A 57,434-nucleotide genomic window follows, 5' to 3' on the forward strand; every position below is an offset into this window, starting at 1 on the left:
ATCGGCCAGCATGACGGCGTGCATTACGTGCTCGGCTGCAACGGCAACGGCGTCGCGCTGATGAGCTACCTCGGACATCGCATCGGCAAACACATGGTCGGCGTCGAGCAGGATGTCGGCGCCTTCGGCGAAGGCGCCTTTCCGCTCTCGGGCGCAGGAATGGCCAGCACGCTTTCCGTGCCCGTCGGCAGTGCGCTGTACCGCATCAGCGATATGTGGCACGGCCGCGTGCGCGCAGCACTCTCTTGAAGCGAAGACAAGCGGATGCAATCAGGACGCGAATCATCGAAAGGAGCCGCAATGATCGATCTGAACAAGGTTTCGAAGTGGTATGGCGGCAATCGCGTATTGAACGACTGCACGGCCAGCATCGCGCGCGGTGAAGTCGTCGTGATCTGCGGGCCGTCCGGCTCGGGCAAGTCCACGCTCATCAAATCCGTCAACGGGCTGGAAGCGGTGCAGAGCGGACAGATCGTCGTGGACGGCATCGACGTGACGGCGAAGCGCGCGAATCTTTCGCGGCTGCGGGCGCGGGTCGGCATGGTGTTTCAGCATTTCGAACTCTTTCCGCATCTCTCGGTGCAGCGCAATCTGATGCTCGCGCAGATGAACGTGCTCGGCCGCGCGCGCGACGAAGCCGCGGAGCGCGCACGCTCGCTGTTGCGCCGCGTGGGCTTGAGCGGTCATGAGGACAAGTATCCGGCGCAATTGTCGGGCGGGCAGCAGCAGCGCGTGGCGATTGCGCGGGCGCTTTCGATGGACCCCGTCGCCATGCTGTTCGACGAACCGACTTCCGCGCTCGATCCCGAGATGGTCAACGAAGTGCTCGACGTGATGACCACGCTCGCGCAGGACGGCATGACCATGCTGTGCGTCACGCACGAAATGGGCTTCGCGAAGCGCGTGGCCGACCGCGTGTTGTTCATGGACCGCGGCGTCATCGTGGAAGACGAGACGCGTGAAGCCTTCTTCGAGCGTCCGCGTTCCGAACGCGCAAGAGAATTTCTCTCGCGCATCCTGCATTGATCCAACCGCTGTGCAATCCAAGGGAGCCTAACCATGCGATTACTTCGTCTCGCACGCCATCTCGCCGTGGCCGCATCGTTTCTGATCGGCGCGACGACCGCCGCCCGCGCCGCCGACGATGTCGGCACATTGACGCCGGGCAAGATCGTCGCCGGTGTCGATGCGAACAACAAGCCGTACTCGTACATCGACAACGGCAAGATGACGGGCTTCGACGTGGAGCTGGTGCGCGCCATCGCCGCGAAGCTCGGGCTTACCGCCGACTTTCGCGCACAGGACTTCGCGGGTCTCTTGCCGAGCGTGGCGAACCAGCAGGTCGATCTTGCCGCAGGCTCGATCTCGATCACCAAGGATCGCCTCAAGATGGTCGATTTCTCGGAAGGCTATCTGACGGGTCTATTGAGCGTCGGCACGCTGCCGGACAGCACGATCGGCGCGGACGTGGCCTCGGTGAAGGACAAGCGCATCGGCGTGGTGCAGGGGACCATCGAGGACACGTATTCGCAGAGCTATCTGCCGGGCGCGCAGATCGTTCGCTTTCCGAACATCAACGCGGGCTTTCTCGCGCTGCGCAACAAGTACATCGACGGATACTTCATCGACAAGACTCTGCTCGAAGGGCTGCAAGGGAAGTACCCGGACCTGAAGCTCGCCGACAAGCTCGATATCTCCGCCTCGAATCTTCCCGCCGGGTTCCCGATCCGCAAGGGCAACGCGAAGCTCGAAGCGGCGGTGAACAAGGCCATCGGCGAACTGGTGGCGGACGGCACGTGGCTCAGGCTCTATCAGCAGTTCAATCCCGGCTATCCGAAGCCTGATCCGATGCCGCCGTATGCGATGAAGTAACCGCCCGCCAACGTTGCTTCGTCACGCCTCGTCAAGCGCAAGGAGAGAGTCCTCATGAATGCGTTCCTGCAGAACTTCCTGGATTGGCCGCTGCTCGTCGAATCTCTGCCGGCGTTGATCGGCACGGGTCTCGTCAACACGCTGATCTTGTCGGTGATCTCGACTGCGCTCGGCATCGTGGCAGGCATGGCGCTGGCGCTCTGCGCCGTATCGCACACGCGCTGGCTGACCTGGCCCGTGCGTGTCTTCGTCGATATCTTCCGCGGTCTGCCCGCCGCGCTGGTCATCCTCGTGGTCGGCCAGGGACTCGCTCCGGTCGGACTGTCGCTCTTCGGGCCGAACCCGTATCCGCTTGCCATCGTCGCGCTGGCGCTGGTGTCGTCGGCGTATATCGCGGAGATCTTCCGTTCGGGGATTCAAAGCGTCGGACGCGGACAGATGTCGGCGTGTCAGGCGCTCGGCATGACGTACTGGAGCGGCATGCGTCATGTGATCGTGCCGCAGGGCGTGCGGCGCATTCTGCCCGCGCTCGCCAATCAGTTCATCTCCATCGTCAAGGATTCGAGCCTCGTGTACTTCCTCGGGCTGCTGACTTCGCAGCGCGATCTTTTCACCATCGGACAGAACGCGGCGGTGAACACGGCCAACCTGTCGCCGCTCGTCGCGGCAGGCGCCGTGTATCTGCTCATCACGGTGCCGCTCACGCACGCCATCAATCATCTGGACCGCTGGACCAACCGCTTCATCAATCCCGCCGCGCGCCGGCAAAAGACATCACGCGCCGCGCGCCACGTGCGCGCCGAAGAAGCGCTGCAATCGCAGACGGCGGCCGTGGCCGAGCGTCGTCCGTAACTCTCACTTCGACATAAGAAACCATGGGTCCTAAAGTCGACACCGTCGCCGACGATATCAAGCTGCCCGAGCGCGCCGATGTGGTCGTGATCGGCGGCGGCATCATCGGCGTATCAACGGCGCTTGCGCTGCACGAAAAAGGGCTGTCCGTCGCGCTCTGCGAGAAGGGGCACATCGCGGGCGAGCAGTCGAGCCGCAACTGGGGCTGGGTGCGCGTGACGAGGCGCGATCCTCGCGAATTCCTGCTCAGCATCGAAAGTCTCAAGATCTGGCGCACGCTCGACAAGAAGCTCGGCATCGACACGGGTTTCAACCAGTGCGGCATCCTTTACGTATCGAACGATGACGCCGTTCTCAAACGTCACCGTGACTGGCTCAGGCGCGCTCGCGAGATAGCCGGCGACGATGCCTTCGACACGCGCGAAGTAGACACGCATGAGATATCACGCTTACTGCCCGGCGCGACGCAGACCTTCAAGGGCGGCATCTACACGCCGGGCGATGCGCGCGCCGAACCGCAAAAGGCCGCGCCTGCCATCGCCACCGCGTTGCGGCGCAAGGGCGTCAGCATTCTCACGCCGTGCGCGGTGCGCGGCATCGAAACGAGCGGCGGCCGTGCGAGTGCGGTCGTGACCGAACACGGGACGATCCGCTGCGATGCGGTCGTCGTGGCGGGCGGCGCATGGACGCGCTATTTCTGTGGCAACCTCGGCGTGGAACTGCCGCAATTGCTCACGCGTGCATCGGTGCTGCGCACGGAGCCGCTCGAAGGCGGTCCTACGTGCAGCGCCAATAACGAGGAGTTCGCGTTTCGCAAACGTGCGGACGGCGGCTACACCGTCGCGTACGGCTTGCGCACGCACGCCGATCTCACGCCCGATTCCTTTCGCCTCTTCTTCAAATACATCGAGGCATTGAAGAGTCAGATGGGCGCGCTGCAGATTCACATCGGCAAGCGCTTCTTCGACGAACTCAAGCGGCCACGCCGCTGGGCGCTGAATGAATCGACGGTTTTCGAGCATGTTCGAACGCTTGATCCGGACCCCGTGGTGCCTTACGTCGACAAGGGTCTCAAGGCCTTTACAGAGGCGTTTCCGCAGTTGTCGGGAGCGCGCATTGCGCAGCGTTGGGCCGGCTATATCGACGTGACGCCGGACGCGATTCCCGTCATCTCGGAAGTAGCGCGCGTGCCGGGGATGTTCATCGGCACCGGGTTCTCGGGACATGGCTTCGGCATTGGGCCGGGCGCGGGCAGGCTGATGGCGGACCTCGTCAACGGCGACGCACCGCTCGTCGATCCGCACGCGTTCCGTCTGGAGCGGTTCAGCGACGGTTCGAAGATCACGATCGACGCGGGATTCTGATACGCGGGCACGGACAACACAGACAACACACGAGATTGCACATGGACAAAGTGGCGATGGTGTCGGGCGCGAGCCGCGGCATCGGACGAGAGATCGCGCTCGAACTGGCGCGGCGCGGTTATAGACTGTCGCTCGGCCTGCGCGATACGCAAGCCTACGATGGCGCGCCGGATGCGTTCGTGCATCCCTACGAGGCGCGCGATCCTGAAGCCGCGCGCGGCTGGGTGGATGCGACGATCGCGCGGTTCGGCCGCATCGACGTGCTGGTGAGCAATGCGGGCATCTGCCGCATGATCGACTTCGATACCGGCACCGACGCACTCTTGAACGAGACCTTCCAGATCAACGTGAACGCACCTTTCCGGCTCGCGCAGGCGGCACTGCCACACTTGCGCCGCGCGGGAGCCGGACGCTTCGTGCAGCTTGCATCGCTTTCCGGAAAACGCGTGAAGAACCTGAACGTGGGCTATCAAATGTCGAAGCACGCGATGGTGGCGCTCACCCATGCGGTGCGCCGAGCGGGTTGGGACGACGGCGTGCGGGCGACCGCCGTATGCCCCGGCTTCGTGAATACGGACATGGCCGCAGGCATCGCGGATATCGAACCGATGGCGATGACGCAGCCGCAAGACCTGGCGCTTCTGGTGGTCAATACGATCGAGTTGCCGAATACGACGAGTGTGGCGGAACTGCTCGTTAATTGCCGCTATGAGGAGATGCTTTAGCGGAGGCCTGACGTTTTTTGAGCTCCCGCAAGACCGTTTCGTACTCCTTGATAAGCCGTCGCGCAACACACTGACGCGAACACGACAGAGCAGCCAGTGCACAGCCGAGCAGCCGGTGGCACATCCGCTGGACGACGCTGTACAGCGACCACGTGCCTAGTTCACCACCGGCCCGGCCGCTTACCGGCGTTCCGGTTTGCTGGACATCCGTTCCGCCAAGCGGCTGGTTTGTCCTCACGGCAAATCGAAGACCACATTTCTACAAAGCCGTCACCGGCTGCTCCATAAAGCCGCCGCAAGAAGGCTTCGATGCAAATCCGCAGGCTTGGCCGCGATTTCACACTTGTGCAGGCCACCCATCATGCCCTCGGATGGACCGCGCAGATCTTGACTCCGCCATCGACCAGTCTCCACACGGGTGTTCAGCCGACGAATTACCGCCGACGCTTAAGTTCGTCCATGTTTTGTCGTAATCCGGATGTACACTCCAAGCGAATACTCATGAAACATCTCCGCGTCTCTACTCGTTTAGCTATTGGATTTATCAGCTTGCTCGCCTTGCTCATGACGATTGCCGGACTCGCTTTTTACGGTATGTCATCGATTTATCGAAATCTCGATGACATCTCCAACGTCAATAATGCGCAAACCAAGCTAGCCAACGAGATGAAATCGTCGGTGCAGGATCGCGCGATTGCCATTAGAAACCTCGCGCTCTTGACCGATATGCCTTCGATGGCCAAGGAGGCGGAACGTATCAAACGGCAAGAGGCCATTTACGCGGGTGCATATGAGGCTCTCGGTAAGACCTTCGACGCTAATCCCGGAACGACTGCACGAGAAAAGGCGCTGTTCGCCGCAATAAAGGAAGATGAAGCGGCAGCAGTTCCGCTGCTAGCCAAGGCCAGTGCCCTCGGCCTTGCCAACGATGCCGATGCAGCGACCAAGGTCCTTCTCGAAGAGGCGAGACCGAAGCAGTCCGTATGGCTTGGCCATCTAAGTGAACTTGCGTCTTTCGAAGACCAACTCAACGATCAGGCTGCGAAAGAAGCGGCTGCGTCCTACAAATCGATCCGCATAGCCATGTGCTCGATCGTTGCGTTGGCTTTATTCACCGGCTTCGTGTCCGCGATAGTCATCACTCGCAGCATCGTGAAGCAACTCGGCGGGGAACCCGCTCAGGCCCAGGAAATGGCGCGCCAAATCGCGGAAGGCAACTTGACCATCGCAATGAACCTTGCGGGAAGCGATGACAGCAGTCTTATGGCATCCCTCGAGGGAATGCGCAGGCAACTCAGCATAGTCGTCGCCGGTATCAAGACGTCGGCCGAATCTATTTCGGTAGCTGCCGGCGAGATCGCACAGGGCAACGTTGACCTGTCGCAACGAACAGAAGAGCAGGCCGCATCACTGGAGGAAACCGCGTCCAGTATGGAGGAACTTACCTCTACCGTACGACTGAACACCGAAAACGCTCTGCAGGCGAGTTCGCTTGCGACGTCGGCGTCCGGCACAGCGGCCGAAAGCGGCGACGTCGTGCAGCGCGTCGCTTCGACCATGCGTGACATCTCGGAGAGCTCATCGAAGGTGGCGGAAATCATCGCAGTGATCGAAGGCATCGCGTTTCAAACGAATATTCTTGCGTTGAATGCAGCCGTCGAAGCCGCCCGCGCGGGCGAGCAAGGGCGCGGGTTCGCGGTCGTCGCGGGAGAGGTGCGCACGCTCGCACAGCGCAGCGCAACTGCTGCCAAGGAAATCAAAGACCTGATCAGCAGCTCGGTGAACCATGTGAACGCGGGCTCGTCGCTCGTGCTCGACGCCGGCAAGACGATGGATGAATTGGTGCGCTCGGTCAAACGTGTGACCGACATCATGGGCGACATCGCCTCCGCATCCAATGAGCAAAGCAGCGGTATCGAACAGGTGAACGTCGCCGTCAGCCAGATGGACGAAGTGACTCAGCAGAATGCCGCTCTTGTCGAACAAGCGAGCGCCGCGGCACAGGCAATGGCGGAGCAAGCCAACAGCCTTCGCCGGGCCGTATCGGTCTTCAAGGTGGGCCAGTTGTAATGCTGCAGTGAGAAGGGGTGCGCTGAGCGGGGGGAGGTGCTTGGCTGCCGCTGCAGCCGGCGCTTACTCCCCGATGGCGCAGCGCAGACCGCATCCTGTGGGCCGCGCTGTACCAATGATCGTTGTGCTGAGGTCTCATGGCAAGTGGTGCAGCGAGCAGCGTGCTAATGCTTGGCGGTTGGCCGCACGCTTCGTACGAATGCCTGCAGTGCGCATTTGAGAGAACTTGACACGTTGCTGGATGGACTCTCAGCACACCGACTGCAAGCGCTCCGCGCATGTCTGCAAAGCCTGCTCGGGCGGCAGTTTCCACCAGTTGTCGCGCGAGAAAATTTCGACCTCGACCATACCGGCATAGCCCGCGTTCTCGACGCTCTGCCGGAAGCGCTTCAGGTCGATCACGCCATCTCCCATCATGCCGCGATCAAGCAGCAGATCGGTCGTCGGAACGAGCCAATCGGAAACGTGATATGCCAGAATGCGATTGTCATTGCCGATCGAAGTAAGCGCGCTTTCCAAGTGCGGGTCCCACCAGCAATGGTAGACGTCGACCGCGACACCGAGGAAGCCATTGTTGTTCGGATCGAGCTCGCGCGCGATGGCGTGAGCCTGATCGATCGTGCTGACCACCGATCTTTCGCCCGCATACATCGGATGGAGCGGCTCAATGGCCAATGGAACGGCGACCTTGCGGGCTTCTTCCATCAAAGCGCCGATGCCGTCCTGGACCTGCATGCGCGCAGCGCAAAGGTCGCGGCTACCTTCGGGCAGACCTCCCACTACCATCACGAAACATTGAGCACCGAGTTCGGCCGCGTCGTTGAGTGCCCGAATGTTCGACTGGATGTTGGCCTGGCGCTGCTCTTGCGTCGAAGCAGGAAAGTAGGTTGACCGGCAGTACCCGGTGACCTTGAGGTCGAGCGCACGAATCTGCTTGGCAATCTTGCTGACGTCGGCGGCTTCGACTTCATGACGCCAAGGGGCCACTCCACCGAACCCCGCCGCGGCGATCCGATCGATCGTCACGTCGATCGGTTCGCGATGTCCGAGTGTGGCGGTGTTGACGGAGCAACGCGTAAGCTGCAGAGAATTCATGTCGCCAGTCCAGCGTTCGTTGAGGATTGCTTATCTAAGAGAACACCGCCGAACAGGCGGCCTCTGCGTTTATTCCGCGCATCCGAGCGTGGTCATGACCGCCCGCATACGGTTGACGGCTAACTCGGGATCTCTGAGTGGTGCGCCCGATCGGCGAGTCGGAAGACCTCGGCCAAATAGGCAGGCGGCCGCATGCCGTGATGTCCGCCCAACATGAAGAAGTGCGGCTGGAACCCATTCAGGTAGGCGAGGAAAACAACCCCGGTTTTGTAGTACTGCGTCGGGGCACGAAAGATGTGACGCGACAACGGCACCGTTGGCGCAAGCAGTTCGTCATAGCGAGCCAGATCGTTTGCGGCGAGCGCGGTCAGCGCCTGCGACGCTGCAGGCGCGATCGCGTCGAAGATGCCAAGCAGCGCGTGCGAGTAACCGAACTCGTCACCCGCAATAAGAGCCGGATAGTTGAAGTCGTCACCGGTGTACATCTTCACGGAATGAGGGAGACGACGGCGGAAGGCAATCTCCTTCGCGTCATCCAGCAACGAAATCTTGATGCCATCGACCTTAGCTTCATTCGCGGCGATGACTTCGAGGCAAACCTTCGCCGCGTTTTCGAAGTCGGCGTGGCCCCAGTAACCGGCCAGCTCGGGATCGAACGCCTGGCCCAGCCAGTGCAGAATGACGGGCTTGTCGCACGCCGACAGCGCTTCCCGATAGACACGAATGTAGTCTTTTGCGTCCCTTGCCACGCGCGCGAGGGCGCGGCTCGCCATCAAAATGATCTGACCGCCCGCGCGTTGGACGCTCTCGATTTGGGTCAGGTAGGCCTTGATGACATCCTCGCACGAGTGCGCGTCGCTTACCGGCAAGTGATCAGTGCCGCAACCTGAGGCGATCAGCGCGCCGGGAATGTCGCGCGTTTCATTCAGCGTGCGGACAATGAGCTCTTTCGCTGAGTGCCATGACAGGCCCATGCCGCGTTGGGCAGTATCCATCGCCTCCGCGATCCCCAGGCCTTGCTCGAGAAGATAACGGCGGTATTCAATGGTCCGGTCCCAGTCGATCGCGCATGGCTGGCCGAGTTCGCCGCTGCGCAGCGGATCGGCAACCACGTGTGCCGCGGAATAGGCGATGCGGTTAAACGGTGCCTCAGGCTTGACGACTTTCAGCGAAGTGCCAGTCAGACGGTAGTCAGCGAGTGCGCCGTCCAGGGTTGGAAGCTTGATATGCATGGCTTGAATCTCGGATCAGTATTTAGAAACAAGGAGACCGCCATCGACGCGGATCGCTTGACCAACGCTGAACGGTAGGCCACCCGTTGCCAGCGTACGCACGGTCAGTGCGACTTCGTTGGGTGTTCCCCATCGTTTGATAGCGGTCAATCCGTTCTCCATCAGCGCGTCGTAACGCGCCTTCGACGGCGCTGTCATTTCAGTTTCGATCAGGCCCGGCTGCACTTCGAATACGCTGACCCCTAATTCAGCTAGCCGCAAACTGAATAGAGTGGTGGCCATCGACAGTCCCGCCTTCGAGACGCAGTACTCGCTGCGCTGAGGCGACGCCGCGACGGCGTTGGATGAAGAGATTGTGATGATCGAGCGATTGATGGTTGACTGCGATGCCTGAGCGGCACGCCGACCAAACGCTTGCATCAGGAAGAACGTGCCTCGCGTGTTGACGTTCAAGCAGCGGTCATAGCTTTCCGGTGTGACGTCCAGAAGATCACCGCGCGACATGACGGACACGCCAGCGTTATTGACCAGACAGGTGACAGGACCGAGCGCCTCTTCGACCGCCTGAAAGAGCGCCTCGTGGTGCGCAATGTCGGCGAGATTCGATGTCAGCGCCACGCACTTCACACCAATCCGTTCGATGTCTGCGCGCGTGGCCCCCAACTCCTCTGACGGCTCGACGTCGGTGATGGCGACGTCGAATCCAGCGTCGGCAAGCTCTAGCGCGATTGCGCGACCGATGCCGCGACGAGCGCCCGTGATCAGCGCGACTTGGCATTGCTTCATGTGTGTCATCTCCCGCGTGGCTTTCTCCTGACATGTCGCCTCACGGGTTGCGAGTCGCACCGTAAGTAACGATCCAGTTCGTTATTTAATACCCGGAGGAGCGCGCTGTCAAAAAAGGGTTTTCCCTAACAATCGGGAAAACCCGTGCGGTGAAGAGAACGGAAAGTGACGAGGCGGTGCGCCGCAATCAACGCGGGCGCAAAAGGCTGAAGACTGTTTCGAGGTTAAAGTCGAGGCGTTTCTGGAGGGCGTCCTTCGAGACGAAATCGAAGCCGAAGATGACCTCGCCGGTGAAGCGATTCGTCAGGTAGTAATAGCCGAGCGCGGCGATAGTGAGGTGCAACTGGCTGGCATCGATGCCGGCTTTGAAGTCGCCCGACGCCACGCCGCGATCGAGGATCTGCTGCAGCATGCTGGCGAAGCCACGATGCAATTCGCTGAAGCGTCTTGATTTTTTGACATGCCGCGCCCGGTGCAGGTTTTCGCTGTTCACCAGCGACATGAACTCGGGGTTCTTCAGGTAGTAGTTCCACGTGAACGTCACATACGTTCGAATGGCTTCGACTGGCGGAAGATGGTCCAGACCAAGCGCTCTTTCTTCAGTCCGGATATCCGTCCACATCTCCTCGAGGACCGTCTGGAACAGTTCCTCCTTCCCCTTGAAGTATTCGTAGATCATCCGCTTATTGACGCCGGCTTTCTCGGCGATCGTCTCGACGCGGGCGCCGCCCAAGCCCACCTTGGCGAACTCTGCTTTGGCTGCTGCGAGGATCTTGGCCTGCGTCTGAATCGGATCACGCAGCCGCTTGGCACGCGCGCGCTTTTCTGGGACGCGCGCCTTTGCGGTCGGTTCGATGGGGGTCTGCATATCGATGGGTCAAAACCAAAGTTAAACGGTAACTGACAACGCCTGCACGTTGCAATGCGCATTCGGCGGTGTTTTCCACCATCGTTATCGTAAACCCGATTTCGGTTCTTTCTCTCTTGAACGTCGCTTCTACCTGCTCTACGATGCTTCGCAAGTAACGATCCGGTTCGGTACTAAGCATTTTGCAGATCAGCACAGGAGGCGATGTGAACAAGTGGACCAGTGCAAAGGCAGTCGCAGCGTCGATTTTCGACGGCGCGACCATCGCGATCACCGGCTCAGGCGGCGGCCTGCTTGAGCCGGATGCCATCCTCGCGGCGATTGAAGCTCGATTTCTGGAAACGGGTCATCCCCGCAACCTGACGGTCGTTCATGCCCTCGGCGTCGGTGATGGTCAAGGCAGCGGCCTCGGACGGCTCGCCCACGCGGGGTTGGTCAAGCGCGTGATCGGCGGCCACTGGGTATGGTCCTCGGCGATGCAGAAGCTGGCTCATGACGGCGAGATCGAGGGCTACAGCTTTCCCGGTGGCGTCATTGCAACGCTGTTTCGGGAAATCGGCGCGGGTCGGCCGGGCGTGATCACGCGTGTCGGTCTAAGAACCTTCGTCGATCCGCGTCTGGATGGCGGCAAACTGAATGCCGCGACGACCGAAGATCTGGTGGAACTGATCGAGATCGATGGTAAAGAGTATCTCCGCTTCAAGCCACTCAAGATCGACTTCTCGATCGTCATGGCGTCGAGCGCTGACGATAGGGGCAATCTTTCGACTCGTCACGAACCGGCAGACCTCGATATTTACGCTGTCGCTCTGGCCGCTCACAACAGCGGCGGGAAAGTCGTCGCGCAGGTCAAATCGCGACCGCGCTCGCACGTTCCCGCCCGCCTGGTGCGCGTACCCGGCGTCATGGTCGACTTTACCGTCGAGATCCCAACTCAACGTCAGTGCCAGATCAGCGATTACGACGCAACGTTGAGCGGCGAGAAGCTCGGCGAGACGCCTGACATCGAGATGCCCGATGGCATGCGCCTCATCGTAGCCGAGCGCGCTGCGCAGGAGCTTGGCTCCAATCAATCCGTGAATTTCGGCTTCGGTTTTCCCGGCGCCATCCCGGCGGTTCTGGCCACCCAAGGTCGCGGCGACGAGTACTGGGGTTCCGTCGAACAGGGTATCCACCGCGGCGCGATGCTCGATGGCGCGATGTTCGGTACGGCGCGTAACGCCGACGCCATCGTGCCGAGCGTCGATCAATTCGACTGGTATAGCGGCGGTGGGATCGACGTGACGTTCCTCGGCATGGGCGAGTTCGACGAAGAGGGCAATGTGAACGTTTCGAAGCTCGGTTCGACCGTTGTCGGTCCGGGCGGATTCATGGATATCGCGCAAGGCGCGAAAAAGCTCGTTTTTTGCGGGGCTTTCGAGGCCAAGGGTTTGCGTGTGGACCGCAACGGGGAGGCCCTCGAAATTCTCTCGCCGGGATCGGTGCCGAAGGCCGTCAAAAGGGTGCGGCACGTAACGTTCAGTGGCGTGCAGGCGCGTCTCGACGGCAAGGAAGTCTTTTACATCACAGAGCGCGCGGTATTTCGACTCGATGCGCTCGGCGTGTGCCTCGTCGAGGTGGCCAAGGGCCTCGACATGCATCGCGACGTGCTCTCGCGCATGGAGTTCACGCCGCTTATCGATGAGCGCCTGCTCGAAAACGCTCCGGCTCACTAAGCCCGATCAACTGCCGCTCATATTCGATTCTCGGAAGAAGAGGTTCTTCATGTCTGACACTGACATCCTTTACGAAGCAAACGGTAGCATCGCCACCATTACGCTGAACCGAGTTTCGCGTCACAACGCGCTGACGTTGGACATGCTGGATGACATCGATCGCGCCGTGGCAGACGTCGAGCGAAACGATGGAATCCGCGTGCTGAAGATTGAAACCACCAGTCCGCGTTTCTTTTGCAGCGGCGCAGATATCAACGAGTGGGGCGATATCGATCCGCAAAAGATGGGCACCCGCTTCATCCGAGAAGGAAACCGTGTCTTCCGTCGAATCGCGGAACTCGACAAACCGACGATCGCTGTTCTTTCTGCCAGCGCGCTCGGTGGCGGATTCGAACTCGCGCTGACGTGTGATCTGCGCTATGCAAGCACACAGGCCAAGGTCGGCTTTCCCGAAGCATCGGTGGGCGCCATCCCCGGATGGATGGGCTGCGCGCGGCTCTCCGAACTCGTCGGCGCAACCCGCACGCGCGAGTTGATCCTTCTCGGTGAACCAATCGCCGCCGAAACCGCTGTCGCTTGGGGGGTGATCAATGAAGCTGTCGAAGCCGAGCACCTGCGCAGCCGCGTCGATGCTGTCTGCGAGACGCTTATCAAACGATCGAGGACGTCTCTGTCGGTTGGCAAACGCCTCGTTCGCATGATGGAGACGGGCCAGCACGACTACGCGCACGAACTCGCCGCGTCGGTATGCAAAGCGTCGCCCGATGCAATCGAAGGCGTCGCCGCATTCCGCGAAAAACGCCATGCATTTTTCCGTTGAACCTCGAATCCACCACGCAGTCACGTAAGCCGCATCAGCGGATCAAGCACCTCAGGAGACAGGAGTCGATCATGGACCGTACAGCTATCCGGTGGCGCATCTGCGCGCTGCTTTTCTTCGCAACCACGATTAATTATCTGGACCGTCAGGTGCTGGGCCTGCTCAAGCCCGAGCTTGCCGTCACGTTCGACTGGACCGAAACGCAATACAGCTACATCGTCATGGTGTTCACGGCCTGCTATGCAATCGGCATGGTCTTGTCCGGCAAAACGGTTGATAAATTCGGCGTCAAGATCGGCTATGGCGTATGTGTTCTGGTATGGAGTATCGCCGCCTGCGGGCACGCACTCGTGCGCAGCACGATGGGCTTTGGCGTCATGCGTGCCCTGCTTGGCATCTCGGAATCTGGCAGCTTCCCCTGCGCTGTGAAGAGCGTGTCGGAGTGGTTTCCGCGAAAAGAGCAGGCACTTGCGGTAGGCATTCTGACTTCCGGCACGAGTATCGGAGCGGTCGCGGCACCGGCCACCGTGCCGTGGCTGGCTGCAACGTATGGCTGGGAGGCCGCGTTCTTTATCACCGGCATGACGGGATTCATCTGGCTGGCGTTCTGGTACTTCATGTATCAGGTGCCGGCGAAGCACGCGAGGATCAACGAAGCCGAACTCACGTACATCAGCGAAGATTCGGCTCCTACTCCCGCGGCTCAAAAGGTAAGCTGGTTCACATTGCTCAAGCTGCGTCCGACGTGGGCGTTCTTCGCCGGTAAGCTGCTGACCGACCCGATCTGGTGGTTCATGCTCTTCTGGCTGCCGTCGTATTTCAACTCGCGCTTTCACCTCGACCTGAAGACCCTCGGCCTTCCGCTGGTGATAGTCTATGTCGCGACTTCAATCGGCAGCATTGGTGGTGGTTTCATCTCGTCCAAGCTGATTCAGCGCGGCTGGTCTGTGACGAAGGCGCGACAGACTACCATGCTTGTGTTTGCGTTCCTTGTTATGCCGATTGCGTTCTCGCCGTTCATCGACAACATGTGGACGATGGTGGGCCTGTTGAGTTTGGCGGCAGCTTCGCACCAGGCATGGTCGGCAAACCTTTTCACCACTGCCTCCGACATGTTTCCGAAGGCAGCGGTTGGCTCCGTCGTTGGGATTGGCGGGTTGGCTGGTGCGTTGGGCGCGACGCTCTTCCCGCTGGTCGTCGGCGCAGTGCTCGATCACTTCAAGATGCTCGGCCACATCAATGCGGGCTACATCGTGCTTTTCGTAGTCTGCGGCTCCGCCTATCTTTTGGCGTGGATCGTAATGCGAGTGATCCGTTCGTCGAGCAAGGCTATCGATATCGCGCAGCTTGCGCCGACCGCTCAAGGCTAAGGTTAGGCTCTTCGAAAGCGCCTCCCGGTTGCTCCATGAGTTTCGGGAGGCGGCAATGACAAGCCTCTCGTTCGTAGCTGCTGCAACATCAATTTGAGCCCCTTGTGGTAGCTTTTGGCGGCTTCGGTCGATGAAGCAGAAGCGTTAGCCACGTCTTCGACCGCGCCTTCCTCTGGGTTACTGATACTGGCGATTCACGGTTTGGTTGGCCTCATTAAGCGGCTCGACGAGATCGATCTGCGCCTTCAAGGGATTTGGCTGGTCGACCTGCAAAGTGCCCGCCGGGGTAATCTCCAGCTGATTGTCGAGTGCGGCGTTGTACGCCGGCCAGGCAATCAGTCCCGCGTCCGAAGGATTGCCGGATTTGGCGAAGGCCGTCCAATAGGCGATCATGCTGCGCGCTACCTGTTCATCCTGGCTCGTGACTGCCGCGCCATAGGCTGACGAAAGCGTGTCGAACACATAGGGAATCTCGGCGCCATGTGTTGCGCCGCTGACTTTGCCGCGTATGGACTCGGCCACATACGAAAAGTGGTAGAGATAAGTCGGCAAACCTCGCGAGGTAAAGGTGCGTGCAACGAAGCGCGCCGGTTCGTCCATTGTGATGATACGGGCGATCTGATTCTCTACTGTAGAGACGGACGCCGTGCCCGTGGGGTCGAACGCCGCGGCAGCTGCACTCAGGTTCTGCGGACCGAAGATCGCGTAGGCCTCTTCCTTCGTCGTGAGCCCGGGAGTCGGGAAGCCAAGGTCGGCATTGTTGACGCCGAGCAAAAGCGGCACTTTCGCGAACTGACCAGTCTTGTACTGGTTCTCCGGTTCGTCCACGACGAGTTTGCCGTCGATGATCGAACTGCCCGAGAACGTAGCGAGACTGTGCGGGGTATTCAGCGTGGTACCGTCGAGCCCGTCGAGAACTTCGTCTGCCGAGAGCGCTCGCAGCGCCTGCAAGGAACTGGCGTCGGTGCCAGCGATGCCGAATCCTCCTGCGAACGTAGCGCCTTGCTCTTCAGCCGACGCCCCGACTGTCTTTGTGTTGCGCGAGAGAGTGCGCCCGTAGTACTGATTGACGCGTCCATTGCCTGATTCGATGATTGCCTTCGCGAACAGGCCGGATGCCTGCGGTGAGGTCAGCAGATTGTGAATCGACTCTCCGCCAGCCGATTCTCCGAAGAGAGTCACGTTCGCGGGGTCGCCTCCGAAGTTGGCAATGTTGCGCTGTACCCATTTGAGCGCCGCGATCTGATCCATGTAGCCGTAGTTGGCCAACAACTCGCCGGATTGCGCGGCAGCGGCTGTCAAGGCGGGATGCGCGAAGAAGCCGAATCGGCCGAGACGGTAATTCACAGTGACAATCACGACGCCTTCTTTGGCGAACTGCGTCCCGTCATAGGTACGTATCGACGTACCGCCAATAACGTATGCACCGCCGTAAATCCAGACCATGACGGGCAACTTCTTGCCGTTGCTGTTTTGCGGGCGCCATACGTTCAGGTAGAGACAATCTTCAGACGGGGCTACCGTCAGCCGCGAATTCGGGCCGCTCGTTTGCATGCAGTCGTGAACGAAGGACGTGGTCTGGCGCACGCCGCTCCATGCGGTTACAGGCTGTGGCGGCCTCCAGCGCAAGGCGCCGACTGGCGGAGCCGCGAAGGGAATACCTTTGAAGGCGACCACGCCGTTGCTCGCGGAGCCTTGCACGGCTCCGTCGGCAGTCGCGGCGATGGTGGGATCCGAAGTGACCGAAGAGCCGCCGCCACAAGCTGCCAGCATGACAGCGAGCGTCGAAGAAACGAGCAGCGCGGGCAAACTCTTGCATCGACCCTCGGTCGCTACAGCGCGAGCATTATCTGTTCTCAATGTGTTGTGTCTCCGTGCAATCATGGCTGTCCTCGCCATAGTCGAGTCCATCGGTTTAGCGTGGGACTTTTCGCTCATCACCATGGTTATTAAGTCGGCGAGCTCTGCGGCGCAGAGTGAAACTCAGTATCTGAGCGCGATTTCTTAACGTCAAATTCGGGACAATAATGGCCGGCATGAATTGCGTTCATGCGGTTCAATACTTCGCACTCCGTATAGATGTGTCGAAAAATGATAGAGGATTAGAGTACTGCCTGAGCGTTCCGGATCGTGATTGACAATGCGGGCGTCCCGTCGTCAGACGGGCCGCCCGCATAGCCCCATTCGAACGTCGCAAGTGAAGGGCTATATTCGCTACGAGGGATCGACACAAGCGAAGCTTTCGGCCGAATTCACATCACCCGTGCCGTTGTATCTGCTGACTTTCGGCCACGGACATAACGGGGCGGTCCGTTCGATAACGCCGGTCGGAGAGTTGTTGGAATACTTCGCCGCGATGATTCGATCGGGCGCGCGGCCCTTCTCGACCCAGTTCTGTGCAGCGGCTAACAGGTCATGGGTGGGATCGTCCGGTGCAATCGGGAATCCCGGATTGAGATTGCCGAAGACATTGGGTCCAACGCCCTTGCTGCAGTGGTCCATGCCTGGCGCCGTGAAGAGCCTCATGAACCCATCGGACTGACCCGGCATCGCCTTATCGACACTCTCGCGGTACGCAATGGCGGCTCCCGGCACCTGGATGCCATCGGCGAGGCCCTGAAAGACGATGAGCTTGCCGCCATGCGCCGCGAATCGTGAGAGGTCGGGGTTCGATGCGTCTACTGCGAAGTCCAAAGTGTTGTGCATCACGTCGACGTCGCTGCCCCAGTTGAAGCTTCTCCAATCCCAGTTCACGCCCCATACCCACTGAAACGGGAAAGGAAACGGCGGTGCGGAGGTCGGCGTAGTCGCCGCAGTCGAAAAATCGAGCTCAGTGCCCGGCAGATATCCGTAGGACAGTTGTGCGCCTGTTACAGGGTTGATCGGCCCAGCGTAGATTTTTCGCAGCGCGCTGACCTGTCCGGCTGTCAGGCAATCGGGCCCGTCGGTGGCCTTGCACTGAATCACTGCGGGGTCCACCTTGCACATGTCCGGCCGGCCGATCACGCCGTCCTTCAGTCCATCGAGCCCGTCGCAGGCGCTCATGACATGGTCGGCCCACATTTGGCGCTTGGCAACTGTGAGATTGGTCGTCTCGTCTTGCTGCGTCGCCGCCCATGCCCACTGATAAGAAAGATGCGCAGGCACGCGGGCGGCGCCCGGTGCCCCGGCCACGATGCCGTCATAGTCCTCCGGATATTGCTGCGCCTCGTGCATCCCCTGGCCGCCTCCGGTCGAGCATCCGAACCAGTACGAATAGGCTGGAGCCTTTGCGTAGTAGCGGCCGACGAGCGTCTTCGACAAGGTGGTCATCAGGTGAGTCGCGCGATGACCAAAGTCGACGATCGTCTCCACATGGCCGACCATGCTCGCCACCCCTGCCGAGGTGCCGAGGTCCGTATTCGCAACGGCGAACCCACGGCGCAGTCCATTGGCCAGGGCCTCGTAGTCGATGGTCCCGCCGAGGCCTCCGTTTCCCGTGCCGAGGTATTTACCGTTCCACGCGGCCGGAAGCCACAGTTCCACCTTGATGTTGGAGACGGACGCCGGCTTGATCGTGGCGGCAACTCTGCAGAAGGCCGGCAGGCTCTTGATGGTCTTGCCCGCGGACGGCTCGAAATCGCCTTCTGGCATGTCCTTCGTCAGGGTGAAGGTTGTGTCGGCTACTGTCGTGGAAGAGAGCTCAGAACAACTTACCGCGGCCGTCTGGCTTACCGCCGGCGCGGTGTCTGTTGCGCCGCCGCATCCGGCCGTGAATAGCGCAACTGACGCAACGACCACTGACCTTAGCGCGGACGGCGAGATCAGGACGTCTGCGTCTCTTTTCTTGAGCATTGCGTATCTCCAAGGACATCGAGTCGGTGTAGAAACTGCAGAGCGCGCGACACGCTGAAGCGATCAGCAAGCTTCTTGTTTGGCGACGCTGCGTGCAAAGGGCAAAGGTTCGAGCACGGATCAGCTCAGGCTGAGATAGGAGTGCCATTGCGACGTGTGGGCGTCGCATCGCGTGCTGGAGTCAGTGGCACATATGCACGCGTGAAGGGGAGTGTCGACGCATTCATCCGTCTGCGCCAATCCGCCGAAATTGGCAGTGCGTATCAGTCGGGTAGATGGAATACATTGGGTGCCACGCGACATGTCGTGACGACAGGACTCGCGCCCGACAGCCGATCGTGAGGCGCCGGAGGCTCGCCGAGGCTATCGCGTGCCTCCCTTACGCGGCGATCACTGACAGAGCAGGTCGAGTGCGTCACGCGCACAGATGGGTTGGCCTCTGCTCGACGCTATCGGGCACGAACGAGCTGCATGCAAACCTTCCTGCGAAAGCGCACCCTGTCGGGCGCTCAGCGCATGAAGAGTCCCCCATTGATATCCCAGCACGCGCCGTTGGCAAAATAGGCATCGGCGGAAGCGAGCAGTACGGCGACATCTGCGATATAGCTCGCGGACCCCAAGCGGCCTACCGGAATGCCCGTAATCACCTTGTGCAGTGTCTCTGCCGGTACGCTTTCGTGCACGACAGCCAGATCCAGCGGACCCGGCGAAATCGCGTTGACCGTCACACCGTGAGCCGCGAGATCGCGTGCGAATGTTTTGGTGAGCGTGATGGCGCCGCCTTTCGCAGCGGCGTAGTGCGCACCGGTAGCAGAGCCGCCGTTCTGTCCCGCGAGCGAGGCAATGTTCACGATGCGTCCGGCGCGTTGCGTCGCGAAGTGCTGCCCGAACACCTGGCAGCCGAACAGCACGCTGCGCAGATTAACGTTAATCACCTCGTCGAATTGGTCGGCGGTGATGTCCATTGCAGGCACGACCTTCGATGCGCCCGCATTGTTCACGAGCACGTCGATCGCACCCCAGCGGTCGAGCAGCGCATCGCGTGCCGCTTCGAAATCTGCCTTCTTCGTTACGTCGAGCTTCACCGCGAATGCGCTCGCTGCGTCGCTGCTCAGTTCGAGCGCGAGCCGTTGCGCGGCATCGACAGCAATATCGGCCAGCGCGACGTTGTAGCCGGCCTGATGAAAGCGGCGCGTCACTGCTTCGCCCAGCCCGCGCGCAGCGCCGGTCACGAGCACGACTCTCTTCGTCATGGTGCCGGCTCCTTCAATCCGCATTGCAGGCGAGCATCGCTTCGACGTATGCGGCGACGGCGCAAACCGTCTCGTCGTCGCCGCGTCGGCCGACAATCTGCAGCCCCGCCTTGAGCGACGTCCCGTCGATCGGGACCGGTAACGTCAGCGCCGGATGGCCGCTCAGGTTGAACGGCCGAATCAGCGACGACATTCCGATCACCGACGTGCCCGCTCTCGCGGCCTCGAGCGTGATCGGCAGCGACGGCAGCGTCGGAAGAATGAGGACGTCCGAGTCTTCCAGCACCCGGTCCACTTGGTCCGTGAAGATGCGACGGATGCGCTCGGCTGCAACGAGTTCCGAGGCCTGCGTGTTCGCGGCGGCGCTCAAGCGGGCCATGATGTCCGGACCGAGTTGGCCGCTACGGATGAGATGACCGAACGCATTCCACGTCTCGGCGTTGATGACAGCAAGCCCGGCCGTGAACGCGTCACGCAGGGATTCGAGTTGTACGACACGCGACGCCAGTCCGCTGCGTGCGACGGCCGCCGTGACCGCATCGCGGATTTCGCTGTCGGCTTCGACTTCGGGCAGCGCGACGCGCAGTCCGGTGACGTCGCGGCGTGCACGGCCGCCCTGGAATGACGCATCGATTGCGAGCATCACGTCGATGATGCTGTTCATGTCGCGTGCAAAAGGGCCGACACAGTCGAGCGATGTCTGGCGCGGCGCGACGCCTTCACGCGACACGCGTCCGAACGTCGGCTTCAGTCCGATGACGCCGCAGCATGCGGCAGGGCAGCGCACCGAACCGCCGGTATCGGTGCCGAGGGCCGCATCGACGAGCTTCGATCCGACCGCCGATGCCGAGCCGCTCGACGAACCGCCGGGAATACGAGCCGGGTCTTGCGGGTTGACGGGCGTCCCGCTGAAATCGTTGATGCCTGTCATGCCGAACGCGAGTTCGTGCATGTTCGCCTTGCCGGTGATGCGCCAGCCTGCATCGAGGAGACGCTGCACGACTTCCGCATGCCGCGGCGCGGGCGGCGCATCGGCAAGCGCGCGGCTCGCCGCGGTCGTCGGATAGCCGGCCACGTCGATGCTGTCCTTGATTGCAATGGTCGGCGCATTCGCAGCGGCGTGAGAAGCGAGATCGAACATCTGCAGAAAGGCGCTCATGCTCGGACTCCTTGCGCGGGGTTCACCTGCCAGGGCGCGTCGAAAATGCGCTCCGTGCGGAAGTGACGAATCAACCAGACATCTTCACTGTGCGGCGAAGGATTGAAATCCACTTCGAGCCGCGCCGCGATGAGTTCGGCTTTCGCATCGACATAGCCGGATGCCTGCAGCATGATCCAGCGGCCTTTCGCGGTGTCGCCTTGCACTTCGATATGCTCGCTCGTGAGAAAGTGGAGGTTCGTCGCGAAGTGCGGCGTGGGCGGCAGGTAACGTTGCAGCATCGTGACGATAGCGCCCGACCCCTGCAAGCGGCCGAACTTGTCCGCATACCGGGGACCGATGCCTTCCCACACGGCATCCTCGCTAAAAAGCGCCGCCAGCGATTCACCGTCCAGTGCGCGAGCCGGCACATCGCAGAGCGCCATGTATCGGGCAATGGTCTTGCGAACCGCGTTGTGCGCTTCGAGCAGGCGCAAGCGCAGTTGCAGACTCTCAATGGTCGTTTGCGTCATGACTCACGCCTTGTCGGTAACGGCGGACGGAACCGTGAGCGCGCGCCCGACGCGCGCTTCGATCTTGCCGTAGCGCCAAAGGTTGTATTCGCCCACAGGCGTCGTGCGATACAGATTGCAGACCGCAACGGCGGTGTCGAAGTCCGCGACGTCGGCCATGATGTAGAAGGTCCACGGTGCCCCTTCGGCGTTGCCGACGACAAGCCGGTCGTCATCCATGACACCCAACACTCGTACGTTTTGCATTGCTTCGATGGCACTGAGCATGTTGCCGTACGCCTGCCATACATCGCCGATCTGCTCACGCGGCAAGTCGAAGAAATTCTGAGTGACTCCGCAGCAGAAGAGCACACGCAGCGGCAGGCTTCGAGTATCGTTCGTCATCTTGTTTCCCTTCGAGCCGAACAACAGGTCCGGCGTACGGATCGCGGATAAATGGGCCCGACTTCGACTTAGCGGCCCAACGCGCGCGCGGTCTTGCCGCCCAAGCCGAAATCGGTATTGGGAATGTCTTTGATCATGACGCGCGTGGACTGCAAGGGCACATCCAGGACAGAGGCGCTGATCTCTGACAGATGCCTGATCAACGCTTCTTTCTGCGCCTCCGTGCGGCCCGCAATCAGGATTGCGATGATGACCGGCAACGCAGCGGGCGTTGGCTTTCCGCCCAGCCCGATGTTCGATGCCGGCAACTCGGACAGCAGAATGCGCACCGACTCCGCGGGCGCGCCGATGGCGTCGACGGTCGCTTGAGTCAGACCCTGAATGAGCGATGCCTTGCGCTCGTCGGAGTGACCTTGAGGCAGATAGACTTCGAGTGTCGGCATGGTCGAATACGGATGGAAGTTCAAAGCAGGAAGCCGATGGCGCTCAGTGCTTCTGTCGAGTTGATCAGGCGGATAACTTTCTCGACGAGCAGCGGCTGGCCGTTGGTCATGCTGAGCTTATGCGTCAGATCCGCGGCGAAGATCGTCGACACGCCGCGCTTGTACGCAATGATGATCTGCGAGGACTTCACTTCGACGAGGTCCGCGCTATCCGAAGACCGCGTGAAGCGGGACACGGTACGCACCGTACGCGCGGCGTCGGCGGCGGACGCCGAATAGCCGGACGCCATGCGCTGCACACGCAGTTCGCGCATGTGCTGGTCGTCGAATGCGTAGTTCAGTGTCGCTTCGTAGTCGGTCGTAGCGGGGTCGATAGGCACCACGTAGATGCCATTGGGGTCCCACAGTTCGAGCCACGCGCGGTAATCGCGCCGGTCCAGCAGTTCGGCTTCGCGCCAGATGAATTCGATAGCGCGAGCGAAGGTCTGGTCAGAGAGAAGTGCGTTACGGTCGTCCATCATGCTTGCTCCATCATTGCGCGCCATTGTCTATAGGCTTCGCGCATGCCGGTTTCGTCGGTGGCGTGCGCGGTTTTCTCGCCGTTCGGCGCGGTCGTTTCGCGATTCAGCCCGCGGTTCACCAGGATAGGTACGTCGGGGCCTGCGTATGAGCCGCGCTGCACGCGTTCCCATGCTTCGGCATCGTCGGGGCTGCCGAAACCGAACGGGCCTTGAAAGTGCTCGTGCATGCGCAAGCGCGCACGATTGGCTTCTTCGGGGCCGCCGTCCATCCCGAGTGCGACGTGGCGGATTTCTGTTTCCACCGCGGAAATGGGGCGCAGCACGCGGAAGAAGGCCATCGACAACGCGAGGTTCGGAAACAGATTCAGGTTGAAGCCGACGCCCATCAGCGAACGCACGACGCGGCGCACTTCTTCCGCCGTGTGTTTTTCTGCAAGCTGTGCGGCGAGTTCATTGAAACGTTCGGGCAGCGGCGCACCGTCGTCCTGATCGAGATCGACGAGTTCCGGCATGAGTACGGCCAGGCTGTGACCGTTGCCGAGCGAGCGGCAAAACGCCTGGTCGCTCGTCATGAAGCTCGTGATGGCGGCGGCCGTTTCATCGTCGATGGACTTCATCCAGGACTTATGCACGACGGGAAAGTGATACAGGTCCGTCGTGTTTTCCAGCTGGATCTTCCAGTTGCCCTTGAACGTGAACTTATGCTCGCCGTTCGCCTTGATCGGATAGCCCGCGCCTTGCTTCATGAACAGGTCTATCCATGGCTTCGCACCGCCGAGAAAGTCTTCGAGCGATTCGATGTGTTCGTTGAAGCTCGCGAAAATCAGGCCCTGATACACGCCCACGCGCAGCTTCTTGAGCGGCAAATCGCCTTTCTCGCATACGCCTTCATAACCGTCGCCGTAGGGCAGCGCGCGCAGCGTGCCGTCGAGCGCGTATGACCAGCTGTGATACGGGCACGTGAAGCCTTTCGCATTGCCCTTGTGCTCTTCGCACACGGTCGCGCCGCGATGACGGCAGCGATTCTGAAGTACGTTCACGGCGCCCGTTTTGTCCCGCACGACGATGACCGGCTGGCGGCCGATGGTCGTCGTGACGAAGTCGCCGGGCTTCGGCAACTCGCTGTCGTGAGCAACCCACACCCACGTCTTGTAGAAGATGCGTTCGAGTTCTTCCTCGAAGAGCTGCGGATCGTAGTAGAGCGAAGGCGCAATGCGATCGGACTGCGCGCGCTTCGCGAGCGCGCTAGTGTCGATGGTTTGATAGGTCGGCGTACTCATCGTATTCCTGGGGAGAAGTTGAGTGGCTGTTTGAGCGACTAACACGAGCCTGGCCGTGCACTCGGCGCATCCTCTCGTTGACATCAGTCTCGCTTTTCGAAGATCATGCGTCAAATCGATTAAAAACGGATCGCTCAATCAGTGCGGCCGATATCTGGAACTGCCTGCCATGACCTCCATCGACCACATCGATCTCAATCTTCTGCGCGTTTTCCAGGCTATCGTCGAGGAACGCAGCCTGACGCGCGCAGGCGAGCGGCTCGCGCTCTCGCAACCGGCGGTCAGCTATTCGCTCGGGCGGCTGCGCACCTTGTTCGACGACACGCTGTTCATTCGCACGCGGGCGGGCATGCAGCCCACGCCGGTCGCGCTTGAGTTGGCCGAGATCGTCGGACGCGCGCTCGATACCGTGCGTCAGGCCTTGCGTTATGCCGAACGCTTCGACCCGGCGACGAGCACGCGAACATTTCGCCTGTCCCTGTCGGATGCGGGGGAGATGGCCTATCTTCCAGCCATCTGCGCCGCGTTACGCGACGCCGCGCCGCGCGCGAAGCTGGTGGTGGAGCCATTGCCGATTGAACAGATAGAAGAGGCGTTGCGCTCGAGTCGGCTGGATTTTGCGATCGGCAACTTGCCGTCACTGTTGCCGCGCACGCGCCATTGCGTGCTCTTCGAGGAGTCGTATGTATGCATGACGCGGGAACGCGAGGATCTGCCCGAAGGCAAGAAGCTCAAACTCGAGCATTTTCTTGCGGCTTCGCACGTCCAGGTTCGCTCGATCGAGCACAGTCATGACGCGCTGGACGACGCGCTGCGTGGACAAGGCGTCGGGCGCAATATCGCATTGGCGCTACCGCATTTCGTGGCGGTGCCCGGCGTGCTGGCGGCAACGGACCTGTTCGCTACGCTGCCGGAAAAGCTCGCGCATATCCTCAATCGAGGCGACGCGTTTCGCATCTATGCGATGCCGGTGCCGCTGCCGAGAGTGGCCGTGACCATGCACTGGCACGAGCACTTCCACGAAGACGAAGGCCTCGCGTGGATGCGCAGCCTCATGACCGACACCCTCGCGAGCTTCAAGAAGATGTGATCGCGCTCAGAGGTCGAGCACGAGCACAGGCGAGCGAGAACGCGACACGCAGCAGCAGATTACGGTGTTGCTCGCGCGTTCTGCTTTGCTCAGGCAGTGGTCGCGATGTTCGGGTTCGCCGCTCACGACGTCGACCATGCATGTACCGCACACGCCTTCGCCGCACGACGTATCGACTTCGATGCCGATCGCAGCGAGCGCGTCGACGATCGACGTACTCTTGTCCACGCGAACCGTTTGTCCGCTGCTTGCGAGCTGCACGTCGAAGCTGTCGAGCGACGTTTCCGCCGCCACGGCGGGCTCGCCCTTGAAGCGCTCGAGATGAATCGCATCCGCAGGCAGGCGGGCTTGTGCCGTCTCCACGACAGCGTCCATGAAGGCGCTCGGGCCGCATGTGTAGACATGCGCGTCGGGACCGGCATCGCTGATACATTCGGCGAGCTTGCTACGCTGTTGATTCCGCTCGACGCCGAAATGCAGTTTCACGTGAGCACTGAACGGTGCGCGCGTCAGCAGCGTCATGAAAGCCGCGTGCGCCTCGCTGCGCGCGAAGTAATGCAGCGTGAAGCGCGCATCGCTCGCAAGGAGCCGATAGGCCATCGACAGCAATGGCGTGATGCCGATGCCCGCGGCAATCAGAATGTGCTCGCTTGCCGACGGGTCGAGCTGAAACAGATTGCGCGGCGCGCCGACGGCCAGTTCGGTGCCGACGGTCACTTCTTCGTGAAGCGAACGAGAACCGCCGCGCGACTGCTCTTCCTTCTTCACCGCGAAGATCTGCGTCTCGAGACAGGCGGGATCGCCGCAAAGCGAATACTGACGTGTCACGCCCGAAGGACTGGTGACGTCGATATGCGCACCCGGCTCGTAGGGTTCGAACGGCGCGCCGTCGATTCTTGAGACGCTGAACGACCGCACGCCATGCGCTTCCTCGCGCAACGCGTCGACTCGGACTTTCACGGTGTGAGCCTGCATGATCGCCTTCCTTTCGCAATGTTTTCCGAAACCATGCGTCGATGGTAGTGTCGGCCGTCGAATAAGCAAAATAGGCTAAAAATCGTGTGTTGCATCAACGTGACTGATGACGCGTTTCGCGCGTGAAGCGCAGTGTCACGACCGTGACAAGACTGAGCACGATGAGGAACACGGCCACAGGCCAGGACGCGTGATAGTGCGACAGCAGCGCAGTCGCGATCAGCGGCGACAGACCGCCCGCGAAAATCGAGGCCACTTCATGCCCGAGCGCGACACCGGAGTAGCGCACTTCCGTGCTGAACAACTCGCCGACGAGCGCGGGCAAGGTGCCGATCATCGCGCCGTGACAGACGGCAGTGCCGAGCACCAGTGCGAGCCAGATGAGCGGGGTCGCATGCGTGTCGAGCAGCCAGAAAAACGGGAAGGCCATCACCGCAAGGGAAGCGGCGCCGATCATGTACACAGGCTTGCGTCCGATGCGATCGGAGAGCTTGCCCCACAGCACCATCGCGATCATTTCGACGATCATCGCAAGCATGACGCCGGTGAGCATCGTCGAATTGGGGATGCCGACGAACTTGCCGTACACGAGCGAAAACGCGAGGAAGATATAGGCGCCGCCATTTTCCGCGACACGCAGGCCCATCGCCACCAGAATTTCCTTCGGATGACGCTTGATGGCTTCGAGCACCGGAATGTGCGATGTCTTGCCCGATTTCTCCGCGTTCTCGAATTCGCGGCTCTCCGGCAGGCTGTGACGAATGTAGACGCCGAGCGCGAAAATCACGATGCTCGCGAGAAACGGCAGACGCCATCCCCAGGACATGAACTGCTCGTGCGGCAACGCCTGCACTGCGAGAAACGCCGCGGAGGACAGCACGAAACCGCCGCCCACGCCGAGCTGACTCCACGCGGCGTAATAGCCGCGCTTCTCGGGCGGCGCGTTCTCGCTGATCATCAGCACGCCTCCGCCCCATTCGCCTCCGGACGCAATGCCTTGCAGCAGGCGAAGTGCGACGAGCGCGGCCGGGGCCCAAAGACCGACGTGATCGTAAGTCGGCAACAAGCCGATGCCGAAGGTCGCGAAACCCATGATGAGCAGCGTCCAGACGAGCGACGCGCGCCGTCCGTAACGGTCGCCGATATGGCCGAACACGATGCCGCCGAGCGGCCGCGCGACAAAGCCCATCGCGAACGCAGCGAACGCGCCGAGCGTGCCGATCAGCGGATCGGCGTTGGCGGGGAAGAACAGCTTGCCGAACACGAGCGCGGCCGCTGTGCCGTAGACGAAGAAGTCGTACCACTCCATCGCATTGCCCGCGACAGACGCAATGACGATACGTTTGAGGGCGCGGTCCGGCGTTGCTGCGCTGGTTGCGGCGGTCGGGGTAGGAACTGTTGCCATGTCTGCTCGCATCGAAAGAGTAGGACTGCGGCCTTGAAGGCTTCGCATAGCAAGCAGTGTCGAGGCGAGTCAGACCGTCGTCAAATTCGCCGAAAAGACGTCGTGATATCAGCGCAGCAAATGAACGTCACTCCCCGGACTGACGAAACATCCCGGAGATAGTCTCGCGCAGCCACGCGACGCCAGGATCGTTGGCAAACTGCGTGTGCGAGTGAATCTGAATTTCGATGGGCGGCAGAGCAAAGGGCAAGGGCAGAATGCGAAACGCCTTGCCACGGTTGAAGCGCAGCGCAATGCTCTTCGGGAAGATAACGGCGAGGTCCGTGTTCATCACGATCTCGGGCGCCACGACGAAATGCGGCAACCGGACCACGACATCGCGCTTCAGACTGAGCTCGTCGAGCCATTGCTCGACCATGCGATGGCCCGTCGCGTTGGTGCTCGCGTAGACATAGCGCAGGGCGGCCAGGTCCTCGCGCGTGGGCCGCGACTTGCCTAGGGGATGATCGGCGCGCACCACGCAGACATGCTCGTCGACGAATAACGTTTGGCTCATGCACCCTGCGTCGAGGCCCGGCACGTAGCCGAGAGCAAGATCGATCTCCCCGGCGCGCATGGCTGCGCTCACGGATTCCACCGGAAGATTGACGACTTCGATGCGAATGCCGCGGGCCTCGCGGTCGAGCAAGGCGAGAAGCGGTGGCAGAAAAAAGAACTCCGACATGTCCGACATCGAGATGCGAAAGACGCGCCGCGCCGTCGAAGGATCGAACTTGGCAAGCTGCTGGACCGCCTCGTTGATGATCGACAAAGCCTGCGCGAGCGGCGGGTACAACCGATGCGCCGCATCGGTCGGCACCATGCCGGTAGGCGTGCGCACGAAGAGCGGATCATCGAAGATGGTGCGCAAGCGCCGCAGCGCGTGACTGACTGCTGGCTGCGTCAACTGCAGACGGTCGCCGGCGGCAGTGAGGCTGCGCAGATCCCAGATGGCGAGGAACACGCGCAGCAAGTTCAGATCGGCGAGACCGACGTTCAGCTTCGTCATACGGTTCACTCACGAACGAGCGCATGGTCCGCCATGCAGCGATCAATGTGTGGCGAGGTTACCGTATGTGCTGCGCATTGCAAAATGCGGCGTGCCTCCTCGATAGGGTGGCAAAGCATGAAAGTCGCGGCGCATCAGGTCGCGCACTGGCGAAGCCAGCGCATCGGCGAGCGCGGATGCATCGTCGAATACGACCTTGTTGCGCTGCATCGCATCTACACGCGCGCAAGGTAAGCCGATGGTGCACTCGATGCGTGTATAAATTTCCAGCTCGCGCAGTGCCGGTAAAGTCGACATCAGCGGCGCGTGATGTTGCAGGTAATGCGCGAGCCATGTGTCGAAGTCTTCGGCCGGGCCTTCGTACGCGACGAGATACGTACACCGCTGCACGCGCGTTTCCCGACCCGGCGCGGTCGACACGAGTGCTCGCACCGCCATGACTTGGTGCGTGAAGCGCTCACATAACGACTGTGCCTGCAGTGCGCGGTGAATAGGGCCGTCGCGGCTCGCGGCCGCTTCGAGGGTGGCCAGTTCATCGAAATAGAGTTGCAGGACGCACGAAGGCGCATCAGTAGCGGGCGCAATGCGCGGATCGACGCGTTGGATGATCGGCTCATGCACGATCAGTTTGCGCAAGCCTTCGATGTCCCGCAACGGCGCAATCTCAAGCAGCGATTCTTGTCCGCTTGCACCTATGAGAAACAGGCAGACTTGCATCGTCACGCCGCCTCGCAGGATGCGGCGCGCGCGAGCCGATGAAACTGCCGGCCGAAATACACGAGGCCATCGCCGTCTTCGCATAGGCCGATGTGATCGACTTGCACGAAAAGCACCGAATGCGAACCGACCTTCTTGCTGTCCACGATACGGCCTTCGAGACTCGCGATCGCATCGTCGAGCACGGGCAGTTGCAGTGCGCCCGGCCGCGAGCCGCAGCGCGCAAAGCGTTCGTCCATCGAGCATCCATCCATGCCGGCGAACACACGCGCCAGTTGCTGCGCGTGCGCGCCCAGCACGTTGATGCACGCTCGGCCGTTATTGAGCAACACGTCGTGAACGTAGCTCGACTGATTGATGCAGACGACCATCGTCGGTGGCGTGTCGGTCACCGAACATACGGCGCTTGCCGTGATACCGCAGCGGCCGTGCGGGCCGTCGGTGGTGATGACGTTGACGGCCGCGCCGAGCGAGGCCATTGCATTGCGAAACTGCGCGCGCGCTTGATCGTGAGTCATGGCTGATGTCCTTTCAGGGTTCGCTGGTTCAGGGATACGGCGTGACGGGCGGAATGCCGACGAAGATCGCGCCCGATGCGTCGTAGTTGCCTTCGCCGAGGAACGCGTGTTGCGTGACGACGATCGAATCGCGTACCAGACGTTGCATCCGGTTCTCGCGATAGATCGCGCCGATGCCCGCCATCTTGTACGCCTGCATCACGATATCGGCGCAGGTGTGAGCCGCATGCGTCGCGGACAGACGCAACAGGTTGGCTTCTGCGGGCAGCACCGGATCGCCCGCGAGCACCGTGCGCCAGGATGCTTCCGCGGACTCGAAGAAGAAAGCCCGCGCGCTGCGCAGTTGTGCTTCCGCCTGCGCGAGCCCCGAACGATAGTAGGCGCGATCGGCAAGACGCGGCGCGCCGGTCGTGGTCTTCGTTACTCCGGACATCCCCGCCAACAGGTCGAGCGCAGCGCGCGCCAGGCCGATGTTCACCGCGGCATGCACCTGCGCCTGATAGGCGACGGCGGGATACCGATACAAAGGTTCATCGATCAGCGGCGTGCCGCCGCGCACGAAAGTCCATTGCTCCTCGACGTATTTGTCTTTGAGACGCAGATCGTGGCTGCCCGTGCCCTGCATGCCGACCACGTTCCAGTTATCGACGATCTCGACTTCGCTCGCGGGGAAGACGGCAGTGAAGGGCTTGCCGGCGTTCTTGTCGTCCGCGCCGGCGGGTGCGCCGCCGATTCCGACGCCGATCCAGTCCGCCCCCTTGCAGCCGCTTGCGAAGCGCCATTGTCCCGATACGAGGAAGCCGCCGGGCGCACGTTGGGCCTTCTGCAGCGGATACAGGCCGCCCGCGAAGACCTGATCGGGACCGGTCGCATAGATCTGCGCCTGTGTCTCGACTGGCAGTGAGGCGAGGTACGTGTTGGCGGAGCCGAACGCCGCGACCCATGCGGTCGAACCGTCCGCGATCGCGATGCGTTCCAGGATTTCGAGGAAGCGCGCAGGCGGAAGCGCGTCGCCGCCGAAACGTTTGGGCGTGCTCGCGCGGAAGATGCCCGCGCGCTTCATCTTGCCGACCATATCGCGCGGCACGTGAGACAGGGCGTCGAACTCGTCGCGGCGGCGCTCGACTTCCTCGATCAGCGCATCGAGCGGCAGCGGTCCGGCGTACTCGGGATAGTCGTTTTGCGAATCGATGATGGCTTCGCTTTGAAGGGCTTGCATAGGGGATACCTCTCGGTCGATGTGTGTCGATGTCATTCGGGCTGGCGACGATGAGCGGCGCGCATCGCTTTGGGATACGTCTCGCGTGCGATCAACGTGGCGACGACGGTGATGAGGCCCAGTACGCCGAGGTAGATGGCGACGGGCACGGCGCTGTGATAGTGGGCGAGCAGCGCGGTGGCGATCATCGGCGAGAGACCGCCGCCGAGTACGGAAGAGACTTCCCGACCGATACCCAGTCCGGAGAAACGCAGATGCACCGGCAACATCTCGCTAATGAACGCGGGCTGCGCGCCTTCGAGAATGCCGAGCGTGATGCTGTTCGCGAGAACGAGCGCCGCGACCACCTTCCAGTATTCGCCCGAGCCGAGCAGCGCGAAGTACGGCCATGCGACGAGCACGATGGCGATAGCGCCGGCGAGATACACGGGTTTGCGTCCGACCTTGTCGGTCATCCAGCCGAAGAAGAGCGACACCGGGATCATGAGCAGCATCGAAATGCACAGACCGCTCAGGATCCAGCTCGACTTGATGCCGAGAAACTGCCCATACGCGATCGAGAACGCGAAGAAGAGATAGGACGCCGCGCCCTCGCCGAAGCGCAGGCCGAACACGGTGAGCACTTCGCGCGGACATTGGCGCAGCACTTCGATGACAGGCATGCGGCTCTCGTGGCGCGTCGCCTTCACTTCGGCGAACGCGGCGCTTTCTCCGACCGAGCGGCGCATCCACAAGCCGAGAAGAACGAGTGCGGCGCTTGCGAGAAACGGAAGGCGCCATCCCCAACTCTGAAAGTCGCCGGCCGGCAGGTTCTGCACCAGAAGAAATGCACCGGTGGAAAGGACGAAGCCGAGTGCCGCGCCGCACGGACTCCATGCCGCGAGCGCCCCGCGCTTCGATTGCGGCGCGTTCTCGTGGATCAGCAAGATACTGCCGCTCCATTCTCCGCCGGCGGCCAGCCCCTGAAGAATGCGCAGCAGAACCAGCATCACGGGCGCCGCAATGCCGACCTGCTGATACGTCGGCAAGACGCCCATCAGGACCGTGGCGGTGCCCATCGTGAGCAGGGTGAGCATCATCACGGCCTTGCGACCGTAACGGTCGCCGATATGCCCGCATAGCACGCCGCCGATAGGGCGCGCGATGAAGCCGACCGTGAAGCCGCCGAATGCGGCGATGGTGCCCGTGAGCGGATCCGTGCCGACCGGAAAGAACAGCTTGCCGAAGACGAGCGCGGCAGCCGTTCCATACAGAAAGAAGTCGTACCACTCGAGGATCTGGCCGAGTACTGCAGTCGTGACCGCACGGCGCACGTTGCTGGGACGACGGACCGCTCGGCTTTGAGCCAGCGTGCCCAGATCGGAATTCAGAGCTTCAGGGTTCATGGTGGGGGAAGACATGAGGTGATGGTTCCCGCTTCCCTGATGCTCAAGAAGCGGCGCGAATGGTATCGATGCGATGTGCCCACGATATGAGCGTCGATAACCGCGGTCAAATTCGAGACAAAAATGCACGACATGAATCTGATGCATGTGCTTCGCGTGCCGTACGTAATAACCCTTGCTTTGAATGACATATCGATCGCGCTTATCGCCGGTCATGCTTTTGGTTTATTTGCCGTGTGAAACAGGCGACCGCAGACTGCGTGGCGCATCTCCGTCAACCCCGCAATGAGCCCTCATTGCGTCATTCAATAAGACCACTCGCATGGAATACGCACGTATGAGACTCGCCCTGGCAACTTCTCTCGCGCTGCTCGCAGTTGCAGGCACGGCGCAGGCACAAAGCGCGGTGACGCTGTACGGCATCGTCGACGATGGCTTCAACTGGACCTCGAACTCCGGCGGTCACAATCTCTACAACCTGTCGAGCGGCGTCATGCAGGCAAGCCGCTGGGGCCTGAGGGGTAGGGAAGAGCTAGGCGGCGGGCTCGCTGCGCTGTTCGTGCTCGAGAACGGCTTCGATCTGAACAACGGCTCGCTTGCGCAAAAGAATCGCGGCAGCACCCAGGGTCTGATGTTCGGCCGCCAGGCGTACGTGGGCTTGTCCAGTGCTTTCGGCACCGTGTTGCTCGGTCGTCAATACGATTCGGCCGTCGACTATGTGGGCCCGTTCGAGTCCGGGACCCAGTGGGCGGGATATATCGGCGCGCATCCAGGCGATCTGGACAACCTCAACAACGCCTATCGCGTGAACAACGCAATCAAGTTCGTTAGTAAGGCGTACTACGGAATAACGTTCGGCGGCGTCTACAGCCTGGGTGGCGTGGCTGGGGCGGTTTCACGCAACCAGCTGTGGTCGCTCGGAGCGGGCTATGCGAACGGACCGCTTACGCTGGGCGTCGCTTATCTGAACGCGCGCAACCCGAACGTCGGCTTCTTCGGTGACAACGGCGCGAGCACGCCGCCCACCGCAAGCGCGAACTTCATTTCGTCGCCGGTATATAGCGGCTACGCATCGGCGCGAACGTATCAAGTCATCGCGGCTGGCGCGGCGTACGCATTCGGCGCGGCGACGCTGGGTGCCACATACTCCAACGTGCAGTTCAAGAACCTCGGCGATACGGTGAACTCCGGACCCAATCCGCGCGGCTACGCCGGCAACGCAATCTTCAACAACGTAGAAGTGAACTTCAAGTATCAACTTACACCGGCGCTCGTGCTCGGCGCGGCGTTCGACTACACGAACGGCGGCGACGTCGATTCGGCCACCGGCAACAACCCGGGCGCGAAGTACTACCAGGGCGCGCTCGGCGCCGACTACTTTCTGTCTAAGCGCACTGACGTTTATGCGATCGGCGTCTACCAGAAGGCGTCCGGCACGGACTCCACCGGCGCGGCGGCCGTTGCGGCAATCAACAATCTCACGCCGTCCACGAGTGATCGTCAAACCACGGTCCGCGTGGGCATCCGCCACAAGTTCTGAAGGGAACCGGCATTCGCGCCGACGCGTCATTCATTTCGTGGATGACGCAGGCGACATTTAATCTATTTGACGCATGGACGCTGGCGAATTAATTTGTCCTCGAACTCATATCGAACTCACACCGGCCGCAATGAGCGAGTGCGCGCGGCCAGCTTAACCGGCGCCCGCGTCGCTCGTTTGCACTTATCCAACCTATCGCCATGACTTCAGCGACGATCGAACGCATCGAAACCTGTCTCGTCGACCTGCCGACAATTCGCCCGCACAAGCTTTCCGTCGCCACCATGCACGGGCAGACGCTCATGCTGGTGAAGGTGTTCTGCAGCGACGGCATCGTCGGCATTGGCGAGGGCACGACCATCGCCGGCATGGCGTATGGTCCCGAGAGTCCCGAGTCGATGAAGCTCGCCACCGATGCGTATCTCGCGCCCGCATGCATCGGCCGCGATGCAACGCGTGTGCAGGCGCTCATGGCTCACCTCGGCAAGCTGGTGCGGGTCAATCACTTCTCGAAGAGCGCGCTCGAAACCGCGCTGCTCGACGCGCAGGGAAAGCGCCTTGGCGTACCCGTCAGCGAGCTGCTGGGCGGCCGTCATCGTGATCGCCTCCCGGTTGCCTGGACGCTCGCATCGGGCGATACGAACAAGGACATTGCGGAAGCAGAGACGATGCTCGAGCGTCGTCGGCACGAGATCTTCAAACTCAAGATCGGCGCAAGGCAGATCGAAGCGGACATCGAACATGTCGCCGGCATCAAGCGTGCGCTCGGCGATCGCGCGGCCGTGCGGGTCGACGTCAACATGGCCTGGAGTGAAACGCAGGCCGCACGAGCCATTCCGGCGCTCGCTGAGGCCGGCTGCGAGTTGGTCGAGCAGCCGGTTGCATCCACGGCGGCGCTCGCGCGGCTGATGCGCCGGTTTCCCGTTGCGCTAATGGCCGACGAAGTGCTGCAAGGCCCCGAAAGCGCGTTCCAGATCGCGAAGCACGAAGGCGCCGACGTCTTCGCGATCAAGATCGAACAAAGCGGCGGTCTCTTCGCGGGACAACGCGTGGCCGCCATCGCCGATGCAGCGGGCATCGAGCTTTACGGCGGCACCATGCTGGAAGGCGCGGTCAGCACGATTGCATCGGCACAGCTCTTCGCGACCTTGCCCAATCTGCAATGGGGCACCGAGCTGTTCGGCCCGCTGCTCATCACCGAGGAGATTCTCGTCGAGCCGCTGGATTACAGCGACTTCGAGCTCACCGTGCCGAGCGGCCCGGGTCTCGGCATCGAGCTGGACGAAGCCCGGATCAAACGCTTCACGCGCGACGGACATGTCGCGGTCATCAAGTAAACCAACATCCGACGAGAGGACGCAATGCTTTTCCACGTGCGCATGGATGTGAAACTTCCGCTGGATATGCCCGCCGAGATCGCAAACGAAATCAAGGCGCGCGAAAAGGCTTATTCGCAGGACCTGCAGCGCAGCGGCAAGTGGCGCCACATCTGGCGCCTCGCAGGTGAGTACGCGAACTTCAGCATCTTCGACGTTCAAAGCAACGCCGAACTTCACGACATTCTCACTGCGCTGCCGCTCTTCCCCTATATGAGCATCGCAGTGACGCCGTTGTGCCGTCACCCGTCGTCCATTCGCGACGACGACGCGTGAGTCCGAGCATCGCGTCGCAAAACAGCCAAGCTGCGTCGTACCCCCAATACATCAAGGAGACAACATCGTGAGCGTCAAAGTTTTCGATACGAAGGAAGTTCAGGAACTGCTTTCGGCAGCCGCCAATCTCGGCAGCGAAGAGGGCGACGGCCGTGCGAAGCAGATCACTCATCGGCTGCTGAGCGATCTGTTCAAGGCCATCGACGATCTCGATATGACGCCCGATGAAATCTGGGCAGGCGTGAACTACTTCAACCGGCTCGGTCGCGACGGAGAGGCGGCCTTGCTCGCAGCGGGTCTCGGTCTCGAGAAGTTTCTCGACATTCGCATGGATGCGCAGGACCGTCACTCAGACATTCACGGCGGCACACCGCGCACCATCGAAGGTCCGTTGTATGTGGCGGGCGCGCCGTTGCGCGACGGGGTAGCGAAGATCGACGTCGATCCCGACGAAGCAGCCGGGCCGCTCGTTATTCGCGGCACCGTGACCGGTCCGGACGGCAAGCCTGTCGCGAATGCAGTGGTGGAGTGCTGGCATGCGAACTCCAACGGCTTCTACTCGCATTTCGACCCGACGGGCGCCCAGAGTGACTTCAACCTGCGTGGCGCTGTGCGGACCGGGCACGACGGCAAGTACGAGTTCCGCACGCTCATGCCCGTAGGCTACGGCTGCCCGCCTCACGGTTCGACGCAACAGTTGCTGAACGTGCTCGCGCGGCATGGCAATCGTCCGGCGCACGTTCATTTCTTCGTGACGAGCGACAACTTCCGTAAGCTGACCACGCAGATCAATATCGAAGGCGACCCGCTGATCTGGGACGACTTCGCGTACGCCACGCGCGAGGAACTGATTCCTCGCGTGGTCGAAAAGACGGGCGGCGCGGCGCTCGGTCTAAAGGACGACGTCTACGAGGAAATCCAGTTCGATATCACGCTCACTTGGCTGGTCGAAGGCAAGGACAATCAGCTTGTCAGTCGTGAGCGCACGTCGGCGACCGCATGAGTCCGCGAAGCGACGGCTAGCTGCCGTCGCCCGCGCTTCGCAATATTCTTGGATCGCACGGTCCGAAGAGAACTTCCCGGAACCCGGCACGCGATCGGCGAGTCCCCAAAGCCGACGTTGTGTCGCCCAGCCTCGGCAACGACGGCTGCTCGACGTGCAGCATCAAGACGCCACAAGCGACGCCTCGCCGACCGCCCGATCATCGATCGGAAAATGCAGCAGCGCCGCAACGAGCCCCGCAACGGCCGTGGCGCCCCAGATCAGCGAGTAAGAGCCGGTCGTGTCGAAGACATAGCCGCCGAGCCATGCGCCGAGAAACGATCCGAGCTGATGACTCAGAAACACGACGCCGAACAGCGTCCCGAGATGCCGCGTGCCGAACACCTTCGCGATCAGCCCGTTGGTGAGCGGCACCGTGCCGAGCCAGGTCAGCCCCATGACCGCGGCGAAGATCACGACGGACACGCTTGTCGTCGGCAGCAGAACGAAGAGGGCGATCGCGCCGCCGCGAATCAGATAGAGCCACGCGAGCACGTAATGTTGCCGCCAGCGTCCGCCGATCCACCCGCATGCCCAACTGCCGATCATGTTGAAGAAGCCGATCAGCGCGAGCGCCGTCGCGCCGAGCCCGACCGGCATGTGACAGAGCAGCAGATAGCCCGGCAGATGCGTCGCGATGAACGCGAGCTGAAATCCACACGTGAAAAAGCCGAGCGTCAGCAGCCGATAACCGCGATGACGCAACGCATACGCCAACGTCTCGCGCAACGGCATCGCGCGCGATTCGTTCACGCCGGATACCGGCACCGCCATCGACGCGTTGCTCCGGCGGCTCGCGCGATCGAGCACGATGCCGAGCGGCGCAGCGAGAAGCAGCACGAAGGCGAGGACATATAACGACGCCGCCACGCCCGCATGCACACGGACTTGCTGCGCGAACGGCACCATCAGCACTTGCCCGAACGAACCGCCCGCGCTCGCGAGGCCCATCGCGACGCTGCGCGCTTGCGGCGACGCGACGCGTCCGACCGTCGCGAGCACGACACCGAAGCTCGTGCAACTGATGCCGATGCCAACGAGCAATCCGAGCCCGAGTACGAGCATCCATCCGGAAGTCGCGGCGGCCGCGAGCGCGAGGCCCGCTGCGAACGTGGCCGCGCCCATCGCGACGACGGGGGCGGCGCCGTATCGGTCGGCGGCGGCCCCGGCGAACGGCTGCGCGAAGCCCCAGACGAGGTTGTGTAGCGCGATTGCGAAAGCGATCAGCGTGACGGGCAAGCCGCGGTCGAAGGAGAACGGCCCGATGAAAAGCCCGAAGGTCTGGCGCACGCCCATCGCGGCGCTCAGTATCAGCGCGGCGGCGCCGATCAGCACCCAGGTTGTGGCGCGGCTCGTGTTCGTAGTGTTCGCAATGTTCGACAGTGACGGCATGGCGCAAATCCTCCTTGCGGCCATCGTCGCAAACGAACGCCCGTGCCGACAAACGAAAACTTTTCGCGGGCGGATGAGCGCAGTTCAACCGTCGCCGTTGCCATCGACGAACTCCGCCGCCTGCTCGGTCAGCCAGTCGCGAAACGCGGCGGTGTCCGCGCGGGCGCTGGCTTGCGGCGTCTCGCAGAGCCAGTAAGCGGTTTGCGTCTCGACGCTCGTCGCCGAGGCTTGCACGAGCGCGCCCGCCGCCAGTTCGCGATCGACGAGCGGACGACGGCCGACGACCACGCCGAGCCCGGCCGCGGCGGCATCGAAGGCGAGTTGAACGGTATCGAAACGCAGGCCGCCGTGCAGATCGAGGCCGTCGATGCCCGCGCCGTCCATCCACGCCTGCCAGTCCTCGCTCGCCGTATCGACATGAATGAGCGCGGCGCGCGCCAGATCAGGCACGCCGTCCGCGCCCGTCAGCGAAGCGCGATACGACGGACTGCACAAGGGCACTAGCCGCTCGCCGAATAGACGCTGCCACGATGCGCCATCCACCGGACCACGCGAGAGGCGCAGGCCGAAATCGAAGCCATCGACGGGAAAGCCTGCCTGACGGCGTGAAGTGTCTATCGTGATGTCGATGTCGGGCCAGCGCGCGCGGAAATCCGCGAGGCGCGGGACGAGCCAGCGCGCGGCAAGCGTCGGCGCACACGTGACGGCGATCGCGCGGCGCTTGTGTTTGCCGGGCAGCGTCTGCGTGCCGATCGCAACGAGCGAGAATGCTTCGGCGATGTACGGCAGATAATGTTCGCCCGCTGCGCTCAGCGACAGTCCGCGCGGCTCGCGGACGAACAGCTCGACGCCGAGCATGTCTTCCAGCGCGCCGATGCCGTGACTCACCGCGCCAGGCGTCACGTTGAGTTCGGCGGCGGCGAGCTTGAAACTGCGATGTCGCGCAGCGGCTTCGAAGAGACGCAGGGCATTGAGCGGTGGCAGGCGCTGGGGCATGTCGGCGTATGGGATCGACGGCGTGTGCGTCTATATTGCCATCGTTAGGGCGGCGCTTGTCGCCGCGCTCTCGGCCGGCTAGCGAACGCTTCGGGATGAGGGCGAAGGGGCGGACCGCCCGCGCAAGGCTATGCGCGTGAGCCGCTTCGGTCTAGCGGCGTCGTCCAAATATTCGTGAGCGTAGGGTGCGCGTTACGACTTCATGTTCTTCGATACGGCGGTCATCGCCGAGAGCACGCTTCGCGCGCGCTCCACTTCCTCTTTTATCTTCTCGATGAGCCAGCACGCGACCTGCCGCATGGCATCCGATGGATTTGACGAACGATATTCCAGCACGTAGTGGCAGCCCGTTTCGATATACCGGTCCCATGCGGGAATGATCTTGCCTTCGTTGAGCGGCGCCGCGATGGCGAGCAGCCAGCCGAGCACGACGCCTTGTCCGAGCATCGCGCATTGCACGGCGAGACCGGGGTCCGTGTGATGCACCGCCTCGCCGATGCCCTTGTCGGAAAGCCCCGTCGCGCGATGAAAATCCGCCCATGAGTGCGTGGTCACATCGAGATGAATGTAGGCGTGACCTTCGGCGGGCATCGGTGCATCGAGCGGTCCGAACTCCGCGAGATACTTGGGACTGCAAACTGGAACGATAATCTCGGGACAGAGGCACGACGGATCGCTTTCGGAGCCGGGTCCGTGCAGGCGGATGCCGAGGTCTGCATCGTCGAGCGGCCCGTACAGGCGGCCGGGCATGACCTGCAGGCGCAGATTGATGGCTGGAAAGCGCTTGCGAAAATCGGCATAACGCGGCAGCAGCCACAGCGCGGCGAACCCGCTGGCGAGCGATAGCGTGACGATCTCGCCTCGCGCGTGATCGCGCCTGAGTTCTTCGATGGTGTCGCCGATCTGGCCGAATCCCGACGCAACGGCACGCTGCAGGGTCGCGCCCCGATCAGTCAGACTCAGCCCTAGCTTCGTGCGTTCGAATAGCTTGAAGTCGAGCGCGTCTTCTAGACGCGCCACCATGCGGCTCACCGCGACGGGCGTTACGTTGAGTTCGCCGGCCGCCTTGGTGAAACTCAGCAGCCGCGCCGATGTTTCGAAAACGAGCAGTGCCTGAAGGGAGGGAAGTCGCGGACTCATACAACACCATGTTATGGGGCATGCATCGATTTGTAATTTGACGGCTGAAATTGGTCTCCTTACCTTGAGCCAGACGCTCAACTCATCTGGCAGGCCATGACGACCCACACCGATCACCGCGCCGCTGCGACTGCATCGTCGGACCCCTTGCTTCAGCCGTTCGCCCTCAGGCATCTCGTTCTCAGGAACCGCGTGATGAGCACGAGCCACGCGAGCCGCCTGACGCGCGATGAATTCCCGCAGGAGGTCTATCAACGGTATCACGAGGAAAAGGCCAAAGGGGGACTCGCATTGACGATGTTCGGCGGTTCGTCGAACGTGAGCCTCGATAGTCCCAACACGTTCCAGCAGATCAACGTATCGACCGATGCCGTGGTGCCGCATCTGCGGCGCTTCGCCGATCGCATTCACACTCACGGCGCTGCGCTGATGTGTCAGATCACGCATCTCGGCCGACGCGGCGATGCCTACACCGAACCGTGGCTACCGATGATCGCGCCGTCGGCGGTGCGCGAAACGCTGCATCGCGCGATCCCGCAGGCCATTCACGATGCCGACATCAGGCGTGTGATTCGTGACTTCGGCCTCGCGGCGAAGCGTTGCCGCGACGGAGGTCTCGATGGAATCGAAACGCATGCGGGCGGTCACCTGATCGGCCAGTTCATGGACCCGACCGTGAATCTGCGCACCGACAAGTACGGCGGGTCCACGGCCAATCGCGTGCGCTTCGCAATCGAAGTCCATGAAGAAATACGCAAGCAGGTAGGCGACAATTTCATCGTGGGCTTTCGTTTCGCGCTCGAAGACGGATGCAGCTTCGAAGAAGGGCTCGAGATGTCGCGCATTCTGCAAGGCACGGGACTCTTCGACTTCTTCAACGTCACGTTCGGGCGCATGGACACGAAGATGTCGCTCGCAGTGAATTCGATGCCCGGCATGTTCGTGCCGTCCGCGCCGTGGCTGCCGAAAGCCGCCGCCTTCAAGCGCGCGGTCGATCTGCCCGTGTTCCACGCTGCGAAGATCGCGGACCTCGCCACCGCCCGCTATGCGATCCGCGAAGGCCTGCTCGACATGGTCGGCATGACGCGCGCGCATATCGCGGAGCCGCATCTCGTCAAACTCGTCGAAGCGGGGAAGGAAGACGAGGCGCGACCGTGCGTCGGTGCCTCGTTCTGCCGCAACTTCCGCGCGACGTGCATCCACAATCCGGCGACGTCGCGCGAGACGTATCTGACGCATGACATCGCGAAGGCGGCGCAGACGAAGCGCGTGTTGATCGTCGGCGCGGGACCGGCGGGGCTCGAAGCGGCGCGCATCAGCGCGAGGCGTGGCCATCAGGTGACGGTACTGGAGGCCAATTCGACCGCGGGCGGACAGCTGCAGCTCGCAGCGACGGGAAGCTGGCGGCGCGACCTCATCGGCATCGTGGACTGGCGCGTGTCGCAACTCGCGCTGCTCGGCGTGGACGTGCGATACAACCACTATGCCGAACTCAGCGATGTGCTGAATCACGGCGCGGATATCGTCATCATCGCAACGGGTGGTTTGCCGGACCTCGATGCCTTGCCGGGCGGCGAGTTGTGCAAGTCGGTGTTCGACGCGTTGACGGAAACCCCGCCCAGTGCGGGCAGCGTGCTCGTGTACGACGGCACGGGAAGGCACAACGCGTATCTGTGCGCCGAGCGTTATGTCGATGCGGGCCTCGATGTATCGCTCGCATTGATCGACAGCATGCCCGCACAGGAAACGGGCGGACGCGGCGACGACCAGGCGTGGATGCGCAACATCGCGCGCTGGGACGTGCCGGTGCGCACGAATGTCGAACTGATCGAAGTGCAGACAGCCGAGAACGGCAAGCGGCGTGCGGTGTTCCGCCATCATCTGACGAACGGACTCGTGGAGGTGGAAGCGGACCATGTGGTGGTCGAGCGCGGCATGCTCGCGGTCGACGACCTCTACCAAGCCGCGCGCATGTATTCGGTCAACGACGGCTACACCGATCTCGAAGCCTTCGCGACAGCGAAACCGCAGCCCGCTGCACACGAAGGCGAAGCGGGGCAATTCCATCTGTACCGCATCGGCGATGCCAGCGCATCGCGCGACATACACACGGCCATCTACGACGCGTACCGGCTATGCCTCGCGCTGTGACGGACCCTCTCATTCATCCGCATGACGACATCACCGAGCGAGGCTGCCCATGACATTGCCGAAAGACTTCGTTGTCGCCGATCCTTCGCGCCGCAAGGCAATCAAGACGCTGGCCGCGGCCGGCGCCGCAACGCTGATTCTGCCGGGGGCATCGTCGCTTGCGTTGGCCGCGACTGAAGCCGCGCCGCAACGCGGCGGACGCATCCGCGTCGCGCTCGCGAACCAGTCGCTGATGGATTCGCTCGATCCCGCGAAGGGCACGCATACCGGCGACTATTCGCGCGCCTACATGTTCTATAGCGGCCTCACCGAACTCGATGCCGACTTCAAGACGCAGAAGGCGCTCGCCGAGAAGCTCGAATCCGACGACTTCGTGAAGTGGAACGTCACGCTCAGGCCCAACGTGCACTTCCACGACGGCAAGCCCTTCACGTCCGACGATGTCGTGTTCTCGCTGATGCGCCACAAGGACCCGGCGACGGCGTCGAAGGCGAAGTCCATCGCGGACGGCATCGCGTCGGTGAAAGCGGCCGGCCCGCTCAAGGTCGAGATTACGTTGACGGAGCCGAACGTCGATCTTCCCGCGCTGCTCGCGATCCCGCATCTCGTGATCGTCGCCGCGAACACGACGGACTTCTCGAAAGGCAACGGCACCGGCCCGTACGTATGCAAGGAGTTCACGCCGGCGCAGCGCTGCATCGGCACGCGCAATCCGAACTTCTGGAAGCCGGGGCGGCCGTATCTGGATGAAGTGGAGATCATCGGCATTGGCGACGATGCCGCCCGCACCAACGCGCTTCTCGCGGGCGATGTGCAGCTCATTTCGCCGCTGCCCGTGCGCGATGTCGATCGCATCAGGCAGACCGGCAAGGCGACCGTGCTCGAAAGCCCGTCGCAGCTTTATTCGGACCTCGCATTGCGGCAGGACATGCTGCCGACGAAGAGCGCCGACTTCAACGAGGGCATCAAGTATCTGCATGACCGGCAGCGCATCGTGAACGTGATGCTGCGCGGACACGGCACGCTTGCCAACGATCATCCCGTGCCGGAGTGGCATCCGTATTTCATGAAGGGATTGCCGCAGCGCGCGTATGACCCGGACAAGGCGCAGTTCCACTTCAAGAAGGCCGGCACGCAGACTTCGCGCGCGGAGATCATCGCGCCGCCATCGGTGGAAACGGCGCTCGATTCCGCGATGCTGGTTCAGCAAGCGGCGAAGCAGGCGGGCATCGACATCAACGTGCGCCGGGTGCCCGCCGATGGCTACTGGACCACGTACTGGATGAAGTATCCGATGACCTACGGTTCCATTCTGCCGCGGCCGACGCTCGATCTGCTGTACACGCAGTTCTTCCGCTCGAATGCAACGTGGAACGAATCGGGCTGGAAAAACGAGCAGTTCGATCAACTGCTGGTGCAGGCGCGGCGCGAGCGCGACGATGCCAAACGCAAGCAGATGTATGGCGACATGCAGACCATCGTGTACGAGAAGAACAGTCTCGTGATTCCCGCGTTCATCAACTTCATCGATGCGCAGAGTTCGAATCTGCGTGGATTGAAGGGCAGTCCGTCGGGCCGCGTGATGGGTTATCGCTTCGCCGAGTTCGCGTGGCTCGCGAAGGCGTAGGCGTGCGTCACTTCACCAGAGCGCCTGGCTCGTGACGGCGAACTGTGTGAGCGATCCATCGGTGGATGGCGTGCCGTTCAGCGCCATCTGCTCGATGGTATCGACGAGCGGCAAGCCCAGTCCTTCGAGCCACGATGAAAGCCCGTGACGCAACGGCGTATCGACTCGCACGAACATGCCCGCGTTCAGCGCGAGCCAGTAGCTGATCAATGCTTTCGCGCGGCTCTGATCCGCCGATTCGGGCGCGATCACCGGACCGATCACGTGACCATCGCCGAAGCGCCGGAAGAGCGCGAAGCCGATCAGTTCGCCGTCGCGATCCAGCGCGATGCCGCTCGCGACATCGAGCAGATGCGGCATCAGTTCCGTGCGATCCATGCCGGTCGCGCGCGTGGCGAGGTCGGCGAGGCGAGGCGTGTCCTTTACGCCGATCGGACGAAGCCGCTCACCCGGCGGCAGCGAAACGAGCGGCGGCTGAAAGGCCGCGCCCTGATGTTGTTGAATGGTATCGATGGGCGCGAAGCCGCGTTCGATGCACAACGGCCTGCCTTCACTGGATGCGTGAATGAGCAGCATGCGCGAGGGGTGCTTTGCAATCAGGCGGTCGAGCAGGCGGCCCCCGATGCCCTGACGTTGATGTTCGGGCGACACGATGAACATGCCGAGCGTGGCGGCGCTTTCGCCGAACTGCCACGCGAGCGCGGTGCCGACAAGCGCGCCTTGCGCATCGACGGCGGCGAAACCGCGGCCGAGACGCGCGGCGAAGCGCCAGTCGTCGGCGCGGTGCCGCCACTTGACCGACATCGAAAGCGCATGACCGGCGGGGATGTCGTCGAGCGTGAAGGCCCGGTATTCGATCACATCGCGATTGTTCGAGTCGGGCACGCCGGCCTCCTCACTTTGAAGACATTTACCGTGACTGTGACACTGCGCGGCGCGCATGGCTAGGACGATCTTCCTGTCCCACACAGGCCCGGCGCCGCGCGCGTGATGCAACGCAAAACGGCGGCTTATCGGCTCGATAACGCGCGCGCTGTGCTGAATCGGCAATTTTGTCGGCGAAATATGCCGGGCCGCCGGTCCTACGATGTGGTCATGTCAACGCAGCAGTCCCAGGAGGATTCACGCACATGGACCGTTTCGATCCCGCCAGCATCGGCATCAGGAGCGGGCACTTCATCGGCGGCGAGCTGATCGATAGCGGCGCCTCGCGTATCGACGTCATGCGGCCATCGGACGGCGTCACCTATGCATCGGTGCCCGTCGCCGATCACGCGATGATCGACTATGCCGTGCACAACGCATACGACGCGTTCAGGCGCAGCGACTGGGCGCGCCGTGCGCCACGCGAGCGCGCACGCGTGCTGCGGCAGTTCGCCGATCTCGTCGCCGCCGATGCCGGGAACCTCGCGCCGCTCGAAGCCGTTGGTTCCACGCGCCCCGTGCGCGATGCCTTCAACTGGGATGTGCCGTTCACCGCCGAAAGCATCCGCTTCTATGCGGAACTCGCCGACAAGATCGGCGGCGACGTTGCGGCGACGGATCATCGTCATCTCGGCATGACCATCGCGGAGCCGTATGGCGTGATCGGCGCCATCGCACCGTGGAATTTTCCGCTCGTGATGGGCGCATGGAAGATCGCGCCTGCGCTCGCGGCGGGCAACGCGGTGGTGCTCAAGCCTTCGGAGATGACGCCGTTCTCTTCGTTGCGGCTGGCCGAGCTTGCGATCGAGGCAGGCGTGCCGCCCGGCATCTTCAACGTCGTTCAGGGCGATGGCCGCACGACCGGCGACGCGCTCGTGCGCCATCCGCGCATCGCCAAGGTCACCTTCACCGGTTCGACGCGCACTGGCGCCGCGATCATGGCCGCGTGCGCGGAGACGGGCACGAAGCCGGTCACGCTCGAACTCGGCGGCAAGAGCCCGCAACTCGTATTCGTGGACGCACCGCGCATCGACGAAGTGGCAAGACGCATCGCCGGGGCGATCACGGGCAACGCGGGGCAAGTGTGCGTCGCCGGTTCGCGCCTGCTCGTTCAACGCGCGATTGCCGATGAACTGATCGAGCGCATCGCGCAAGCGTTCAGCGAACTCAGAGCGGGACCGACATGGGCGGCAGGCACGACCTTGCCGCCGATCATCTCCGAGCCGCAGGCAGCGCGCATCGATGCCATCGTTCAGCGCAGCATCGCAGGCGGCGCGACCTTGCGATGCGGCGGCAAACGCGCCGATGCTGCGACGCCCGGCGCGTTCTATTCGCCGACCTTGCTCTGCGACGTGACGCAGGAAAGCGAAGCGGTGCGCAGCGAAATCTTCGGACCGGTGCTGACGGTGCAGTCGTTCGACACGGACGAAGAAGCGCTCGAACTCGCTTCGCATCCGGAATACGGACTTGCCGCCGGCGTGCATACCGCCGACATCGGCCGTGCACTGCGCATGGTGCGCAGTATCGAAGCCGGCACCGTATGGGTGAATCGCTATGGACGCACGAGCGATTTCGTGATTCCCACGGGCGGCTACAAGCGCTCGGGCATCGGCAAGGATCTGGGGCGTCAGTCGTATGAAGCGAACTTGCGCCTAAAGAGCGTGCTCATCGACACAGAAGCATGAGACGTACGATCGTGCATAAAGGCACGCCGCATTTTGTGCTGTGGAGGAGCTTCAAAACGCATGACTTGTATCGTCCGAAGGCATGCATTCGACGCCAGCAGTCATTTTTGCCCTGTTTAAATTTTTCTCAACAGTTCGCTGTTCCTTGTTCTCACCACCGAACTCCCGACGGGTTCATTACACGACAGGACTGAAACCATGATCGATTTCGAGCCGAAGTACATTACGTTCGACTGCTACGGGACGCTGACGAAATTCCGCATGGCCGACATGGCCCGCGAGCTTTATGCCGATCGCCTGCAGGGCGACGACCTCGAGCGATTCGTCAAGTTGTTCGCGGGCTATCGTCGCGACGAAGTGCTCGGTGCGTGGAAGCCGTACCGCGATGTGATTGTCAATTCGGTGCGCCGCGCGTGCGCGCGCGCGAACGTCGAGTTCAGCGAGACCGAAGCCGAGAAGTTCTATCTCGCCGTGCCGACGTGGGGCCCGCATCCGGATGTGCCGGAAGGCCTCTCACGCCTCGCGAAGAAGTACAAGCTCGTGATTCTGTCGAATGCATCGAACGATCAGATTCAGAGCAACGTCGACAAGCTCGGCGCGCCGTTTCATCGCGTGTTCACGGCGCAGCAGGCGCAGTCGTACAAGCCGCGCATGCAAGGCTTCGAGTACATGTTCGATCAACTCGACTGCAATCCGGAAGACGTGCTGCATGTTTCGTCGAGCCTGCGTTACGACCTGATGACCGCGCACGACATGGGCATCAAGCACAAGGCTTTCGTCAAGCGCGGCCATGAGCCGGGCACGCCTTACTACGAATATTACGAAGTGGACACCATCGGCGATCTCGCCGCGCAACTCGGCCTGTAACCGCACCACTTCACCGAGCAATGCCGATGAAACTCGACTCCTACTGGCTCGACACCGCGCCCTCGATGAACTCGGCGTGCGAAGGCCCGCTCGATGGACAGGCCGATGTCGCCGTGATCGGCGGCGGGTTCACGGGCTTGTCGGCGGCGCTCGCGTTGGGTAAGCGCGGCGCTTCGGTCGTGGTGCTCGATGCAGCGCGCATCGGCGGGGGCGCGTCGGGCCGCAATGGCGGGCAGTGCAATACGGGCGTCGCGCAGGACTATGCGGCGCTGCGCTCCCAACTCGGCGTGGAGCGCGCGCAAGGGTGCTATCGCGCATACGCGGCGGCGGTGCAAACCGTGGAGCGTCTGATCCGCGAAGAGAACATCGATTGCGATTACCTCGCGACAGGCAAGCTCAAGCTCGCCGCGAAGCCGCATCATATCGGGCACATCGCGGCGACAGCGGAACTCATTCGCCGCGAAGTCGATCCGGATGTCGATGTGCTCGATCGCGAACAAGTCCGCAACGAAGTGCAATCGGACGCGTTTCACGGCGGCCTGTTGCAGCGTCATGGCGGCCAGATGCACATGGGCAAGTTCGCCGCGGGACTCGCGAAGGCAGCGGCCAGAGAAGGCGCGCGGCTTTACGAGCATGCCGAAGTAATCGCGATTGCAAAGGAAGGCGGTGCATATCGCATCGATTCCAGGCGCGGCACGGTTCGCGCGAAGCAGGTGTTGATTGCGACGGGCCCTTCGAAGCACGGTCCTTTCTCGTGGTACAGGCGAAGGATGGCGCCGGTCGGTTCGTTCATCATCGTGACCGAGCCCTTGCCCGCCGACCGGCTGACGCAACTGATGCCCAACCGCCGCTCGTACACGACCAGCCGCCTGATGCACAACTACTTTCGCGTGACGCCGGACTCGCGGCTGCTGCTGGGCGGCCGCGCACGGTTCACTGCGTCCGAGCGTCCGTCGGACGAGAAGAGCGGTCGCATTCTGCAAGGCAATCTCGCGTCGATCTTCCCGAGTCTCGCGAACGTGCGTATCGACTATTGCTGGGGCGGTCTCGTCGATATCACCGCGGACCGCCTGCCGCGCGCAGGGCAGCACGACGGCATCTACTTTTCGATGGGCTACAGCGGTCACGGGACGCAGATGTCGACGCACATGGGCCAGGTGATGGCCGACGTGATGAACGGCAACGCCGATGCGAATCCGTGGCGCGATTTCGACTGGCCCGCGATTCCCGGCCATACGGGCAAGCCCTGGTTCTTGCCGCTCGTCGGCGCGTATTACTCGATCAAAGACACGTTCTATTGAGAACGGAAGCAACGGAAGCAACGGAAAGGCGGCCCACACCATAACGAAGCCGTCGCACATTCATAGCCCCTCAATCGCGGAGAGAAGTTCATGAGCATTGACAACTCGCCTGAAGCACTCGTCCATGCCGATGCCGGCAGGCGGCTCGAAGAACTGACGCGCCGCGGCGCGTCGCGGCGCAACGTCCTGCGCGCGATGGCCGCGGGCGGGTTGCTGTCGATGACGGGCGCGGGCCTGCTCAGCGCGAGCGGCGCAGCTTTCGCGCAGGACAAGCCGAAGCAGGGCGGCCGCATCCGCGTGGCGACGCAATCGTCCTCCGCCGCGGATACGCTCGATCCCGCGAAGGGCTCGCTCGGCACCGATTACGCGCGCGGATTCATGTTCTACAGCGGTCTCACCGAGCTCGACAACCACCTGGGCGCGAAGATGGCGCTTGCCGAATCGCTCGAGACGAACGACGCGACCGTGTGGGTAGCAAAGCTGCGCAGCGGCGTGCAGTTCCACGACGGCAAGTCGCTCTCGCCGCAGGACGTCATCTATTCGCTGATGCGCCACAAGGACCCGGCGGTCGGCTCGAAAGCCAAGACGCTCGCCGATCAGTTCAAGGAAGTCAAGGCGACTGGCCCCAACGAAGTAACCATCACGCTGACGGGCGCGAATGCGGACCTGCCGGTGATTCTCGCGGACTCGCACTTCCTCATCATCAAGGACGGCACGACGGATTTCAAAACGGCTGTCGGCACAGGTCCGTTCAAGCTGAAGGAATTCGCGCCGGGCGTGCGCACCGTCGGCGTGCGCAACGAGAAGTACTGGAAGCCCGGCATGCCGCACCTGGACGAAGTGGAATTGATCGGGATTGCAGATGAACCTGCGCGCGTGAACGCGCTGATGTCGGGCGACGTGCAGCTCATCAACGCAGTGAGCGCCCGTTCCACCGAACGCATCAAGGGAACGCCGGGCTTCGCGGTGCTGGAAACAAAGACGGGCCAGTACACCGATCTCATCATGCGCGACGACGGCGGCATCACGGGCAATGCGGATTTCCGCCGCGGCATGATGCACCTGATGGATCGCGAGCAGATGCGCAAGACGATTTTCCGCGGCTATGGCGCGATCGGCAACGATCAGCCGATCGATCCGAGCAACAAGTACTACATGGCCGGCCTGCCGCAGCGCACGTTCGATCCGGAGAAGGCGAAGTTCCACTTTCAGAAGGCGAAGGTCGGCAATACGCCCATTCAGCTTTACGCATCGCCGGCGGCGGAAGGCTCCGTCGAAATGGCGGTGCTGATGCAGCAAGTCGCGCCGCAAGCCGGCATCAATCTGCAGGTCGTGCGCGTGCCGTCCGACGGTTACTGGTCGAATCACTGGATGAAGCATCCGCTCGGCTTCGGCAACATCAATGCGCGGCCGAGCGCGGACGTCATCTTTACGCAGTTCTTCAAGTCAGATGCACCGTGGAACGAAGCGAACTGGAAGAGCGCGCAATTCGATCAGCTGCTCGTCGCGGCACGCGGCGAGCCGGACGATGGCAAGCGCAAGAAGATCTACGGCGACATGCAGGAACTGGTCCACAAGGACGGCGGCGTCGGCATTCCGATGTTCCAAAGCTCGCTCGATGCGCACACCACGAAGCTGAAGGGCCTGGGCGGCATTCCGCTCGCTGGCCTAATGGGGTGGATGTTCGCGGAGAACGTGTGGCTCGAATCTTGAGCGTCATCTGGCAGCGGACGCGCGCCGTGTCTTCGATACGGCGCGCGATATCAACCCTTGGAACGAGAGGCGATATCCGATGAAAGTTCACGCGCAACGACTCGTCGCCGCGCGCCTCGGCCTCGCGCTGCTGACGCTTTTGATCGTGTCGATGATCGTATTCGGCATCACCGGTCTCTTGCCGGGCGATGCCGCACAGCAGGCGCTCGGCCAGGCAGCCACGCCCGAACAGGTCGAAGCACTGCGGCATCAGTTCGGTCTCGATCAACCCGCCGTCACGCGCTATGTGCAATGGCTCGTGCACGTGGTGTCGGGCAACTTCGGCACGTCTCTGTCGAACAATTTGCCGGTCAGTGAACTGATCGCGACGCGCCTGCCTAATTCGCTCGTGCTCGCGGGGCTGACGGCGCTCGTCTCCGTGCCGCTCGCGCTGACCATCGGCATTCTCTCTGCGATGTATCGCGGCTCGCTCCTGGATCGCACGCTGAACGTGCTCACGCTGTCGACGGTCGCGGTGCCCGAGTTCCTCGTCGCGACGATCGCGGTGCTGATCTTCGCGGTGAAGCTGCGCTGGCTGCCGGCGCTCTCCTATCTGTCGGACGTGTCGTCGTTCGGTGCGCTCTTGCGCACTTACGCGATGCCAGTGATGACGCTCTGCTGCGTAATCGTCGCGCAGATGGCCCGCATGACACGCGCGGCGGTGCTCGATCAGCTCAACGCGTCGTATGTGGAGATGGCCGTGCTGAAGGGCGCATCGCCGATGCGCGTGGTCTTGCGTCATGTGCTGCCGAACACCATAGGGCCGATCGCGAATGCGGTGGCGCTCTCGCTGTCGTATCTGTTCGGCGGCGTGGTGATCGTCGAGTCCATCTTCAACTATCCCGGCCTTGCGAGCCTGATGGTGGATGCCGTCACCAACCGCGACATGCCGCTCGTGCAGGGCTGCGTGATGGTGTTTTGCGCCGCGTATCTCGCGCTCGTACTCATCGCCGATCTGGCTCAGATCGTGTCCAACCCGAGGCTGCGTCAACGATGAACCGGAACGTCTCTTCTCACGCCACGACCGTGCTGTACGACCAACCGTCCGCCGATACGCCGCCCGAGCCAGCGCCCGCGGCCGTCAGGCGCAGTGCGTTCAGCCGCCTCGTGCATCGCTTCTCCGTGCTCGGCCTGATCGGTCTTGCAATCGTCGTGTTCTGGCTCGCGGTCGCGTTCATCGGGCCGGTCATCGCGCCGTACAAGGGCGGGGCGTTCACGTCGACGGAAATCTTCGCGTCCTACAGCGCGGCGCATCTGCTCGGCACCGACTATCTGGGCCGCGACATGCTGAGCCGCATTCTCTACGGCACGCAATACACGGTGGGCCTCGCGCTGGCCGCCACTGTCGCGGCGAGCGTGATCGGCACGTTCTTCGGGCTGATCGCCGCCGTGTCCGGCCGATGGATCGATGAAGTGCTGAGCCGTCTCTCCGATGCGCTCATCTCGATCCCGAGCAAGATACTTGCGCTCGTCGTGATCGCGGCATTCGGCTCGTCCATTCCGATGCTGATGACTGTGGCCGCGCTCGCCTATATCCCAGGCGCGTTCCGCATCTCGCGCTCGCTCGCGGTCAACATCATGACGCTCGAATACGTGCAGGTGGCGAAGGCGCGCGGCGAGAAGCTGTTCTATATCGCGCGCGTCGAGGTGCTGCCCAACATGATTCATCCGATGCTCGCGGACTTCGGCCTGCGCTTCGTGTTCATCGTGCTGCTGCTGTCGGGCCTGAGCTTTCTCGGCCTCGGCGTGCAGCCGCCGAATGCAGACTGGGGATCGCTCGTGCGCGAGAACATCGGCGGTCTTTCGGAAGGCGCGCCCGCAGTGCTGATGCCGGCGGTCGCCATCGCGACGCTTACCGTCGGCGTGAATCTGCTGATCGACAGCCTGCGTCGTCACGGCGCGCGTTCGCAAGGAGGCGGCAAATGACCGCGAACATGATCGAAGTAAAAGGCTTGCGCGTGGTCGCGGGCAGCGCCCCCGATGCGGTCGTCGAGATCGTGAAGGGCGTCGACTTCACGGTGAAGAAGGGCGAAGTGCTCGCGCTGATCGGCGAGTCGGGTTCGGGCAAGACGACGATTGCGCTGGCGCTGCTCGGCCATGCGCGCGCAGGGTGTTCGATTGCAGGCGGCTCGGTGAAGATCGGCGATGTCGATGTTCTCTCGCTCGGCGAGAAGGGCCGCCGCGCGTTGCGTGCGCGTACCGTCGCGTATGTTGCGCAGAGCGCATCGGCGGGCTTCAATCCGGCGCGCACGATCATGGATCAGGTGACCGAGCCCGCGCTGCTGCACAAGCTGATGACACCCGCTGCCGCACGTCTGAAAGCCGTCGGTCTGTTTCGTTCGCTCGCGTTGCCGAACCCTGAAGGGATTGGGGATCGCTATCCGCATCAGGTATCGGGCGGACAGCTTCAACGTGTGATGGCGGCCATGGCGCTGATCACCGATCCCGCTGTCGTCGTGTTCGACGAGCCGACCACCGCGCTCGACGTGACCACGCAGATCGAAGTGCTCGCCGCCTTCAAGGGCGTGGTGCGCGAACTCGGCACGACGGCGGTGTACGTATCGCACGATCTGGCTGTCGTCGCGCAAATGGCGGATCGCATCGTCGTCCTGAATGGTGGACGCGTGCGCGAAAACGGCGCGACCGCTCAGGTGCTCGATGCGCCCGTCGACGACTACACGCGCCAGTTGCTTGGCGCCACGCGCCGTCCCGAAGTCCATCTCGACGCCCCGCACGCCGCGAAAGAGACGCCGCTGCTCGAGATACGCAACCTGAGCGCGGGCTATGGCCGCGTCGATGCGAACGGCGTGCCCGCCGTGCGCGTGCTCGATGAAGTGAGCCTCAAGATTGCACGCGGCGCTACGCTCGGCGTGATCGGTGAATCGGGATCGGGCAAGACGACGCTCGCGCGCGTGATCGCGGGTCTCGTCGACCGCGCGCGCGGCGACGTGCTGCTCGACGGCAAGCCGTTGCCCGCAAAGCTGTCGGAGCGCACGCTGGATCAGTATCGCCGTGTACAGATCGTCTTTCAGAACGCCGATACCGCGCTGAATCCCAGTCGCACCATCGCGGATATCCTTGCGCGGCCGATGAACTTCTATCACGGCTTGCGCGGCGCGGCGGCGCAAAAGCGCATGCTCGAACTGCTGGATCTCGTGAAGCTGCCGGCATCCATCGCGAAGCGTCAGCCGGGCGGTTTGTCGGGCGGACAGAAGCAGCGCGTGAATCTCGCGCGCGCGCTCGCGGCCAATCCCGAACTCATTCTCTGCGATGAAGTGACGTCCGCGCTCGATACGGTCGTCGGCGCCGCGATCCTCGATCTGCTCGCCGAACTGCGCCGCGAGCTACACGTGTCGTACATGTTCATCAGCCACGACATATCGACGGTGCGGGCCATCTGCGACGACGTCATCGTGCTGTATGCGGGGCAGTGCGTCGAAGCGGGCCAGCGCGATGCGCTTTCGCATCCGCCGTATCACCCCTACACCGGCTTGCTCGTGGATTCCGTGCCCGCGCTGCGTCCTGGCTGGCTCGATTCGCGACGCGCGACGGCGCTCGCGACATTGCCCGCGATGGGCCCGGAAAGCGATGCGCCCGAACTGTGCAGCTTCCGCTCGCGCTGCGCCGCGCGCATCGACGGTCAGTGCAACGTCACGCCGCCCGCGAAGAAGACGCTTCCATCGGGCGCGCAGATTCTGTGTCATCACAGCGCGGAGGATCTCGCGCGCATGCAGACTCCTGAAACGGTGACGGCATGAGCGGGCGTTTCGTGAGAGTCGCGGAGCAGGGGCGCGCAACGTTCGTCGTCCTGATCGATGGCCGGCCTGCGCTGGCAGCGGAAGGCGACACGTTGATGGTCGCGTTGCTCACATCGCAGGATGCGTTGCGCGACTCGGAGTTCGGCGATGGCCGCCGCGCCGGATTCTGCGTGATGGGCGCGTGCCAGGATTGCTGGGTGTGGACGGCGGATGGCGAGCGCGTGCGCGCATGCACCACGCCAGCGGTCGAAGGCATGTCGATCGTGACGCGAATCGCGCAAACGGAGGGCCTATGGCCGCGACTGTAATCGTGATCGGCGCGGGACCGGCGGGTGTGCGTGCGGCGCAGGCGCTCGTCGAAGCGGGCTTGCGTCCGGTCGTGGTCGATGAAGGCATGCGCGATGGCGGGCAGATTTATCGTCGTCAGCCGGACGGCTTCAGGCGCACGTATGACACGCTCTATGGGACCGAAGCGGAACGCGCGCGTGCATTGCATGCAGCGTTCGATGCCTTGCGTGCGAACATCGACTACGTGCCCGATACGCTCGTGTGGAACATCGAGCCGAACGCAGTGCATGTGGTGAGCGGTGCACGTCATCGCAAGCTCGTGTTCGATGCGCTCGTCATTTGCAGCGGCGCGACGGATCGGCTGATGCCGGTTCCCGGCTGGCATCATGCGGGCGCGTACAGCCTGGGCGGGGCACAGGTCGCGTTGAAATCGCAGGGCTGTGCGATCGGCTCGCGCGTCGTGATGATGGGCACGGGTCCGCTGCTCTATCTCGTCGCCGCGCAATACGTGAAGGCGGGCGCGACCGTCAGCGCAGTGCTCGATACATCGACGTTCCTGCAACGCGTGCGGGCGTTGCCGCAACTGCTCGCGATCCCATCGACGTTGAAGAAGGGCGTCGCGTTGATGCGCGTGCTCGAGGATGCGCGGGTGCCGGTTCATCGCGGCATTACGCCGGTCGCCATCGAAGGAACGAATGAGAACGGCGTGCAGAGCGTGAGCGTGAAGCAGGCGAACGGCGCGACGCTGCAAGTACCCTGCGATGCGGTTGCGCTCGGCTATCACCTTCGTCCCGAGACTCAGCTTGCAGACCTCGCCGGCTGCGCGTTCCGCTTCGATCACGATTTGCAGCAATGGCTTCCCGTCGCCGATGAAGACGGCCGCAGCAGCGTGAAGGGCGTCTATCTCGCAGGCGATGGCGCGCGCGTGCGCGGCGCGGATGCGGCCGAACGCGCGGGACGTCTCGCGGCGCTGGCCGCGTTAAAGGATATCGGCGTGGCGCGCAACGAGGACGAAGTCGACCGGCTGCGCATGCAATTGCAGCGCTTCACGCGCTTCGCGGCGGGCTTGCGCACCGCGTTTCCATGGCCTGCGCGATTCGCCGCCGCATTGCCCGACGACACCATCGTCTGTCGATGCGAAGCGATCACCGCAGGCGAATTGCGGCGCGTCGTGAACGAGATGGGCGCGACCGAGGCGAATCGTGCGAAGGCGTTTTCACGCGTCGGCATGGGCCGATGCCAGGGCCGCTTCTGCGCACATGCAGGCGCCGAAGTCATCGCAGCAGAGGCGCGCGTGCCCCTCGAAGCCGTGGGCCGTCTGCGCGGACAAGCGCCCGTCAAGCCGCTGCCGATGGCGGTCACGACGCAAGAGGACATGGAGACGAGCGAATGAGCGATCGGGCCGATGTAATCGTGATCGGCGGGGGCATCGTCGGCACGACGACCGCATTCTTTCTGCGCCGCCGCCAGCGATCGGTGATTCTTCTCGAACGCGGCCTGACGGGGCAGCAGGCAAGCGGCGTGAACTTCGGCGGCGTGCGCCGGCAAGGACGCGCGCTCGCCCAGCTCGGGATGTCGAATCGCGCGCTCGAAACGTGGCGGCGTTCGCGTGAATTGCTGGGCGAGGATGTCGAGTTCATGCCGTCGGGCCATACGCGCGTGTGCTATCACGCGCACGACGCGGAATATTTTCATCGCTATGCCGCCGAAGCGCGCGACCATGGCCTCGATCTCGAAGTGCTGGACGGCGCGGCGGTGTTCAAGCGCTTCCCGCATATCGGCCGCGACGTGCTCGCGGCATCGGTCTCGCCCTTCGATGGTCATGCGAATCCGCGTCTTGCCGCGCCTGCATTCGGACGCGCGGCGTCGCGGCTGGGAGCGCGCATCGTCGAGAACACGGAAGTCGTGCGTATCGAGAAGGAAGCAGGCGGCTTTCGCGTGGAGAGCGCAACCGGCAGCATCTATCGCGCGGAACAAGTGCTGGTCTGCGCCGGCGCGTGGGCCAATACACTCTCGACGCAAGCCGGTGAGCCGGTGCCGCTCGTCGCGCGCGGTCCGCAAATGGCCGTGACCGAGCCTGTGCCGTACGCGCTCGGCGCGTCGATGGGTGTCTATTCGTCGATCCGGCAAGAGAGCGTCTATTACAGGCAGGTGGCGCGCGGCAATATCGTGCTGGGGGGCGGCCCGCCCGGTCCCGCCGATACGCTCGCGCGGCGCGCATCCGTGTTGCCCGAGAACACCGTCGCGCAGATGGCGCAGTTCCTTCGCATGGTGCCCGCCATGCGGCCGCTGCATGTGATTCGCGTATGGAGCGGCGTGGAAAGCTACCTGCCGGATTCGGAGCCGGTCATCGGCCCGAGTGCGAAAGTCGATGGCTTGTTCTATGCGTTCGGCTTCAGCGGATCGGGTTTTCAGATCGGGCCGGGCGTCGGCGAAACGCTTGCCGAGCTGCTCGATACGGGCAGCACGCCCATCGATCTTTCGTCGTTCTCCATCAGACGATTTCAACGCACGTCGGCGACGCACGCCGAGACGGTCACTTCCGAGACTTCGCCATGAGCCAAGCCAATCTGGTCGACGCAATCGCTTACATCGAAAACAATTTCGACAAGACCGTGAGTCTCGCGCAACTCGCGGACCTGTCGGCGTTGAGCGTATCGCGCTTTGCGACCGTGTTTCGCGAGCAGTTCGGGCTATCGCCCTACAAGTATCTGTGCGAGCTGCGCGTGCGCCGCGCGCAGACCTTGTTGCTCGCGGGCGTGCCGGGATCGGTCGTCGCGACCGAAGTGGGCTTCTTCGATCAAAGC

51 protein-coding genes and 1 pseudogene (2 of these 52 cut by a window edge) are annotated in these 57,434 nt (G+C 62.5%); 28 read left to right on the top strand and 24 right to left on the bottom strand.

What is annotated here, in order from left to right:
• The 7 genes from NCR35_RS24245 to NCR35_RS24275 form a co-directional block, all read left to right on the top strand.
• Positions 1–249, top strand: the 3' portion of a protein-coding gene (locus NCR35_RS24245; RefSeq protein WP_284503278.1) for an NAD(P)/FAD-dependent oxidoreductase. 1,077 nt of this gene lie to the left of the window's left edge; 249 of the gene's 1,326 nt are visible here — the last part of the coding sequence; the start codon falls outside the window, past its left edge; its stop codon occupies positions 247–249.
• Positions 250–300: 51 nt separating this feature from the next.
• On the top strand, positions 301–1,026 hold the full coding sequence (locus NCR35_RS24250) for an amino acid ABC transporter ATP-binding protein (protein ID WP_250536451.1): 726 nt from the start codon (positions 301–303) through the stop codon (positions 1,024–1,026).
• A gap of 33 nt (positions 1,027–1,059) precedes the next feature.
• On the top strand, positions 1,060–1,872 hold the full coding sequence (locus NCR35_RS24255; RefSeq protein WP_250536452.1) for a substrate-binding periplasmic protein: 813 nt from the start codon (positions 1,060–1,062) through the stop codon (positions 1,870–1,872).
• A 54-nt stretch (positions 1,873–1,926) separates the two neighbouring features.
• Positions 1,927–2,724 (top strand): amino acid ABC transporter permease, encoded by a 798-nt coding sequence (locus tag NCR35_RS24260; protein WP_250536453.1) that lies wholly within the window; start codon positions 1,927–1,929, stop codon positions 2,722–2,724.
• Between the two features lie 23 nt (positions 2,725–2,747).
• Positions 2,748–4,088 carry an NAD(P)/FAD-dependent oxidoreductase gene (locus NCR35_RS24265; protein ID WP_250536454.1) on the top strand — a complete coding sequence of 447 codons (1,341 nt, stop codon included), beginning with the start codon at positions 2,748–2,750 and terminating at the stop codon, positions 4,086–4,088.
• Positions 4,089–4,129: 41 nt separating this feature from the next.
• A complete protein-coding gene (locus NCR35_RS24270; RefSeq protein WP_250536455.1) occupies positions 4,130–4,813 on the top strand; it encodes an SDR family NAD(P)-dependent oxidoreductase in 684 nt (227 codons plus the stop codon).
• Positions 4,814–5,314: 501 nt separating this feature from the next.
• Entirely contained in the window at positions 5,315–6,883 is a 1,569-nt protein-coding gene (locus tag NCR35_RS24275) for a methyl-accepting chemotaxis protein (RefSeq protein WP_284503254.1), read from the top strand.
• Positions 6,884–7,132: 249 nt separating this feature from the next.
• Here NCR35_RS24275 and NCR35_RS24280 read toward each other — a convergent pair whose 3' ends face one another.
• The 4 genes and pseudogenes from NCR35_RS24280 to NCR35_RS24295 form a co-directional block, all read right to left on the bottom strand.
• A complete protein-coding gene (locus NCR35_RS24280) occupies positions 7,133–7,978 on the bottom strand; it encodes a sugar phosphate isomerase/epimerase family protein (protein ID WP_250536456.1) in 846 nt (281 codons plus the stop codon).
• Positions 7,979–8,047: 69 nt separating this feature from the next.
• Positions 8,048–9,210: pseudogene (locus tag NCR35_RS24285) on the bottom strand (dihydrodipicolinate synthase family protein).
• A gap of 15 nt (positions 9,211–9,225) precedes the next feature.
• Positions 9,226–9,996 carry a 3-ketoacyl-ACP reductase gene (locus NCR35_RS24290; protein ID WP_250536457.1) on the bottom strand — a complete coding sequence of 257 codons (771 nt, stop codon included), beginning with the start codon at positions 9,994–9,996 and terminating at the stop codon, positions 9,226–9,228.
• Positions 9,997–10,183: 187 nt separating this feature from the next.
• The gene (locus tag NCR35_RS24295) at positions 10,184–10,864 is read right to left on the bottom strand and encodes a TetR/AcrR family transcriptional regulator (protein WP_244851024.1); all 681 of its coding nucleotides are present in this window, start codon (positions 10,862–10,864) and stop codon (positions 10,184–10,186) included.
• Between the two features lie 206 nt (positions 10,865–11,070).
• On the opposite strand from NCR35_RS24295, the gene NCR35_RS24300 reads away from it, so the two are divergent.
• The 3 genes from NCR35_RS24300 to NCR35_RS24310 all read left to right on the top strand — a co-directional run bounded on the left by NCR35_RS24300 (position 11,071) and on the right by NCR35_RS24310 (position 14,769).
• Positions 11,071–12,579 (top strand): CoA-transferase, encoded by a 1,509-nt coding sequence (locus NCR35_RS24300; RefSeq protein ID WP_250536458.1) that lies wholly within the window; start codon positions 11,071–11,073, stop codon positions 12,577–12,579.
• A 49-nt stretch (positions 12,580–12,628) separates the two neighbouring features.
• On the top strand, positions 12,629–13,399 hold the full coding sequence (locus tag NCR35_RS24305) for an enoyl-CoA hydratase/isomerase family protein (RefSeq protein ID WP_250536459.1): 771 nt from the start codon (positions 12,629–12,631) through the stop codon (positions 13,397–13,399).
• Positions 13,400–13,470: 71 nt separating this feature from the next.
• The gene (locus NCR35_RS24310) at positions 13,471–14,769 is read left to right on the top strand and encodes an MFS transporter (protein ID WP_250536460.1); all 1,299 of its coding nucleotides are present in this window, start codon (positions 13,471–13,473) and stop codon (positions 14,767–14,769) included.
• A 177-nt stretch (positions 14,770–14,946) separates the two neighbouring features.
• Here NCR35_RS24310 and NCR35_RS24315 read toward each other — a convergent pair whose 3' ends face one another.
• The 9 genes from NCR35_RS24315 to NCR35_RS24355 form a co-directional block, all read right to left on the bottom strand.
• On the bottom strand, positions 14,947–16,578 hold the full coding sequence (locus NCR35_RS24315; RefSeq protein WP_250536461.1) for a carboxylesterase/lipase family protein: 1,632 nt from the start codon (positions 16,576–16,578) through the stop codon (positions 14,947–14,949).
• 405 nt (positions 16,579–16,983) lie between these two features.
• Positions 16,984–18,603, bottom strand: a complete 1,620-nt coding sequence (locus tag NCR35_RS24320) for a tannase/feruloyl esterase family alpha/beta hydrolase (protein ID WP_250536462.1) — start codon at positions 18,601–18,603, stop codon at positions 16,984–16,986.
• A gap of 509 nt (positions 18,604–19,112) precedes the next feature.
• Positions 19,113–19,856, bottom strand: coding sequence for an SDR family NAD(P)-dependent oxidoreductase (locus NCR35_RS24325; protein WP_250536463.1), 744 nt, complete (start codon positions 19,854–19,856; stop codon positions 19,113–19,115).
• A 13-nt stretch (positions 19,857–19,869) separates the two neighbouring features.
• A complete protein-coding gene (locus tag NCR35_RS24330) occupies positions 19,870–21,015 on the bottom strand; it encodes an amidase (RefSeq protein ID WP_250536464.1) in 1,146 nt (381 codons plus the stop codon).
• Positions 21,012–21,527, bottom strand: coding sequence for a nuclear transport factor 2 family protein (locus tag NCR35_RS24335; RefSeq protein WP_250536465.1), 516 nt, complete (start codon positions 21,525–21,527; stop codon positions 21,012–21,014). Before NCR35_RS24335 ends, NCR35_RS24330 begins: the two co-directional genes overlap by 4 nt.
• A gap of 3 nt (positions 21,528–21,530) precedes the next feature.
• A complete protein-coding gene (locus tag NCR35_RS24340) occupies positions 21,531–21,911 on the bottom strand; it encodes a hypothetical protein (protein WP_250536466.1) in 381 nt (126 codons plus the stop codon).
• Between the two features lie 68 nt (positions 21,912–21,979).
• Entirely contained in the window at positions 21,980–22,354 is a 375-nt protein-coding gene (locus tag NCR35_RS24345; RefSeq protein ID WP_250536467.1) for a tautomerase family protein, read from the bottom strand.
• A 20-nt stretch (positions 22,355–22,374) separates the two neighbouring features.
• On the bottom strand, positions 22,375–22,875 hold the full coding sequence (locus NCR35_RS24350; RefSeq protein ID WP_250536468.1) for an aromatic-ring-hydroxylating dioxygenase subunit beta: 501 nt from the start codon (positions 22,873–22,875) through the stop codon (positions 22,375–22,377).
• A complete protein-coding gene (locus tag NCR35_RS24355) occupies positions 22,872–24,155 on the bottom strand; it encodes an aromatic ring-hydroxylating oxygenase subunit alpha (RefSeq protein ID WP_250536469.1) in 1,284 nt (427 codons plus the stop codon). Before NCR35_RS24355 ends, NCR35_RS24350 begins: the two co-directional genes overlap by 4 nt.
• Positions 24,156–24,324: 169 nt before the next feature.
• On the opposite strand from NCR35_RS24355, the gene NCR35_RS24360 reads away from it, so the two are divergent.
• The gene (locus tag NCR35_RS24360) at positions 24,325–25,245 is read left to right on the top strand and encodes a LysR family transcriptional regulator (protein ID WP_250536470.1); all 921 of its coding nucleotides are present in this window, start codon (positions 24,325–24,327) and stop codon (positions 25,243–25,245) included.
• A gap of 6 nt (positions 25,246–25,251) precedes the next feature.
• On the opposite strand, the gene NCR35_RS24365 is transcribed toward NCR35_RS24360, so the two are convergent.
• The 7 genes from NCR35_RS24365 to NCR35_RS24395 all read right to left on the bottom strand — a co-directional run bounded on the left by NCR35_RS24365 (position 25,252) and on the right by NCR35_RS24395 (position 32,512).
• A complete protein-coding gene (locus NCR35_RS24365; RefSeq protein ID WP_250536471.1) occupies positions 25,252–26,220 on the bottom strand; it encodes a PDR/VanB family oxidoreductase in 969 nt (322 codons plus the stop codon).
• A 94-nt stretch (positions 26,221–26,314) separates the two neighbouring features.
• Positions 26,315–27,625: an MFS transporter gene (locus tag NCR35_RS24370; RefSeq protein ID WP_250536472.1), complete on the bottom strand. Its 1,311-nt coding sequence runs from the start codon at positions 27,623–27,625 to the stop codon at positions 26,315–26,317.
• A 127-nt stretch (positions 27,626–27,752) separates the two neighbouring features.
• Complete coding sequence (locus NCR35_RS24375; RefSeq protein WP_250536473.1) at positions 27,753–28,673, bottom strand: LysR family transcriptional regulator; 921 nt, start codon at positions 28,671–28,673, stop codon at positions 27,753–27,755.
• 42 nt (positions 28,674–28,715) lie between these two features.
• Entirely contained in the window at positions 28,716–29,390 is a 675-nt protein-coding gene (locus tag NCR35_RS24380) for an ethyl tert-butyl ether degradation protein EthD (protein ID WP_250536549.1), read from the bottom strand.
• 2 nt (positions 29,391–29,392) lie between these two features.
• Positions 29,393–29,908 (bottom strand): flavin reductase, encoded by a 516-nt coding sequence (locus NCR35_RS24385; protein WP_250474144.1) that lies wholly within the window; start codon positions 29,906–29,908, stop codon positions 29,393–29,395.
• A 28-nt stretch (positions 29,909–29,936) separates the two neighbouring features.
• Positions 29,937–31,127, bottom strand: a complete 1,191-nt coding sequence (locus NCR35_RS24390; protein ID WP_250474143.1) for an acyl-CoA dehydrogenase family protein — start codon at positions 31,125–31,127, stop codon at positions 29,937–29,939.
• 32 nt (positions 31,128–31,159) lie between these two features.
• A complete protein-coding gene (locus tag NCR35_RS24395; protein ID WP_250536550.1) occupies positions 31,160–32,512 on the bottom strand; it encodes an MFS transporter in 1,353 nt (450 codons plus the stop codon).
• 337 nt (positions 32,513–32,849) lie between these two features.
• Here NCR35_RS24395 and NCR35_RS24400 point away from each other — a divergent pair, with 337 nt between their 5' ends.
• From NCR35_RS24400 to catA, 4 genes are all read left to right on the top strand, one after another.
• Entirely contained in the window at positions 32,850–34,052 is a 1,203-nt protein-coding gene (locus NCR35_RS24400; protein WP_250536474.1) for a porin, read from the top strand.
• 200 nt (positions 34,053–34,252) lie between these two features.
• The gene (locus NCR35_RS24405) at positions 34,253–35,389 is read left to right on the top strand and encodes a muconate/chloromuconate family cycloisomerase (RefSeq protein WP_250536475.1); all 1,137 of its coding nucleotides are present in this window, start codon (positions 34,253–34,255) and stop codon (positions 35,387–35,389) included.
• Between the two features lie 24 nt (positions 35,390–35,413).
• Positions 35,414–35,704 carry a muconolactone Delta-isomerase gene (gene catC / locus NCR35_RS24410; protein WP_250536476.1) on the top strand — a complete coding sequence of 97 codons (291 nt, stop codon included), beginning with the start codon at positions 35,414–35,416 and terminating at the stop codon, positions 35,702–35,704.
• Between the two features lie 67 nt (positions 35,705–35,771).
• On the top strand, positions 35,772–36,707 hold the full coding sequence (gene catA, locus NCR35_RS24415) for a catechol 1,2-dioxygenase (protein ID WP_250536477.1): 936 nt from the start codon (positions 35,772–35,774) through the stop codon (positions 36,705–36,707).
• A 162-nt stretch (positions 36,708–36,869) separates the two neighbouring features.
• On the opposite strand, the gene NCR35_RS24420 is transcribed toward catA, so the two are convergent.
• The 3 genes from NCR35_RS24420 to NCR35_RS24430 all read right to left on the bottom strand — a co-directional run bounded on the left by NCR35_RS24420 (position 36,870) and on the right by NCR35_RS24430 (position 40,274).
• Positions 36,870–38,138, bottom strand: a complete 1,269-nt coding sequence (locus NCR35_RS24420; RefSeq protein ID WP_250536478.1) for an MFS transporter — start codon at positions 38,136–38,138, stop codon at positions 36,870–36,872.
• Between the two features lie 84 nt (positions 38,139–38,222).
• The gene (locus NCR35_RS24425; protein ID WP_250536479.1) at positions 38,223–39,134 is read right to left on the bottom strand and encodes a LysR substrate-binding domain-containing protein; all 912 of its coding nucleotides are present in this window, start codon (positions 39,132–39,134) and stop codon (positions 38,223–38,225) included.
• A gap of 192 nt (positions 39,135–39,326) precedes the next feature.
• Entirely contained in the window at positions 39,327–40,274 is a 948-nt protein-coding gene (locus NCR35_RS24430; RefSeq protein WP_250536480.1) for a LysR family transcriptional regulator, read from the bottom strand.
• A gap of 96 nt (positions 40,275–40,370) precedes the next feature.
• Between NCR35_RS24430 and NCR35_RS24435 the strand changes: the two genes are divergently transcribed.
• Both NCR35_RS24435 and NCR35_RS24440 read left to right on the top strand, forming a co-directional pair.
• Entirely contained in the window at positions 40,371–42,425 is a 2,055-nt protein-coding gene (locus NCR35_RS24435; protein ID WP_284503258.1) for an oxidoreductase, read from the top strand.
• Between the two features lie 49 nt (positions 42,426–42,474).
• Positions 42,475–44,052, top strand: a complete 1,578-nt coding sequence (locus NCR35_RS24440; RefSeq protein WP_250536482.1) for an ABC transporter substrate-binding protein — start codon at positions 42,475–42,477, stop codon at positions 44,050–44,052.
• A gap of 12 nt (positions 44,053–44,064) precedes the next feature.
• Here NCR35_RS24440 and NCR35_RS24445 read toward each other — a convergent pair whose 3' ends face one another.
• A complete protein-coding gene (locus NCR35_RS24445; protein WP_502801718.1) occupies positions 44,065–44,937 on the bottom strand; it encodes a GNAT family N-acetyltransferase in 873 nt (290 codons plus the stop codon).
• 245 nt (positions 44,938–45,182) lie between these two features.
• On the opposite strand from NCR35_RS24445, the gene NCR35_RS24450 reads away from it, so the two are divergent.
• The 11 genes from NCR35_RS24450 to NCR35_RS24500 all read left to right on the top strand — a co-directional run.
• The gene (locus NCR35_RS24450; protein ID WP_250536483.1) at positions 45,183–46,661 is read left to right on the top strand and encodes an aldehyde dehydrogenase family protein; all 1,479 of its coding nucleotides are present in this window, start codon (positions 45,183–45,185) and stop codon (positions 46,659–46,661) included.
• A gap of 198 nt (positions 46,662–46,859) precedes the next feature.
• Entirely contained in the window at positions 46,860–47,528 is a 669-nt protein-coding gene (locus NCR35_RS24455) for a haloacid dehalogenase type II (RefSeq protein WP_250536484.1), read from the top strand.
• Positions 47,529–47,554: 26 nt separating this feature from the next.
• Positions 47,555–48,829, top strand: coding sequence for an NAD(P)/FAD-dependent oxidoreductase (locus NCR35_RS24460; protein WP_250536485.1), 1,275 nt, complete (start codon positions 47,555–47,557; stop codon positions 48,827–48,829).
• Positions 48,830–48,919: 90 nt separating this feature from the next.
• Entirely contained in the window at positions 48,920–50,542 is a 1,623-nt protein-coding gene (locus NCR35_RS24465) for an ABC transporter substrate-binding protein (protein WP_250536486.1), read from the top strand.
• A 79-nt stretch (positions 50,543–50,621) separates the two neighbouring features.
• Positions 50,622–51,578, top strand: coding sequence for an ABC transporter permease (locus NCR35_RS24470; protein WP_250536487.1), 957 nt, complete (start codon positions 50,622–50,624; stop codon positions 51,576–51,578).
• Complete coding sequence (locus tag NCR35_RS24475) at positions 51,575–52,507, top strand: ABC transporter permease (RefSeq protein WP_250536488.1); 933 nt, start codon at positions 51,575–51,577, stop codon at positions 52,505–52,507. The genes NCR35_RS24470 and NCR35_RS24475 overlap by 4 nt, the downstream gene beginning before the upstream one ends.
• Positions 52,504–54,339 (top strand): ABC transporter ATP-binding protein, encoded by a 1,836-nt coding sequence (locus NCR35_RS24480; RefSeq protein ID WP_250536489.1) that lies wholly within the window; start codon positions 52,504–52,506, stop codon positions 54,337–54,339. The genes NCR35_RS24475 and NCR35_RS24480 overlap by 4 nt, the downstream gene beginning before the upstream one ends.
• The gene (locus NCR35_RS24485) at positions 54,336–54,647 is read left to right on the top strand and encodes a (2Fe-2S)-binding protein (protein WP_250536490.1); all 312 of its coding nucleotides are present in this window, start codon (positions 54,336–54,338) and stop codon (positions 54,645–54,647) included. Before NCR35_RS24480 ends, NCR35_RS24485 begins: the two co-directional genes overlap by 4 nt.
• The gene (locus tag NCR35_RS24490; RefSeq protein WP_250536491.1) at positions 54,632–56,020 is read left to right on the top strand and encodes an FAD/NAD(P)-dependent oxidoreductase; all 1,389 of its coding nucleotides are present in this window, start codon (positions 54,632–54,634) and stop codon (positions 56,018–56,020) included. The genes NCR35_RS24485 and NCR35_RS24490 overlap by 16 nt, the downstream gene beginning before the upstream one ends.
• Positions 56,017–57,186, top strand: coding sequence for an NAD(P)/FAD-dependent oxidoreductase (locus NCR35_RS24495; protein WP_250536492.1), 1,170 nt, complete (start codon positions 56,017–56,019; stop codon positions 57,184–57,186). Before NCR35_RS24490 ends, NCR35_RS24495 begins: the two co-directional genes overlap by 4 nt.
• A protein-coding gene (locus tag NCR35_RS24500; protein WP_250536493.1) for a helix-turn-helix domain-containing protein crosses the window boundary here: on the top strand, positions 57,183–57,434 show its 5' portion. The gene runs 165 nt beyond the window's last position; only the first 252 of its 417 coding nucleotides appear in the window; it begins with the start codon at positions 57,183–57,185; the stop codon falls past the right edge of the window. The genes NCR35_RS24495 and NCR35_RS24500 overlap by 4 nt, the downstream gene beginning before the upstream one ends.

It is taken from the genome of Caballeronia sp. AZ10_KS36, from assembly GCF_023631105.1.
Lineage (GTDB): Bacteria > Pseudomonadota > Gammaproteobacteria > Burkholderiales > Burkholderiaceae > Caballeronia.

Coding starts and splice junctions, on each gene's coding strand:
- NCR35_RS24430 (WP_250536480.1), bottom strand. CDS start 40,274: ATGAGTCCGCGACTTCCCTCCCTTCAGGCACTGCTCGTTTTCGAAACA.
- NCR35_RS24465 (WP_250536486.1), top strand. CDS start 48,920: ATGAGCATTGACAACTCGCCTGAAGCACTCGTCCATGCCGATGCCGGC.
- NCR35_RS24260 (WP_250536453.1), top strand. CDS start 1,927: ATGAATGCGTTCCTGCAGAACTTCCTGGATTGGCCGCTGCTCGTCGAA.
- NCR35_RS24320 (WP_250536462.1), bottom strand. CDS start 18,603: ATGCTCAAGAAAAGAGACGCAGACGTCCTGATCTCGCCGTCCGCGCTA.
- NCR35_RS24460 (WP_250536485.1), top strand. CDS start 47,555: ATGAAACTCGACTCCTACTGGCTCGACACCGCGCCCTCGATGAACTCG.
- NCR35_RS24420 (WP_250536478.1), bottom strand. CDS start 38,138: ATGCCGTCACTGTCGAACATTGCGAACACTACGAACACGAGCCGCGCC.
- NCR35_RS24255 (WP_250536452.1), top strand. CDS start 1,060: ATGCGATTACTTCGTCTCGCACGCCATCTCGCCGTGGCCGCATCGTTT.
- NCR35_RS24275 (WP_284503254.1), top strand. CDS start 5,315: ATGAAACATCTCCGCGTCTCTACTCGTTTAGCTATTGGATTTATCAGC.
- NCR35_RS24345 (WP_250536467.1), bottom strand. CDS start 22,354: ATGCCGACACTCGAAGTCTATCTGCCTCAAGGTCACTCCGACGAGCGC.
- NCR35_RS24470 (WP_250536487.1), top strand. CDS start 50,622: ATGAAAGTTCACGCGCAACGACTCGTCGCCGCGCGCCTCGGCCTCGCG.
- NCR35_RS24495 (WP_250536492.1), top strand. CDS start 56,017: ATGAGCGATCGGGCCGATGTAATCGTGATCGGCGGGGGCATCGTCGGC.
- NCR35_RS24385 (WP_250474144.1), bottom strand. CDS start 29,908: ATGACTCACGATCAAGCGCGCGCGCAGTTTCGCAATGCAATGGCCTCG.
- NCR35_RS24270 (WP_250536455.1), top strand. CDS start 4,130: ATGGACAAAGTGGCGATGGTGTCGGGCGCGAGCCGCGGCATCGGACGA.
- NCR35_RS24305 (WP_250536459.1), top strand. CDS start 12,629: ATGTCTGACACTGACATCCTTTACGAAGCAAACGGTAGCATCGCCACC.
- NCR35_RS24435 (WP_284503258.1), top strand. CDS start 40,371: ATGACGACCCACACCGATCACCGCGCCGCTGCGACTGCATCGTCGGAC.
- NCR35_RS24475 (WP_250536488.1), top strand. CDS start 51,575: ATGAACCGGAACGTCTCTTCTCACGCCACGACCGTGCTGTACGACCAA.
- NCR35_RS24290 (WP_250536457.1), bottom strand. CDS start 9,996: ATGAAGCAATGCCAAGTCGCGCTGATCACGGGCGCTCGTCGCGGCATC.
- NCR35_RS24440 (WP_250536482.1), top strand. CDS start 42,475: ATGACATTGCCGAAAGACTTCGTTGTCGCCGATCCTTCGCGCCGCAAG.
- NCR35_RS24355 (WP_250536469.1), bottom strand. CDS start 24,155: ATGAGTACGCCGACCTATCAAACCATCGACACTAGCGCGCTCGCGAAG.
- NCR35_RS24370 (WP_250536472.1), bottom strand. CDS start 27,625: ATGGCAACAGTTCCTACCCCGACCGCCGCAACCAGCGCAGCAACGCCG.
- NCR35_RS24280 (WP_250536456.1), bottom strand. CDS start 7,978: ATGAATTCTCTGCAGCTTACGCGTTGCTCCGTCAACACCGCCACACTC.
- NCR35_RS24395 (WP_250536550.1), bottom strand. CDS start 32,512: ATGAACCCTGAAGCTCTGAATTCCGATCTGGGCACGCTGGCTCAAAGC.
- NCR35_RS24360 (WP_250536470.1), top strand. CDS start 24,325: ATGACCTCCATCGACCACATCGATCTCAATCTTCTGCGCGTTTTCCAG.
- NCR35_RS24335 (WP_250536465.1), bottom strand. CDS start 21,527: ATGACGCAAACGACCATTGAGAGTCTGCAACTGCGCTTGCGCCTGCTC.
- NCR35_RS24480 (WP_250536489.1), top strand. CDS start 52,504: ATGACCGCGAACATGATCGAAGTAAAAGGCTTGCGCGTGGTCGCGGGC.
- NCR35_RS24405 (WP_250536475.1), top strand. CDS start 34,253: ATGACTTCAGCGACGATCGAACGCATCGAAACCTGTCTCGTCGACCTG.
- NCR35_RS24485 (WP_250536490.1), top strand. CDS start 54,336: ATGAGCGGGCGTTTCGTGAGAGTCGCGGAGCAGGGGCGCGCAACGTTC.
- NCR35_RS24340 (WP_250536466.1), bottom strand. CDS start 21,911: ATGACGAACGATACTCGAAGCCTGCCGCTGCGTGTGCTCTTCTGCTGC.
- catC (WP_250536476.1), top strand. CDS start 35,414: ATGCTTTTCCACGTGCGCATGGATGTGAAACTTCCGCTGGATATGCCC.
- NCR35_RS24330 (WP_250536464.1), bottom strand. CDS start 21,015: ATGAGCGCCTTTCTGCAGATGTTCGATCTCGCTTCTCACGCCGCTGCG.
- NCR35_RS24450 (WP_250536483.1), top strand. CDS start 45,183: ATGGACCGTTTCGATCCCGCCAGCATCGGCATCAGGAGCGGGCACTTC.
- NCR35_RS24490 (WP_250536491.1), top strand. CDS start 54,632: ATGGCCGCGACTGTAATCGTGATCGGCGCGGGACCGGCGGGTGTGCGT.
- NCR35_RS24265 (WP_250536454.1), top strand. CDS start 2,748: ATGGGTCCTAAAGTCGACACCGTCGCCGACGATATCAAGCTGCCCGAG.
- NCR35_RS24375 (WP_250536473.1), bottom strand. CDS start 28,673: ATGACGAAGCTGAACGTCGGTCTCGCCGATCTGAACTTGCTGCGCGTG.
- NCR35_RS24455 (WP_250536484.1), top strand. CDS start 46,860: ATGATCGATTTCGAGCCGAAGTACATTACGTTCGACTGCTACGGGACG.
- NCR35_RS24350 (WP_250536468.1), bottom strand. CDS start 22,875: ATGATGGACGACCGTAACGCACTTCTCTCTGACCAGACCTTCGCTCGC.
- NCR35_RS24365 (WP_250536471.1), bottom strand. CDS start 26,220: ATGCAGGCTCACACCGTGAAAGTCCGAGTCGACGCGTTGCGCGAGGAA.
- NCR35_RS24310 (WP_250536460.1), top strand. CDS start 13,471: ATGGACCGTACAGCTATCCGGTGGCGCATCTGCGCGCTGCTTTTCTTC.
- NCR35_RS24380 (WP_250536549.1), bottom strand. CDS start 29,390: ATGCAAGTCTGCCTGTTTCTCATAGGTGCAAGCGGACAAGAATCGCTG.
- NCR35_RS24250 (WP_250536451.1), top strand. CDS start 301: ATGATCGATCTGAACAAGGTTTCGAAGTGGTATGGCGGCAATCGCGTA.
- NCR35_RS24400 (WP_250536474.1), top strand. CDS start 32,850: ATGAGACTCGCCCTGGCAACTTCTCTCGCGCTGCTCGCAGTTGCAGGC.
- NCR35_RS24295 (WP_244851024.1), bottom strand. CDS start 10,864: ATGCAGACCCCCATCGAACCGACCGCAAAGGCGCGCGTCCCAGAAAAG.
- NCR35_RS24390 (WP_250474143.1), bottom strand. CDS start 31,127: ATGCAAGCCCTTCAAAGCGAAGCCATCATCGATTCGCAAAACGACTAT.
- NCR35_RS24325 (WP_250536463.1), bottom strand. CDS start 19,856: ATGACGAAGAGAGTCGTGCTCGTGACCGGCGCTGCGCGCGGGCTGGGC.
- NCR35_RS24425 (WP_250536479.1), bottom strand. CDS start 39,134: ATGCCCCAGCGCCTGCCACCGCTCAATGCCCTGCGTCTCTTCGAAGCC.